The following is a 56,799-nucleotide window of genomic DNA, read 5'->3' as shown; positions in this document are numbered from 1 at the left end:
GCTTGCCGCGTAAAGTGCGCATACTTGCGCCGGTCGCGCGAGGGGAAAGTCAGGAATATATCCATCTGCTCGTTTTGCACCAGCCATTGCGCGCGCGCCCAGGGAAAGGCGTGGAACTCGGTGCGGTAGCCGGGCGTCATCTGGATCAGGCTCTCCAGCACTTCCCTGAACATGCCCTGTGCTTCGCCATTTTCCATATGGCTCATGGGTGGCATGGCGTCGGACAGGGCGACGCGCAGCGGCATATTCTGGGCGCTGAGCGAAGGCGTGGCGCAGCACAGGGCCAAACTGAAGGCGAAACGGCGGAGAAGGCGATTTTTCCTCATGGGTTATGGTAACCGGAAAGTGGCGCATATTCGTCAAATGAGCCAGTGCCGCCGGATCATCCCGGCATGGCCAATCTCGAAAAGCTGGCGCGGGGCAGTGTCGGCCTCGCTGAAGCCAACCGCGCCGTGGCCACACTGGCCAGGGATGGGACGCTGTCGCAAATCGTGGCGCAGTTCCGCTGGCGTCGCCAAAAAGTTGTTAACGGTTTCTGTGGAAAACTCTGTTAACAAGGCCAGCCTCAAACTCTTAAGTGCATGATTTGGCGGTGGATTTATCCGCCGCTCAAACTTTGTGCAAGCGCCGGCGCCAGAGTCCGGTGAGGAAGTGTGAGTTTTGGCTGAACTGTTTAAAGCTACAATTTTTCGATCATCCCAAACTGACATTGTTGGGAAAAACTGAAAGTTTCAGGTTCTTCTACCAAAGTACGGCGCATTGTCTATATTGAATGACGTACTTCAGCAGGCAGCAGCAGCGGCATAACAATTGCATAGAAAAAGTCACTGGCTCTATCGAACGCGAAGGGGAACTTTGTGGTTGATATGGACGTACTGCTTGCCGAGACTTCCGAAGCGCCGCCATGCGGCGAGGATTTGGGGGAGAAGTACGATCCGCAATTTGAAGCGCTGGAGCGCCTTGCACGCGGCAAGGGTGAACAGCGCATCGGCGACCAGCTGATTCCGGCCGAAGGCCCTGACTGGCCCACGGTGCGCCAGCAGGCGCTGGAGCTGATGACGCGCAGCAAAGACCTGCGCGTCGCACTGCTGCTGACACGCGCACTGGTGCGCATGGAGCACCTGCCGGGCCTGCGCGACGGCCTCGATCTGATCCACGCCATGCTGGAACGCTATTGGGACCTGGTCCATCCACGCCTGGAAGACGACGATCCCGGTATGCGCATGAACACGCTGGCCGCGCTGGCCGACCGCGACGCCATGATGCTGGACGTGCGCGATGCGGTCCTGGTGCGGGCCGGGCCCTTGAAGATCACCGTGCGCGACTTGCTGGTCGCCCAGGGCCGGCTCAAGCCCACGTCCGGCGAAGGCGAGCACAGCCAGGCACAGATCAATGCCGCCATTGCGGGGGCTGCCGCGCAGGACCGCAGCACGGTCGAAGCGGTGCAGGCCTGCGTGGCGCGCATCGGCGCCATCCACGCGCTGCTGATTGATAAAGTGGGCGCCGGCCTGGCGACCGACCTCAAGCCCATGAGCGACATGCTGAAGTACGTTGCCCAAGGCTGCCAGGCTGCGCTGGGCGAAGCCGGCCTTGCGCCGGATGCCGGCGAGGCGGCCACACCTGCCTCCGAGGCCGCTGCAACGCCGGCCTTGCCCGGTGAGATCCGCAGCCGCGACGACGCCATGCGCCTGCTCGATACCATCTGCGTCTTCTTCGAGCGCACCGAGCCGGGCAATCCCGCGCCCCTGCTGATACGGCGCGCGCAGCGCTTAATGAACAAGAGTTTTGTGGAAATCATCCAGGATCTTGCGCCGGACAGCTTGAACCGCATCCAGGACATCGCAGGCATCGGCAAGTCATAAACAGGGGAGGTCGCCATGGCAGACAGCAGTCAGAAGAACATCGGACGCAACCGCGCGCCGCGTGTGCAAATTGAATACGACGTTGAACTGTATGGGGCGGAGAAAAAAATCCAGCTGCCCTTTGTCATGGGCGTGCTGGCGGACTTGTCCGGCAAGCCGGCGACGCCGCTGCCGCCGGTGGAAGACCGCAAGTTCCTGGAAATCGATGTCGACAACTTCAACAACCGCATGAAGGCGATCAAGCCGCGTGTGGCCTTCCAGGTGCCGAACACGCTGACCGGCGAAGGCAACCTCAATATCGACATCAGCTTCGAAAACATGGACGACTTCTCGCCGGCGGCCGTGGCGCAGAAGACGGATGCGCTGAACAAGCTGCTGGAAGCGCGCCAGCAGCTGTCCAACCTGATGACATGGATGGACGGCAAGGGCGGGGCAGAAGACCTGATCGGCAAAGTACTGAGTGATCCGGCCCTGCTCAAATCGCTGGTCAGCAGCGCCAAGCCCACCGAATAGTCCACGCCATTACTCCAGGAGCTGATGCCATGCCAGAATCCGAACAACTCGCAGTGCAAGCGGATGCCGCCGTCGAGAGCGGCAGCGAATTTACCTCCCTGCTGCAAAGGGAATTCAAGCCCAAGAGCGACGAAGCGAAAACCGCCGTGGAGCAGGCGGTGCGCACCCTGGCCGAACAGGCGCTGTCGCAGACCACCCTGATCGGCAACGACGTCATGAAGACGATCGAAGCCATGGTCGCCGCGCTGGACGCCAAGCTCACCGAGCAGGTCAACCTGATCCTGCACCATCCGGACTTCCAGAAGCTGGAAGGCTCCTGGCGCGGACTGCACTACCTGATCAACAATTCCGAGACCGATGAGCAGCTGAAGATCCGCTTCATGAACATCTCGAAAGCGGAAGCCGGCAAGATGCTCAAGCGCTGGAAGGGCGCGGCCTGGGACCAGAGCCCGCTGTTCAAGAAGATCTATGAGGAAGGCTACGGCGTATTCGGCGGCGAACCGTTTGGCTGCCTGGTCGGCGACTATGCTTTCGACCACAGCCCGGCCGACGTGGAGATGTTGGGCGAGATCGCCAAGGTGTCGGCCGCTTCCCATTGCCCCTTCATCGCCGGCGCCTCGCCCACGGTGATGGGGATGGACTCCTGGCAGGAGCTGGCCAATCCGCGCGACCTGACCAAGATCTTCAGCACGCCGCTGCATGCCAGCTGGCGCTCGCTGCGCGAATCGGAAGATGCGCGCTATCTCGGCCTGGCCATGCCGCGCTATCTTTCGCGCCTGCCTTACGGCGCCAAGACTTCGCCGGTGGAGGAATTCGATTTCGAAGAGGATACCGGCGCCGCCGACCATAGCAAATACACCTGGTCGAACGCCGCCTATGCGATGGCGGTCAATATCAACCGCTCCTTCAAGCTGTACGGCTGGTGCTCGCGCATCCGCGGCATTGAGTCGGGCGGCGCGGTCGAGGGCCTGCCGACCCACACCTTCCCGACCGACGACGGCGGCGTCGATATGAAGTGCCCGACCGAGATCGCCATCAGCGACCGGCGCGAGGCGGAGCTTGCCAAGAACGGCTTCATGCCGCTGGTGCACCGCAAGAACTCGGACTTTGCCGCCTTCATCGGCGCCCAGTCGCTGCAAAAGCCGTTCGAATACGACGATCCGGACGCCACCGCCAATGCCAACCTGGCGGCGCGCTTGCCCTACCTGTTTGCCTGCTGCCGCTTTGCGCACTACCTGAAGTGCATTGTGCGCGACAAGATCGGCTCGTTCAAGGAACGCGACGATATGCAGCGCTGGCTGCAGGACTGGATCATGAACTATGTGGACGGCGACCCGGCCCACTCCTCCGAATTGGTCAAGGCGCGCAAGCCGCTGGCCGCGGCCGAGGTGGTGGTGCAGGAGGTGGAAGGCAATCCAGGCTATTACACGTCGAAGTTTTCCCTGCGTCCCCATTACCAGCTGGAAGGGCTGACGGTGTCACTGAGCTTGGTTTCCAAGCTGCCGTCGGCCAGGACGGCATGAGTGGGGGCGAAATGTACTGAAGGTGGCGTTATCCAAGGAGGAAAGTCATGGCTGCTGACATGTTTTTAAAGCTGGACGATATCAAAGGCGAGTCCCAGGACGGTAAGCACAAGGACGAAATGGACGTACTGGCCTGGAGCTGGGGCGCAAGCCAGTCCGGCACCATGCACACTGGCGGTGGCGGGGGCGCTGGCAAGGCCAGTGTCAACGACCTGTCGCTGACCAAGTATGTGGACAAGGCTTCGCCCAACCTGCTGGGCGCATGCTGCAGCGGCAAGCACTTCGACCAGGCCACCCTGGTAGTGCGCAAGGCCGGCGACAAGCCGCTTGAGTACCTCAAGTACACCTTCAAGCAAGTGCTGGTTTCCTCGATCAATGTTGGCGGCAGCGGCGGCGAAGACCGGCTGACCGAAAACGTCACGCTCAACTTCGCGGAGTACAAGATGGAGTATTTCCCGCAAAAGAGCGATGGTTCCGGTGATGCCGCGGTCGAAGTGGCCTGGCATATTGGCAAGAACCAGAAAGCCTAGGCGGCGGGGCTATGTCCCAGGGCGATATGTTCCTCAAGATTGATGGCACCCGGCAAGGTGCCATCAAGGGAGAGTCGCGCGACGCCGGCCATGCGGGCGAAATCGACGTGATGGGCTGGTCGTGGGGCATGGAGGGCAATTCCGTCCATGGCCAGGCCACCTCCAAGACCACGGTGCGCGAGCTCAAGGTCTATAAGCTGGTGGACAGCGCCACCACGGCCTTGCTGGCTGCGCTGCGCAATAACGAGGTGCTGAAGGAAGCGGTGTTGACGGTGCGCAAGGCGGGCGGCAGCAATCCGGTCGAATACTACAAGGTGGTGATGGCCAAGGCGCGCATCACTTCCATCCAGCAGCAATCGAGCGCCGCCGGCGAGCAGGCCGAGCTGATGGAAGAGCTGTCGATCGCCTTCAGCAAATGCACCATCGAATACAAGCCGCAAGGCGCCGACGGTTCCTACCGCGGCGGCATGCAGTTCGAGATGGATATCTACGAAGGATCTTCATGAATCGTCAGGCTGCCGAGCAAAGCTTGCGGGACGGCGATCCCTTGCGCGCCATGCAGCAATTGCAGGAACTGGTGCGCGCCGATCCGGCCGACGCTTCGCTGCGCATTTTCCTGTTCCAGCTGCTGGCGGTGCTGGGCGACTGGGAGCGTGCTTCGACCCAGCTCGGCGTGGCGGCGGAGCTGGATGTGTCGGCCCTGGCCATGGCCCAGATGTACGGCGACGCCATCCGCTGCGAAGCATTGCGCGCGCAGGTGTTTGCCGGCGAAAAGGCGCCGCTGGTGTTTGGCGAGCCCGAGCAGTGGCTGGCGATGCTGATTGAATCGCTGCTGGTGGCTTGCCGTGGGCAGCCGCAGCAGGCAACCAGGCTGCGGGCCATGGCGTTTGAACAGGCGCCGGAGGCAGCCGGCAGCATGAACGGCCAGTCGTTTGCCTGGCTGGCCGACGCCGATTCCCGCCTTGGGCCGGTGCTGGAAGCCATCATCAACGGCAAGTATTACTGGATACCGTTTGCGCGCTTGAGCAACATTGCGATCGAAGCGCCGGCTGATTTGCGCGACCTGGTGTGGATGCCTGCGCACTTCGTTTTCAGCAATGGCGGCGAGGCGGTCGGCCTGATCCCGACACGTTACCCGGGCACCGAAAGCAGCGACGATGGCCTACTGCGCCTGGCCCGAAAAACCATCTGGCATGAGGCGGGTGCGGACCTGTACCACGGCCTGGGGCAGCGCATGTTCGTGACCGACGCGACCGAAGTGCCGCTGATGGACGTGCGCCAGATCGATTTCGCGCCTGGTGCGGGTTGACCATGGCCGGGCGCATCACGCAGGAGCGGTTGCAGCCGGCGCTGCTGGACCGCCTGGTCGACGATAACCCCGAGCGCAAGCAGGAAGCGCGCGACGAAAGCCTGATCGACCGCCAGCGCCTGTACGCAGCCGTGCTGCGCGACCTGGAATGGCTGTTCAATTCCACCCGCTACAGCGGCGCGGAGGAACTGGAAGGGTTTGAGTACGTACAGCGTTCGGTGCTGAATTTCGGCCTGCCGGCACTATCGGGCGAAACCGCGTCGACCCTGGACACGATGGAAGTGGAGCAGCGCATCCGGCAGGCGATCCTGGATTTCGAACCGCGCATCGTGCCGGCCTCGCTCCAGGTGCAGGCGCTGTCCACCGCCGCTTTGCTGGACCAGCACAACATCGTCAGCATCCAGATACGCGGCCACCTGTGGGGCAACCCCGCGCCGCTGGAACTTCTGCTGCAGACGGACCTGGACCTGGAAACAGGCGCGGTGGAAATCCGCGATTTGGCAATGAATAGATGAACTGCGAGGTAGGCATGGAAGCTCAATATGACTTTGTCTTTGTAGGCGTGAGGGGGCCGGGACGCGAGCGAGTAGAAGGCAAGCTCTGCATATCGGCCAAAGGCCGGAGCTATAACGCCTGCTCAGGATCGCGTTCATTGTTGCCTCTCCCAAATGGGTTGTACGAAGTGAAAAACCTCAGATTCAATCGCGACGACGCAGCAATGGCGCGTGAAGTCCTGGCATCTGAAAATGGGGGAGGTGGGATGTGTTTCCCTGCATGGAGTGTCGATCTTGAACCACTTTTCAGCAGTCGGCGCACAGCGTTAAGGATCCACCCTGACGGAAATCTTCCTGGAACGCAAGGATGCATCGGGATTCTTGACTCAGTCCATGAATGCTATGACGACTTATTTCAATTGCTTGCCAAGGAAGACAAGAGACTGCTTCTTTTGGTCAACCATGACAGCAACAATCCGCATTTGAATGATACGCAGTCAAACTGAGCCATGGATCCACGCCTGCTGCGCTACTACAACCAGGAGCTCCAGCACCTGCGGGAAATGGGCGGCGAGTTTGCGCGCCAGTTTCCCAAGATTGCCGGGCGCCTGGGCATGGAGGACAATGAGGTGGCCGATCCTTATGTGGAGCGGCTGCTGGAAGGTGTCGGCTTCATGGCTGCGCGCGTGCAGCTCAAGCTCGACGCGGAGTTCCCGCGCTTTACCCAGCGCCTGCAGCAAATCATTTATCCCGGCTACCAGGCGCCCACGCCTTCCATGCTGATCGCGCAGTTCGCGCCCCAGCCTGACGAAACCAACCTGGCGCAGGGCTTGGTGATCCCGCGCGGCAGCGCCCTGCGCAGCCAGCGCAACGGCAGCGACGATATGGCGGCCTGCGAGTTCCGCACAGCGCAGGACGTGCGGCTTTGGCCGCTGGAGCTGGCCAGCGCCGAGTATTTTTCCTTCGCACCCGACCTGCCGCTGGCAAAGCTGCCGGTGGCGCGCCGCATCAAGGGAGGCGTGCGCCTGCGCCTGAAAACCACGGCGGGACTGTCGTTCCAGATGCTTGGTCTGGATGAATTGCGCCTGTTCCTGGCTGGTAGCGACGAGCTGGCCTACCGGTTGCACGAACAGTGTCTCGGCGCCTGCGTCGGCATGCTGGTGGCGCCCGCGGCACGCCCCTGGCCCTGGTATGAATTCCTGCCGGCGGCGCGCGTCTGCCCGGTCGGTTACCAGGACGGACAAGCCTTGCTGCCGGCCACGGTGCGCGGCTTCCAGGGATATCGGTTGTTGCAGGAATACTTTGCATTCCCCCAGCGCTTCATGTTCATGGACTTGCAAGGCTTGCAGCCCGCGGTGCGCCGCCACGCCGGCAACGAACTGGAAATTGTGCTGCTATTCGAACGCGGCGACGCTGCGCTGGAAAGCGTGGTCAGCGCGGCCAACTTCGCGCTGTTCTGCGCCCCGGCGATCAACCTGTTCCCCAAGCGCGCCGACCGCATCCACCTGAATGACAAGAGCCATGAATACCATGTGGTGGCCGACCGTACCCACCCGCAGGATTACGAAGTCTATGAAGTCTGCAGCGTGACCGGGCATGGCGTAGGCAGCGACAGCGAATGCAGCTTTGCCCCGCTGTATACGGCCTACCACGACAGGGGGCAGGAACAGGCTGCCTACTTCAGCAGCCAGCGCGAGCCGCGGCTGTTGTCGGAAGGGCAGAAGCGCACCGGTTTCCGCTCCAACTATGTAGGCAGCGAGGTATTCATCTCACTGGTCGACCCGCAGGAGGCGCCGTTCCGCAACGACCTGCGCCAGCTCTCCATCACCACGCTGTGCACCAACCGCGACCTGCCGCTGCACATGCCGCTGGGGGCAGGGAAGTCGGACTTCACCCTGGACTTTGCCGCACCGGTGACTGGCGTGCGCTGCGTAAAGGGGCCATCGCGTCCGTTTGCGCCAAACTGGGACGGGGCGCAAGCCTGGCGCTTCCTCAGCCACCTGGCGCTGAACTACCTGTCGCTGCTGGACGCCGACGCGCAGCAGGGCGCCACCGCGCTGCGGCAGATGCTGGCCCTGTACGTCGCCAGCCAGGACCACGGCCTGAAAAAGCAGGTCGATGCGATGCATTCCGTAAAGGTGCAGCCGGTGGTGCGCCGCCTGCCGGGCAGCGGACCGCTGGCCTTCGGGCGCGGCCTGCGCGTCGAACTGGAGGTGGACGAGATGGGCTTCCAGGGCGGCAGCGCTTTCCTGTTCGGCAGCGTCATGGCCGAGTTCTTCGCCCGCTACGTCTCCATCAATTCATTCACCGAAACCGTGCTGCGCTCCACATCGCGCGGCCAGATCATGCATTGGATGCCGATATGCGGGACCAGGCCAACCATCTGACGCTCTTCCGCGAGCTTGAGGAAAAGCCGTATCAATACGACTATTTCCAGGCCTTGCGCCGCGTCGAATGCCTGTTCCCGCAGCTGCCGCGCATTGGCCAGGCCTTGCGCCCGGCTGACGAGCCGCTGCGGCTGGCGCAGGAAGCAGCCGTCACCTTCGCCCCGTCCACGCTGTCCGCTTTCGGCACGCCGCCAGGAGCAATGGCGCCGCGCCTTGAAGTACGCTTCTTTGGTTTGCTTGGCCCGAACGGCCCGCTGCCGCTGCACCTGACGGAGTTCGTGCGCGGCCGCGCCCAGCATGCCGCCGACCTGGCGCCATCGCGTTTCCTGGACATATTCCACCACCGCTTCCTGGCCATGTTTTACCGCGCCTGGGCCCAGGCCCAGCCGACGGTCAGCCTCGACCGCCCGCAGCAAGACCGCTTTGCCTACTACGCCGGTTCGCTGTGCGGGCTGGGCGACGCCAGCTTGCGCCGGCGCGACCCGCTGCCCGATTTCGCCAAGCTGTATTTCGGCGGATTGCTGGCGCGCCAGGTGCGCCATGCGGACGGGCTGGCCGCCATCCTGTCCGGCTTTTTCCGCGTGCCGGTGGCGCTGGAGCAGAACGTCGGCCACTGGATGGCGTTGCCGGAAGACGGCCGCACCCGGCTTGGGCATGCGGCTGCCGGCCTGGGATGCGGCGCCATTGTGGGGCGGCGCGTGTGGGACCGCCAGTACAAGTTCCGCCTGCATATCGGGCCGCTTGACCGCCAGCAGTACGAGGATTTTCTGCCCGGCGGGAAAGCCCTGCCGAAACTGGCGGCCTGGGTGCGGCAGTACCTGTGTTTCGAATTCGAGTGGGATGTGCGCCTGGCGCTGCGGCGCGACGCGGTGCCGCAGGCGCAGCTCGGCCAGTACGGCCGCCTGGGCTGGAGCGCCTGGCTGGGCGGGGCGGCCCGCACCAGCGACGCGGCCGAACTGGTGCTCGTCGCCGACAAATAAGGAGAAGACCATGGGCGAGATCAGCCGGGTAGCATTGTTTGGAAAGCTAAACAGCCTGGCCTATAAGGCGATCGAAGGGGCGACGGTGCTGTGCAAGCTGCGCGGCAATCCCTATGTCGAAATGGAGCACTGGATGGAGCAGATCCTGCAAAACCAGGATTCCGACCTGCACCGCATCGTGCGCCACTTCGAGCTCGATGGTTCGCGCCTGGCGGCCGACATGACGGCGGCGCTGGACCGCCTGCCGCGCGGATCGACCGCGATTTCAGACTTGTCGACCCATATCGAGAACGCCGTGGAGCGTGGCTGGGTATACGGCACGCTGATGTTCGGCGCCGGCCAGGTGCGCACCGGCCATCTGCTGGTGGGGATCCTGAAGACGCCATCGCTGCGCAATGTGCTGCTGAATATGTCGCGCCAGTTTGAACGCATCAAGCCGGAAGCCCTGACCGACGACTTTGCCCGCATCCTGGCCGATTCGCCGGAAACGCGGCTGCCTGGCGACGACAGCGGCGCGGCCGGCGTGCCGGGCGAAGCCAGCGGCGCCATGCCGCCGGCCCAACTGGGCAAGCAGGAAGCATTGCGCCGCTTCGCCGTCGACCTGACCGAACGCGCCCGCAAAGGCGAACTCGATGCCGTGACCGGGCGCGATGACGAGGTGCGCCAGATCATCGATATCCTGATGCGGCGCCGCCAGAACAATCCGATCCTGACCGGCGAGGCCGGCGTCGGCAAGACCGCCGTGGTGGAAGGCTTCGCGCTGCGCATCGCCAAAGGCGACGTGCCGCCGGCGCTGAAAGAGGTCTCCCTGTTCACGCTGGATATCGGCCTGCTGCAGGCCGGCGCCAGCATGAAGGGCGAGTTCGAAAACCGGCTGCGCCAGGTGATCGACGAAGTGCAGGCTTCGCCCAAGCCGGTCATCCTGTTCATCGACGAAGCCCACACCCTGATCGGCGCAGGCGGCGCGGCCGGTACGGGTGACGCGGCCAACCTGCTGAAGCCAGCCCTGGCGCGCGGCACCTTGCGCACCATCGGCGCCACCACCTGGTCGGAGTATAAGAAGTACTTTGAGAAGGATCCGGCGCTGACGCGTCGTTTCCAGGTGATCCAGGTGGCCGAGCCGGTCGAGGAGCAGGCGATCCAGATGCTGCGCGGCGCCGCCCCCGCGCTCGAGAAGCACCATCGCGTGCAGGTTCTGGACGAAGCAATCGATGCCGCCGTGCGCCTGTCGCACCGCTACATCCCCGCGCGCCAGTTGCCGGACAAGGCCATGAGCCTGCTCGATACCACCTGTGCCCGCGTCGCAGTGAGTCAGCATGGCACGCCAGCTAGCGTGGAGGATAGCCAGCGCCGCATCGAGGCGCTGGAGACGGAAATCGGCATCATCGGCCGTGAAGAAGCGGTCGGGCTGGACGCCGGCGAGCGCCGCACCACTGCGGAGCGCAAACTGAAGGAGGAGAGGGCGCGCTACGACCAGCTGGCAACGCGCTGGAATGCCGAAAAAGACCTGGTGGCGAAGATCCTCGCCTCGCGCCGCCAGTTGCAGGACAACGCCCAGCCGCTGGAAGCCTCGGCCCGCAGCGACGTACTGCACCAGCTGCAGCAGTTGCAGCAGCAATTGGCCGAGATGCAGGGCGAGATCCCGTTGATCATGCCGACCGTGGACGGCCAGGCCGTATCGACCGTGATCGCAGACTGGACCGGCATTCCCGTCGGACGCATGCTGAAGAACGAGGTGGAGAGCGTGCTGGGACTGGCCGATACGCTCAACCAGCGCGTCATCGGCCAGCGCCACAGCCTGGACATGATCGCGCGCCGCATCCAGACCTCGCGCGCCAAGCTCGATAACCCGAACAAGCCGGTCGGCGTGTTCCTGCTGTGCGGCCCATCGGGCGTGGGCAAGACCGAGACCGCGCTGGCACTGGCGGAAGCCCTGTACGGCGGCGAGCAAAACCTCATCACCATCAATATGAGCGAATTCCAGGAGGCGCACACGGTGTCGACCCTGAAGGGCGCGCCGCCGGGCTATGTCGGCTACGGCGAAGGCGGCCTGCTGACCGAGGCGGTGCGCCGCAAGCCATACAGCGTAGTGCTGCTGGACGAGGTGGAAAAGGCCCACCCGGACGTGCACGAAATCTTCTTCCAGGTGTTCGATAAAGGTGTGATGGAAGACGCGGAAGGGCGCCTGATCGACTTCAAGAACACGCTGATCCTGCTCACCTCCAATGTCGGCTCCGAGATGACCATGAAGCTGTGCAAGGACCCCGACCTGATGCCGGAAGCGGACGGCATCGCCAAGGCCCTGCGCGAACCGCTGTTGAAAACCTTCCCGGCAGCGTTGCTGGGACGCCTGGTGGTGATTCCCTACTATCCCTTGTCGGACGCCATGCTGGACAACATCATCCGCCTGCAGCTGGACCGGATCAAGCGCCGCATCGAAGAACAGCACAATGTGCCGTTCCGCTATGACGACGCGGTGGTCAGGCTGATCGCCAGCCGCTGCGGCGAGGTGGAAAGCGGGGCGCGCGTGGTCGACTCCATCCTGACCAACACCATGCTGCCGAAGATCAGCGAAGCCTTCCTGCGGCGTCTGATGGAGGGAACGCCCGTTGCGAGCGTCGACGTCAGCGCGAGCGAAGGCGAATTCAATTACCAGATCCAATAAGCCCATGAAGCGATTGCTCCTGCTCCTGACCATCGCCTGCTGCATGCCGGCGCGGGCCGACTTTGGCTCGCAGCAGGTGGCGCTGGCCTCCAGCGGGCGCTTCGACCAGCTGGAACAGATGCTGGAGCAGCAGGCCGAGCGCGGCCCGCTCGACACGCGCGACCGCCATGCCCTGTGCTACGCCTACTCCAAAACCAAACGCTACACGCAGTTGATGGCCTGCCTTGACCAGTTGGCCGCCCGGCTGAAGGAAGGCGGTGAGCGCAGCACCCGCCTGTTTGGGCTGGACGACGCGACTCCGGCGCTGGGCCTGATGCGCGCCGAAGCGCTGGTCGAACTGGGGCAATACGCGGCGGCCGCAGCGCAAGCCCGCAGCAACCTCGAATGGCTGGAAAAGGACGGCGGCGGTGACCTGGACATGATCTACAACAGCATGGCCGCACTATCGATCGCCCACACCATGGCCGGTGAGCGCGACAAGGGCGCCGAAGTCGCGAACCGTATTGCCCGCAGCGGCGGCAACATCTTCTCCTCTTACAGCAGTTCGCGGGCACTGGCGCTGGCGCGGGCCCGCATGGCGCTGGGCGACTACAAAGGCGTGCTGGAGGCGCTCGACAGCGACAAACTGTTCGCGGTTAATATCGCATTGGACCGCATCTTCAGCGGCAGCTACCTGACAGGCGTGAACAATTGGCTGTGGGTAGAACTGCCGCGCGCCTTCATGATGAACAAGGCCCTGATGGAGACCGGCCGCGTGGAGCAGGCCCGCAGTGGTTTCGACCGCCTGCTGGCCATGCCGCAGGTGAGGGAAAACGGCGAAATCAGCTGGCTGCTGCAATTCGAACGCGGACGCATCGCCGAACAGGAAGGCGACCGTGCCGCTGCCCTGGCCTTGTACCGCGCCGCAATCGACACGGTGGAAGCGCAGCGCGCCAGCATCAATACGGAAGCCAACAAGATCGGCTTCGTCGGCGACAAACAGGCACTGTACGGACGCGCCATCAATACCGCACTGTCGCTTCAAAAGGACGAACTGGCATATGAGTTGATCGAGCGCAGCAAGTCGCGCGCCCTGGTCGACCTGCTGGCGGCGCGCGGCGGCGCCCAGCTGCGCGGCCAGCACGCCGAAAGCGCCAGGCTGCTGGCCTCTTACCAGCAGGCGGCCGAGCGCAGCGTGGCCCAGCTGCCGGTTGACATGGCGCATGCCGGCGGCGACAGCGCCCGCAAAGCCCTCAAGCTTCAGGAACAGCAGCTGCGCAGCGCCGACCCCGCGCTGGCTTCGCTGGTCAGCGTAGATGCCCTGACGCTGGCGCAAGTGCGGCGCCACCTGCATCCCGACGAGGTGTTGCTGGAGTACTACCAGAGCGGCGACAAGCTGGTGCTGGTCGGCGTCAGCAGCGCGCAGGTGATGACCGCGCAGCTGGAAGGCGCCCGGCTGGAGCCCGAAGTACGCGCCTTCCGCAGCCTGATCGAGCAGCAGAAACCCGAGGCACTGGCGGCCGCTCAGCAGCTGTACAAGCGCCTGCTGGCCCCCGCCGGCAGCATGATCGCCGGCCGCAAGCTGCTGATCGTCCCGCACGGCGCCTTGCACTACCTGCCGTTCGCCGCGCTGCACGACGGCCAGGATTACTTGCTGGCCCGGCATGAATTGCGCTTCCTGCCCAGCGCCAGTGTGCAGCAGTTCCTACGGCCCGCGCGTGCGGCGGCAATGGACAGCATGCTCATTTTCGGTAATCCCGACCTCGGCGATGCACGGCTCGACCTGCCCGGCACCGAACACGAAGCCCGCGAGATCGCCAAGCTGGCCCCGCAAAGCCGCATCCTGACGCGGCGCGCCGCCTCAGAAACCGCCTTCAAGGAAGCGGCCGGACAGTACGGCTACCTGCACATGGCCGCACACGGCGAGTTCCACGGCGACTCCCCGCTGCAATCGCGCCTGCTGTTCGCGCCGGACCGCCAGAACGATGGTTCGCTGACGCTGTCCGAAATTTACGCGCTGCGCCTGAATGCCGACCTGGTGACGCTGTCCGCCTGCGAGACGGGCCTGACCAAGGCCCAGAATGGCGACGACGTGATCGGCATGACACGCGGCTTCCTGTACGCCGGCAGCAGCAACATCATCGCCAGCCTGTGGGAGGTGGACGACAATGCCACTGCGGCGCTGATGACGCACTTTTATCGCAACGTCAAGGCGGGCCAGCCCAAGGGCAAAGCCTTGCGTGCCGCGCAGGAGTCGCTGCGCGCCAGCTATCCCGCGCCGCGCTTCTGGGCGGCCTTCTACTTGACGGGGCAGGGCATATGATGCGCAGGTCAATGGAGATAGTCACCCCGCTGGGGGACGACGTGCTGCTGTTCCACCGCATGCACGCGCAGGAGGAGCTGTCGCGCCTGAGCGAATTCGAACTGGACTTGCTGAGCGCCCAGGGCGACATCGACATCGACAAGATCCTTGGCAAGAACGTCACCGTGAATCTCGAAGTGATGGGCGGCGCGGTGCGCCATTTCAACGGCTACGTCACCCGCTTTGCGCAAGTCGGCACGCACGGCCGCTACCACGCTTACCGCGCCATGGTGCGCCCGTGGCTGTGGTTCCTGACACGCACCGCCGACTGCCGCATTTTCCAGGACATGACTGTCCCGGAGATCATCAAAAAAGTCTTCGACGACCACAGCGTGGCAGACCTCAAGGACAGCCTGACCGAGTCGTACCGCAAATGGGACTACTGCGTCCAATACCGCGAGACGGATTTCAACTTCGTCAGCCGCCTGATGGAGCAGGAAGGCATCTACTACTACTTCAAGCACGAGGAAGGCCGCCATACCCTGGTGCTGGTGGATGCCTGCAGCTCGCACGAACCGGTTGACGGCTATGCCAGCCTGCCATTCATCCCCTCCGAGCGCGTGGTGCGGCCGGAGCAGGAATACATCCGCAAATGGGACTACGCGCGCGAGATCCACCCCGGGAACTATGAACTGGAGGACTACGACTTCGAACGCCCCAGCGTCGACCTGGCCGTCAAGTCGCGGGTGCGGCGCGAACACGTGCTGGCCGATTACGAAATTTTCGACTATCCCGGCGAATACGTGCAAAGCGCCGATGGCGAAAAGTATGTGCAAGCCCGCATCGATGAACTGCAGACGCGTTTCGAAATGGCGCGCGGCGACACCAATGCGCGCGGACTGAGCGTCGGCCACCTGTTCAAGCTTACCGGCCAGCCGCGCAGCGACCAGAACCGCGAATATCTCGTACTGGCCGCGACCCACACGCTGTCCTACGACGAGTACGAGTCCATGAATACCGGCGGCACCGGCGCCAGCTACAGCTGCGCATTCAGCGCCCTATGGAGCCGCCAGCAATTCCGCCCCGAACGCGCAACGCCCAAGCCCATCGTGCAGGGCCCCCAGACCGCCGTCGTGGTGGGCCCCGGCGGCGACGAAATCTATACCGACAAGTACGGCCGCGTGAAAGTGCAGTTCCACTGGGACCGCTACGGCACGCAGGACGAAAACAGCTCCTGCTGGATCCGCCCCTCGCACCCCTGGGCGGGCAAGAACTGGGGCATGGTCGCCATTCCGCGCATCGGGCAGGAAGTGATCGTCGACTTCCTGGAGGGCGACCCCGACCAGCCCATCATCACCGGCCGTGTCTACAACGCCGAACAGATGCCGCCCTATGCATTGCCCGCCAATATGACGCAGACCGGCATCCTGAGCCGCTCCTCCAAAGGCGGCAGCGGCGCCAACGCCAACGAACTGCGCTTCGAAGACAAAACCGGCTCGGAACAGGTATATCTGCACGCCGAAAAGAACCAGGACATCGAGGTTGAAAACGACGAGACGCACTGGGTTGGCCACGACCGCAGCAAAACCATCGACCACGACGAGACCACGCACGTCAAGCATGACCGCACCGAGACGGTCGACAACAACGAGACGATCACGATCGGTGTCGACCGCCAGGAGCGTGTCAACAATAACGAAACCATTTCGATTGGCGCCAACCGCAGCGAAACGGTCGGCAACAACGAAACCATCCGCATTGGCGCCAACCGCAAGGAGCATGTAGGCGCGAATGAAACCATTGATATTGCCGACAACAGGGAAATTACCGTAAGCGGCGCCGAGAAGGCGACCGTCAAGAAGCAACGCGAGCATAACGTGCAGCTGAACGAAACCATCAAGGTCGGGCTGGTGCAGAGCGTGCAGGTCGGGGCGGATCAAACGGTGAAGGTGGGGGCAAACCAGTCCGTCAGCGTTAGCGGCGATATGAAAGAAAGTATCGGCGGCGCGCAGACTTACGCGGTATCCAAGGCCAGGACCACCACGGTCGGGGAGGACGACAAGCTAAGCGTCAAGAAGAACCTGGTGATCGACGCCGGCGAATCCGTCACCATCAAGACCGGCAATGCAAGCATCACCATGAAAAAGGACGGCACCGTCATCATCAAGGGCAAGGACATCACGATCGACGCTTCCGGCAAGGTGAACGTCAAGGCCGGCGGCGACATCGTCATGAAGGGCTCCAAGATTCTGCAAAACTAGAAGAAGCGGAGGCGCATATGAGCGGCAGGGACTTGATTGTCGAAGAATCGGCCAACTTGTTACGGGCCCCCGCGCCCGGCGGCGTGGTGGTTGGCGAACTGCTCGCGATGAAGGACGAAGGGCGCACGCCGCTGGTGGTCTTCCCAGGCCAGCCCGGGACTGCCGCAATCGCCGCCCGCACGGTGGTCGACCTGCACGGCCCGCACATCGGCGCCAAGGTAGTGCTGATGTTCGAAGGCTCTGACCTCACCAGGCCGATCATCATGGGTGTACTGCGCGAAGGCGACGGCTGGCCGCTGCCAGAGCAGCCCGGCCAGGTAGAAGTGGATGCCGACGGCGAACGCATGATCGTCAGCGCGCGCGAGCAATTGGTACTCCGCTGCGGCAAAGCCAGCATCACGCTGACCAAGGCCGGAAAAGTACTAATCCAGGGTAGCTACCTGCTAAGCCGTTCAACTGGCGCCAACCGCATAAAAGGCGGTTCGGTGCAGCTGAATTGAGGACGCCAAGTGGAACTGATCAACGCTACACGCATGGTTGCCGGCTATACGATGGGTATGGAACCATCGGGTCGCGAATTGCTCGTCGTAGTCATCAAGGGTACCTTCCACTTGCCCAAAGAGGGGCAGGAAGCGCAATTGCATGAGCAGCAGTTGCCGCTGGTGATGGCGGATACTTTCACCGGCGAGCCGGGCAAGTCCGCGCCATATTATGAAGTTGATTTTGCGACGCACAAGCTGCGGTGCGACGTTCTGTTGCAAGGAAGCGCCTACGCACCTGAAGGCCGTCCCGCCACCCGGGTTCCAGTCGGCATCCGAGTCGGTGGCTGGATGAAGACTTTCGCGGTGATCGGCGACCGTTACTGGCAGACGCGGATTGGCGGGGTGTCTGCAAGCGCCCCGCAGTCCTTCACTGTTATGCCAATCAGCTATGACAACGCCTTCGGCGGCACGGACACCCATCATGAAGACCCGTCCCGGCATGATGCCTTCATGCGCAATCCGGTTGGAAAGGGCTTCCATCGTCATTTGCGTGGCGAATGGCTGAATGGATCCCCGCTGCCGAATACGGAGGAGCTGAAGCGTCCAATCGACAGCCCGGACGGGGAATACATTCCGATGGCGTTCGGGCCGCAGGGCAGGGGCTGGTCGGCCAGGCTGCAGTACGCCGGTACCTATGACCAGAATTGGGTAGATAACGTCTTTCCCTTCCTCCCGGCGGATTTCAATAATCTCTATTACCAGGCCGCGCCACAGGACCAGCAAATTGAGTTTCCGCTGGGTGGCGAGGAGGTCGTCCTGGTGAATCTCACCCCGGACGGAAATGTGCGCTTCAAGCTGCCTGCAATCGCAGTTCCAGTGTACTTTTTCGGGACCCGGGGCGCTCTTCGAAACGAAGTCAAAGCGCAACTGGATACCGTCGCGCTTTACCCGGATTCAGGTGTATTTACGCTGACCTGGCGCGCAAGCCTCGCTTTGGAGCGCAATATCTTCGAGATTCCGCAAGTGATCGCAGGAACGATGTCGCGAGGCTGGTGGCGCGCCAGGGAGACCGGAAAGCAATGGAGGCCCAAAGCATGAACCAGCTACCCCTCGCGGTCGTCAATGTGGGTCTGGTGACTGGTGTTGGACACAACGCCGCGTCAACCTGCGCCGCCATTCGGGCCGCCGTAGACAATTTTGAGGATACTGGCTTTGTCGATGGCGCAGGGGAATGGATCAGGGGCTGCCAGGTGGCGGTCCCTCAGTCCCTCCGAGGCAGCGCGAAATTGAAAAAGATGGCTGCTGAGGCAATCGCAGAATGCCTGGCTGGCTGTCCCGAATCCCAGATAAGCGAGATTCCGCTTTTGTTCTGTGGTCCGGAGCGTGAACGGAAAGGGCAACCGCTTGGCGATGAGCGGGAGTTTATGCATGCCCTCCAGGAAGCACTGGGTGGGCGCCTGCATCCGGCATCAAAGGTCATCGCGCAGGGACATGCCAGCATTGCCTTTGCACTGCAGATGGCGCGCGAGATGATCCAGCATCATGGAGCAAGGCGTGTGCTTGTGGCGGCGGCGGACAGCCTGCTGGTGTCATCGACCCTGGACTGGTTTGAAGGGCGTGAGCGCCTGCTGACAAGCAAGAACTCGAATGGATTCATCGCAGGAGAGGCAGGTGCGGCGATCCTGCTCGAAGCGGCGGCTATCGATGGGCGAGGTCTCACCTGTATTGGCCTGGGCATTGGCAAGGAGAACGCGACGATCCACTCGGATCAGCCGTTGAGGGCGGACGGCCTATGCGAGGCAATCCGGAACTCGCTCAGCGAGGCCGGCTGGAATATGGGCGATATTGATTTCCGCATTTGCGACTTGGCGGGAGAGCAATACCACTTCAAGGAGGCTTCCCTGGCTCTCCTGCGCCTGCTGCGGCAACGCAAGGAGGAGTTTGATATCTGGCACCCGGCAGATTGTATCGGCGAGGTAGGAGCAGCGATCGGACTGGTTTTGATTTCGGTGTTGAAAGTGGCCTGTGAAAAGGGTTACAGCAAGGGGCATCGCATGCTTGCCCATCTTGGCAATGACGATGGGACGCGCGCCGCCATGGTCTTCACCTGGCGCCAGAACGGAGCATGACGTGGCGAATCAGACCTATGCAAATGGACGTGAGGTGGCATGCAAGGCCAGTTCCGGCAAGACTATCTGCGCCATGCCGGATGTCTGTTTCACGCCGCCGGAGAATCCCGCTACGCCGCCTGGAGTGCCGGTTCCATATCCGAATACTGGCATGGCTTCAGATACAACAGAGGGGAGCAAGACTGTCAAGATCTCAGGGCAGGAGGTCATGCTGAAGAATAAGTCCCACTTCAGCAAGTCCATGGGGGACGAGGCAGGTTGCGCCGCCAAGAAGGGCGTTGTGACCAGTAAGAACATGGGGAAGGTGTACTTCAACTCCTGGTCCATGGATGTCAAGATCGAGGGCGAGAACGCCGTCCGCCATCTGGATATGACGACCAATAACCATGCATCTCAACCCGGCGATACGCCGCCGTGGCCGTTTGCCGGTTCGATGGCTGTCGACAAGGATGGCAAGACTGAGGACCCCTGCGCCGAAAATAAGGCCGCCGAGAAAAAGGCCTGCGAGGGTTGTAATACCAAGGACGAAAAGTGCGGGAATCCCAAATGCAAGAAGGCGATGTCATGCCAGCTGGTTCCCTATGGCGGTTCAGGTTCTCCGAACTGCTGCCCCGGAATGACCGGCGACCACGTGATCGAAGCCTCGTCGTTTGCCAGGACCCGCAACGGAAGAAAACTTGCCGGATGCGAAGGCTATGACTTGAACCAGGCGCCGGTGTGCTGCGTGCAGGGAAGGAATGCCTATACGGGCGACCATGGCGCCATGAGCGCTATGCGCGGGGTTATGAACAGCCAGTGCAAGGTAGGGCCGTTGGCCTTGAGCGGCACGCCGGCTGCGGCCATTGAAGCCAGGGTTACCACTTACGACCAGGCGGCCGAAAACGGTGCCCGGTCGGTGCGCAGTGTACTGACCCATTGCGATGAAGAGTGCATCCGCAAGCAGATCGATACCTATCACCATGGTTGTGGCATTAAGAACGACACTAAAGTCAAGGCAGTGACCTATGGCGATTCCGTAAAGTGGATTCAGGAGCTCATTGATTGTGGCTGAAGAGAATATGCACATCGACACTTATTGTTCGATCATGACTGCCTGTGTTGCGGAAGGCGGTGAATTGTTCGTGACTGTGATGAATGACGCGCTGGCGGAAGAACGGCAGCAGCATGCCGTGCCGCTGGTTTTCGATTCCGGAGGCTGGTCTTTCCTGAGCAATGATGCTGTTCTCCCATGGGTGGCGGCGGGGGCTGCGCGGCTCGGCAACGAGTTTGTCCTGGTTGGGTGGGGCGGGCAGGTGCTGGCAGTGGCGGGAACGTCCAGCCGCCGGGAGGCGATCATCCGGCGCGATGGGGAGCCGGTTTCGATCATCAGAGCGGTCGAGCGGATTGGGGATGGGGTCTATGCGGCTGGCATGAGGAGGCAGGTCTACCTGCGCAGCAGTGGCAAGTGGATGGAGATAGATGCGGGTGCGGATTACAGGGGCGATGAAATTGACGTTGGCTTCGAGGCGATAGCCGGCTTCGATAGTGAAGAAGTGTACGCGGCCGGGTTTGGAGGCGCGCTCTGGAGTTACGGAAAGCAGGGTTGGAAAGAAATCCACTCGCCGACCAATCTGCATTTGCATTCCATGTCCTGTGCGGTGGACGGGAAGGTGTACGTGGGCGGACGAAAAGGAATACTGCTTGCTGGGCGCGGGCAAAGCTGGAATGTCGAGATGACGGGATTGGATGAGCCAATCCGGGACGTGCACTGGTTTGGGGGGCAGCTATTCTTGCTGACGGCGTCCGGAGTGTTCAGCTACTCAGGCAAAGGCGCTGAACCGATAGTGCCTGGGGAGTTGACGGACGTTGGCTATGTCTGCCTGGCGTCGGCGCAAGGGGTGTTGTTCGTTGTCGGTCATAAGTCGATCTTGAAATATGACGGAACGAACTGGCAGAAGTTGCCCTTGGCGCTTAAGGACGGGATGGAAAGCAGTCCAGCATTCGTCTTCCTTAATAATGAAGCGGCGCTTGATCGGGACGAAGAATGAGCATGTCACCGGTGTTGTCCGTCATCCGCCGGCACGTGGAGGAAGCGGCCATCTTGCGCAACGCACGGAACGGCATGGTCAGCGGCCCCCACGTCCGGTTGCGGCACTTGCAGCGCCTGGATGAACGCCTGGCTGCGCATCTTGATGGCGTGGCGGTGGCTGGACCGAAGGGGGCTGCCATGTGCTGGGCGGCTCTTGAACGCCTGGGTATTGGGGAAGTGTTCACAGCGGCGGTACGCGCTATCGAAGACAGGGATGTCGCATGGCTGGAGCGGATCATGGCGATCGTCGAGGCTGAGCAAAGCTTGTTGCCGGCACTACGGTCGGCATTTGGCTGGGTTTCAGCCCAGTTCCTGCAGGGAACGATCAGAGACTTATTGGAATCACCGAGTCCATTCCGGCAGCAGCTCGGCATTTCAGCCTGTGCGATGCACAGGGTTGATCCCGGCCCCATGCTCCCGCGCATGCTTGAGTCGCACGATGCTTCCGTCCGTGCGGCCAGCCTTCGAGCCGCCGGCGAGTGCGGCCGGATCGATTTGCTGAATGCCTGCACTGCGGCGTTGGCGGATGACGATTTGCGGTGCCGCTACTTTGCGGCGCGTTCTGCGGTTTTCCTGGGCGACCGCGGCCGTGGGGTGGCTACGCTGGAACAGGTGTCGTCGGAGTTTGAGGCACTAAGTGTGTTGCTGAAACTGCTGGATGTTGCGCATGCAAATTCCGCGCTGAAAACCTTGGCGCAGAGTTCTTCTGACGCACGGACATTAGTTCGCGGCGCCGGTGTGTCGGGCGATCCCTACTATGTTCCGTGGTTGATCAGGCAGATGGGCGACGTGAAATTGGCTCGTCTGGCAGGGGAGGCGTTTTCCTTGCTGGCCGGCGTGGACTTGGCCGCGCTTGGATTGGACGCGTCGGGCGCTGGAGCGGGTGAGGACGATATGGCGGTGGATGATGACGACGGTTTGCCGTGGCCGGACCAAGCAAAGGTCCAGGCTTGGTGGGACGCAAACCAGCACCGATTCCAGCCAGGCGTGCGCTACTTCATGGGCGAGCCGCCATCGGTGGCGCATTGCCTCAAGGTGCTGCGCGAGGGCTACCAGCGTCAGCGCATCGCTGCGGCCGAGTATCTATGCCTGCTGCAGCCGGGGACAAAGCTGTTCCCCACCAGCGCGCCTGCATGGCGCCAGCAGCGGTGGTTGAAGCAAATGGAATCTTGAGAGGTGAGCGCTATGATCATGATCAAGGCGGTTTCATACAACGGGCAGCCACCTACCGCGCCGCTGGTGGGGGAGTTCGGCGAGGCTGGCGGGGTGATTGGGCGCTCGGATGACAATGCGCTGGTTTTGCCTGATCCTGAACGCTATGTCTCGCGGGCGCATGCGACGGTGGCTTATCGCGGCGGCACTTATGTGATCCGTGATTTGAGCAGCGCGTCGCCGGTGTACGTGAACGGGCGGGCGCTGGGAAATGGGAATGAGGCGGATCTGCTGGATGGCGATGAACTGCGGATTGGGGCTTATACCTTGCAGGTGATCGGGGAGCCGGCGGCGCAGAAGGCGCCGGTGGACGATCCGATGAACCTGTTTGGCGGTGCGGGTGGCATGTCCAATGACTTCAACCTGTTTGGTGGGCCGTCGGCGCCACGCGCGCCGGAGCCGGCGAAGGAGGTCTTTAGCCTCGGTCTGGGCGGCGGCGCGGATTCGGATATCAACCAGATGTTTGGGCTGGGCGGTGGGGCGGCATCCAATCCATTCCCAGCCGGGCACCCTTTGTCGGGCGATGGTGTTTCGCGGGGAACGGGGGCGAGTGTCGACCCACTTGTGGTGTTTGGGGCTGCAAAGGCTCCGGAGCCTTCTGAGCCCAGCCAGCGCAATGACACACCGGAGATAAGGGGGGCGTTCACACCGCCGCAGGTCACTCCACCAGGGAACGGGGAAGACAGCAAGAGCATGCTGGTTTCCTGGGGCTCTGGGGAAGAGCAGGAAAGCGGTGATGGGATCAAGACGTTGACGGTGCCGTCGCCATCGTCGGCGCGCAAGGAGCGGAAGGAGCCGGTGCTGTTTCCACCGCTGCCTCCGGAGGCAGCGCCGCCAGCGGCGAATGCAGCGACGCCAGCGCCCGCGTCTGTGCCGGCGGTTGTGGCGGACGCCAAGCCTGGCGCTGCCCGCGCGCCTGCGGCACGGTCGGCGGCAGCCGGTAAGGTGGCGGAACGGGCGAGCGAGGATAACGGGGAACTGATGCGCGCTTTCCTGGGCGGGGCGGGCGTGCCGGACCTTGAGATGAAAGGTCCGCTGGATGCGCTGGCGATGCAGATGCTTGGCCACCTGCTGCGCGAAGCCACACAGGGCACGCTGGACCTGCTGAAGGCGCGGGCACTGCTGAAGCGCGAGATCCGCGCCGAGATGACGATGATCAGGTCGGAGGAAAACAACCCCCTCAAGTTCTCGCCCAACGTGGACGTGGCGCTGGCGCATCTGCTGGCGCCGCGCGGCCAGGGCTTCCTGCCGCCGCTGCCGGCGATGAAGGACGCCTACGACGACCTGCGCGCCCACGAATTCGCCTTCATGGCTGGCATGCGCGCGGCGCTGGCAGGGGTGCTGCTGCGCTTCAACCCCGCGCAGCTGGAGAAGCGCCTGAGCGAGAAGAGCGTGGTCGACACTTTGCTGCCCATGAATCGCAAGGCCAAGCTCTGGAGCCTGTACGGCGAGCTGTATGCCGACATCACGCGCGAAGCGGAGGACGATTTCCATTCCCTGTTCGGCAAGGCCTTCCTGGCCGCGTACGAGGCGCAGCTGGACAAACTGCAGCAGGACGGCAACGAAAGCTCTCACTAGGGCGGGGGACGGGCAATGGAGCTCAATATATCCGTGCTGTCGAAATCCGGTGGGCGCTCGGTCAATGAGGATGCCTATGGCTGCTGGTCGCACCAGGGCCGCAGCTTCTGCGTGCTGTCGGACGGAGCGGGCGGCCATAACGGTGGCGAGGTGGCGTCCAAGCTGGCGGTGCAGCATGTGCTGGAGTGGTTCCGCCAGTCGCCGGACTGCGGGCCGGACGGCATCGCCGCATCCCTGCGAGCGGCGAATGACGCCATCGTGGCGGCGCAGCTGGGTTCCCCGCACCTGGCGGAGATGCGTGCAACGATCGCGGTGCTGGTGGTCGATTCGGAGCGGCGCACCGCGACCTGGGGCCATGTCGGCGATACGCGCCTGTACTGCTTGCGCCAGCAGCGCATCATCCTGCAGACGAAGGACCACAGCGTCCTGCAAAGCATGATCGACGCCGGCTATATGAAGTCGCAGGACCTGCGCAAGGCGCCGCAGCGCAATATGCTGCTGGCGGCGCTGGGCGATACCAAGACGTTCACGCCCACCATTCAGTCGCGGGGTTTTGAGATTGCGGACGGCGACATTTTCCTGCTGTGTACCGACGGCTTTTGGGAATACGTTGACGAGGCGCAGATGGAGCGCAGCTTGAACGAGGCCGACTCGCCGGAAACCTGGCTGCGGCGGATGGAAAGCCAGGTCGCGGCGCACGGCAGCGAAGGACAGGACAATTATTCGGCATTGGTGGTCGCCTGCACGGCGCGGGACGACTTTAATTAAGTAGAGGGGGATGAAATGAATACCAGGAATTTGGCGATGCTCGTTTCCTTGCTGTCCCTTGCCCTGCCTGCGCTGGCGCAGAGCGACAAGGTGCTCAAGCCGCAGGAAGTTACGGAGGCGGTCTTGATCGAAGCGCTTACGCCGGCCACGCCCGTCCGCACCCGCAGCATCCGCGTCACGGCCGATACCGGCACGCCCAACGCCGCTGCGGCTCCGGCGGCCAAGCCCAGCACCAATTTGCTGATCACGTTCCAGACCAATTCATCGGAATTGACCTCGCACGCGAAGCAGGTGCTGAATGTGGTGGGCCGTGCGCTGTCCTCCGACAAGCTCTCCACCTATCGCTTCTCGATCGAGGGCCATGCCGACCCGCGCGGCGCGAGCGATGCCAACCAGACCCTGTCGCAGGCGCGGGCGGAATCGGTGCGCCAGTACCTGGTGCATAACACCAATATCGATACCGGACGGCTGGACGCCATCGGCAAGGGCGACAAGGAATTGATGAACAAGGTTAATCCCATCGCACCGGAGAACCGGCGCGTGACCATTGTGAATATGACGCCCTGATTCAGGGGTTGACTTCAGCAATGGAGAAGACTGCGGCGCCGTAGCTGGCGGGACAGCTGCCTGCTGTCTGCGGGCAGCTTGCCTTGCCGGCGAAGAGCGGCTGTTCTCCGGCAGCGGCAGGCGGTAGCTGGGATATGGTCGCCAGCGGGAATTCCGAGAACGGCGTCAGGTCGCGCAAGCCCGCGCCGTGGAAGTCGCGCGGCGAATCGGATACCAGGGCGACGAACTGGTTGGTCCCGGGCGGGCCTGAGGCCACCATGTGCCACTTGGCGCGCGGGAGGGCCAGCTGCTTGCCGGCTTCGATGCGGTTGTCGCCGTCAATCGCGTTGGGGAACAGCAGCCAGAATTGCGAGCGGTCGGTACCGACCATCAGCACGTAGACATAGCCCGGTTTGGACGAGCGGATGGAGAAGCGCAGTTCGTCCTTGCCTATCCTGACCTGGGCTTGCTCCAGCGAGACCGTGACAGCGTGGTCGCGGTTGCGTGCCTGGAAAACTTCATCCAACGCTTCAATCGGGTCAAATGGCCTGTCTAGCGGCGGCGCCGTTGCAGGCGCTGGCGGGGGCGCTGGTGCGGCCGGAGTAGCCGCCGCCGTCGCCGCGGGCTGCTCCTGCGTCAGCTCGTTGACGGCGTAGGCGGCAATCAGCGCCACGGCAGGCAAGCCGATGGCCCAGGCCATGCGCCGCATGCGGCGGGCAGATGCCGACTCCTTGCCGGCAGGCGCCTGCGCCGCTGCCGCGCTGCCGTCCAGCCCCAGGGCCTTGCGCAATTCAGGCACGCTTTGCGGGCGCTGGTCCGGGTGCACCGCCAGGCACTGGTCGAGCGCTTGCAGGAAAGCCTGGCTGTAGCGGCCGGCCGCCGCCTGCACCAGCGGCGTGTGGGTGTCGGCGATATGGCGCGTGACGGCTGCGATGGGCGGCTTGCCGGTGATGGCGAAATACACTACGGAGGCCAGGGCGTAAAAGTCGGTCCATGGGCCTTGCCGCATGGTCGGTACTTCTGCGTACTGCTCAATGGGTGCGTAATTCTGCTTGACGATGACGGTGAAGGCGTCGGTCTTGCCGCTGATGGCGCGCCGTGCAGCGCCAAAATCCAGCAGCAGCGGCCTGCCATCGTCCAGGATCAGGATATTGTCGGGCGCGACGTCGCGGTGGATGCACTGCTCGTTGTGCATCACTTCCAGCGCGTCGAGCAGGGGCGCCAGCAGGTGGCGGAACCAGGCTTCGTCGGGCGGCGCTGCCTGGCCGCGCAGGGCTTCCTTCAGCGTCTTGCCGTGGTAGTAGGGCATCACCATATAGGCGGTGCCGTTGTCTTCCCAGAAGTGGTACACCTTGACCAGGGCCGGATGGTCGAACTGGGCCAGCAGGCGCGCTTCGTTGACGAAGCTGCGCAGGCCGATCTGGAACGTCTCCACATTGCGGCTCGATTTCACCGTCACGTGGACCGTGCTGGTGTGCGCGGCCAGTGCGGATGGCATGTATTCCTTCAATGCGACGTGGCGCTGCAATTGCTGGTCGTAGGCTTCGTAGACGATGCCAAATCCGCCTTCGCCGATCACGCCGAGGATTTCGAACTCACCGAGGCGGGTGCCGACCGGCAGGGCGTTGTTGCCGCAGTCCAGCACGGCCGGCCCGTCGCCGGACGGCGGCAGCATGGTGCGTTCATTGTCTGGTGGCTGGCTCATAGGCGGCGGCCCCTTCAAGCAAGAGTGCAAAGTCAACTTCGTTCGGCATCCCGGGGAAGGCCAGCAGCAGGGTCCTGGCGTTGGGCGCGGGCGCCGTCCACCAGATGCTGCGCGCGCCGCCGCTGCGGGCCAGGCGGTCAAGCGCGGCGCCGGTGAAAACGCCATGCAGGGTTTCGCCGGCGGCCAGTGCCAGGGCGATCGGCGCATCGTCGTTGCCGGTCCACCAGTGTCCCAGCGCCGCCATTGCGCCTTGCGGCGGCACCAGGTGGGAGGGGAATGGGTGCTGGGCCAGTTGCTGTTCCAGCTGCTCGGGCGCGACATTGACATCCAGGCAGGCCAGCGCCACTTCGTCGATGGCGGCGAACCAGCTGTGCGCGGCCAGCAGGTTGGCCAGCAGCGAGGGCGCGGGCGCCAGTTCCAGCGCGATGGTGAGCGGGAAGTGGCGGCCGACTTTGTCCACGCTGGGCATGACGGCGCCGGCCCAGGCGCGCTCGCCGCAGGCGCCGTTGAGAAGGGCGAAGTTCCACAGCGGTCCATTCAGGTAGACCTGCTCCCAGCGCTCCTGCAGGCTGGCACGGCTGGCGGCCAGGCCGCGCTGCAGCCAGGCGTCCCATTGGTCGATGAATGGCTGCGGCAGGCGGCGCGAAGCAAAGTCGCCCAGCGCCGGCAGCTTGCCATACCAGCCGGCGATGGCTGGGGCTAGAGCAGGCCCGGACATTGGAATTGCTCCAGTTCTGGCAAGCGGAATGGGTTGCGCACGCTGTTGCTCAGGATTTCAAACTGGGCCTTGCGGCCGTCGATATTGAAGGTGGCCTGGAATTTCTCCGGCTGTCCCGTGCTGTCGATCTGCACCTGGTCGAACAGGCGGAACAGGGCCCAGGCGCCTTCGAAGGTGCGGCCGGAGGCGCCGGTGGTGCTGATCGGGACCAGCTGCACCCGTACTTGGGAACTGCCGCGCGAGCCGGGCCACTGCACCTGGGCCGGCACTTGCGGGCCGTGGCTGTATTTGACCAGCTGGCCGTCGACGTCGAGGATGAACTGGGTGATCGAGGCGTCCATCATCATCGGCTTTACGTCCAGGCGCAATGCGGCCGAACTGCCGCTGCGGAAGAAGACGTCGCGGATCACCTGGGCGCGCTGGAATTGCAGCAGGGCGCCGGAACTGGCGCCCATCGAGGCGTCGCCCATCACGCGGAAGCTCCAGGGCCGGGTGGCGGTGTTCACGTATTGCGCCATGTTTTTCTGGAAGAAGTCGTCGATCAGGCCGCCCGGTGCGAACAGGCGGCTGAAGTCATCCGGCGTGACGTCGCGCGTGCTGCTGCGCACGAAGGGGTAGCGGCCGGTGATGGCTTTGCTGCAGAAGTCGCCGATCGCGGCGCGCATGGCCTGTCCCAGGTTGGAGCGCGCCACGCCCATCACCTGGCTGGTGCCTCCGGCCGACAGCGTGAGCAGGATGGAGCGGATCGGCTCCGGCATCTGGCTGCCTTCGGCCTTGATGCGGTTCGGTACCTCGCTGGGCGGCGGCGTGTTGGCGGCTTTCAGCGCGGCCTCGGTGGCGGTCAGCAGGGTGTAGAAGTCCTTGATCATGGCGGTGCTGGCGTCGATGGGCGCCGGCTGGCCGGGAGCGGCGCTGCGCACCAGGCGGCGCAGCTCGTTGAACTGCTCGTCGACGATATCTTCCGGCCGCGCCTTGGCCGCGCCGGCGGCGGGGCGTTCGTTGCCGGTGCCGAACAGCTTCATCAGTTCATCGCGCGTGCTTTTCACCTTGTCGCCGGCCTTGTCGATCACGGTCTTGTCGCTGTCCTCCAGCTGGACCAGGGTGACCTCCTTGACGATGGCGCGCATCAAGGCCGGCAGCGGCGTATCGGGCGCGGACAGGATGCGGGCGAACTGGATGCTTTGCTGCAGGTCGGTGGCGCGGATCAACTTGATGTCGTTGACGAAATTCAGCCAGGTGCGCGCGTAGTCCTCCAGGTAGAGGCGGCGTACGTCGTTCAGGACGCTGGCCTTGGTGGCCGGGTCGGCGACGCGGCGTTCCTTTTGCTGCAGTCCGAGCACCCAGCCTTCTTCGTCGGCCAGCTGGCCGGTGACGCGCTCGGCTTCGGACAGGAAGACGTTGTGGTAGCCGTTGACGCTGAACAGCCCCGGAACGCCGCTGGTGAGCGGCTGGCCGCTGGCGCGGGTGAATACCAGCAGCGCGGATGGGCCGGCGGCGCTGGCGATGGTGAATTCCGGCAGGTTGCTGCCGGCGCCCTGGCGGCGGATGCGGTGGTAGATGCGCGCCGCCAGCGGCGTGCTGGCGACGGCGTTGCGCGCGTCGGCGATCAGCTGCGTATCGGGCGGGCTGCCGGCCAGGTTGTCGCCGCTGGCGAGCAGGGCGTCGAGATGTCCTTCCAGCTCCTTGCGCTGCTCGTTGCTGACGTCGCGCGGCAGGCTGCCGGCCCAGTCGGCGGTGATGAAGGCCTTGAGGGCGATGGCGTTGAAGTGCTGGCTGTCGTGCAGCATGATGTAAGCCTTCAGCCCCTCGTACAAGAGCTCGGGGTTGGTGGCGCTGTCGGTCCGCAGCTGCTGCTGCACGCGGCTTTCCAGGCGCGGCAGGAAGACGTCGCGCAGCAGGCGCTGATAGGCCTGGCGGGCGGCGGCTTCCAGCTTGTCGCCCTGGTACAGGCCAAAGCCCATCGACAGAGGCACCTTGCCGGGCAGGTTGGCCGAGACGTGGGCAATATCGCGTACGGCCCGCAGCGTGGGCAGCAGTTCGACCAGGTTGGTGTCGCGCTGGCGGGCCAGGGTGTCGATCTGCTGCGACACGGTTTGCAGCCGTCCTTGCACATCGTCGATGTAGTTGCGGTTCTTGCTGTAGCTGATGGCCCAGGCGGTGATGGCGCCCAGCGTGAGCAGGCCCACCAGCGCCAGGCCGGCCAGCTGCAGTATGGCGCGCCGGCGCTCCCAGCGCAGGTTGGTGCCGGCCAGTCCGGCTTCGGGGATCACCAGTTCGGTCAGCAGGCGGGTAATGAAGTAGCTCTTGCCGGTCGGGACTTGCGGCGCCAGTACCTTGCGTTCCAGCTGCAGTGCGCGCCCCAGGCCGCCCAGCATGCGGTCGAGCGGGCTGCCCTCCTGCGTGCCGCTGGTGAAGTAGACGCCGCGCAGCATCGGCTTCTCGGTGAAGCGCGAGTCGGTGAACAGCTGCTCCACAAACTCGCCCAGCACGCCGCGCAGGGCGGCCAGCTGCTGCGGGAAGATATAGAGCTGGGCGCGGCGCTGCGGGTCGCGTTCCTGTTGCAGGCGGTCGACCAGGCGCGCATTGATGCGCTGCTCCAGTGCGGTGAACTGTTCGGTGAAGCCGGGCGCCACGCTGGCGCCGGCGGCTGTTTCCGCATGGGGGAAGGTCATGCCCCAGACTTGGGCCCGTTCTTCCTTGCCCATATCGGCGAAGAACTCCATGAAGCCGGGCAGCAGGTCCATCTTGGTGACCAGCAGGTAGAGCGGGAAGCGGATGTTCAACTCTTCGTGCAGCTCCTGTATGCGCTGGCGCAGGGCGGCGATGTGGCTGGCGCGCTGGGCGGGCGACTGGTCCAGCAAGTCCGGCACGCTGATGGTGAGCAGGGCGCCGTTGATCGGGCGCCGCGCGCGGTATTTTTTCAGCAGCTGCAGGAAGCCGGTCCAGGCGGCGTGGTCGGCCTTCTGGTGGCTCTCCTGCGTCGTGTAGCGCCCGGCGGTGTCGAGCAGCACGGCGTCATTGGTGAACCACCAGTCGCAGTTGCGGGTGCCGCCCACGCCGCGGATCGCTTCGCGGCCGAATTGTTCGCTAAGGGGGAATTGCAGGCCGGAGTGCTGCAGGGCGGTGGTCTTGCCGGAGCCGGGCGCACCGATCAGCACATACCACGGCAGCTCGTAGACCCATTGGCGGCCCAGGTCGGCCAGCCAGGCCATCGGGGACTTGCGGCCGCGTTCTTTCAGGCGTGCCTGTTTGAGCGTGGCCACGGCGTTTTCGAAGCGCTGGCGCAGGGCCGCAATTTCCTGCAGCGCCAGGCCATCGTCGGTGGCGGAGGGTGCGGGTGCTTGCTTGAGCAGGCCATCCATCAGGCGGGCATTGGCCTGGCGCGCCTTGAACCATTGCCACAGCGCCTTGCCGATGTAGAACAGCAGCACCAGGCCAATGAGGACCAGGCGCGCCAGCACCGGCTCCAGCGGACGGTATTCGGCGATGGCGATCAGGGGGCCGACTATCCACACCAGCAGGGCGATGGCGGCCAGGCCCAGCACCGCCAGCACCCAGCGGTTGCACAACAGGGCGAAGAGTTTTTTCATTTGCCGCCCCCTTCGCCCTGCAACGGCGTCAGGACAATCTCGACGCGGCGGTTGCTGGCGCGTCCGGCGGGTGTGGCGTTGGCGGCGATCGGTTCGGCATCGGCGCGGCCGTCGGCATTGAAGCGGGCCGGGTCGCTGCTCTTGCCCTGCAACAGGCTGACGACCGCCTGGGCGCGTTCCTGCGACAGGTGCCAGTTCGATGGGAAGCGTGCGCTGCGCATGGGCTGGTTATCGGTATGGCCGATCACCTGCACCTTGCCCGGCACGGTGGCCAGTCCGGCGGCGATGCGGTCCATCACGCCCAGGTAGGCCGGCGCCAGGGTGGCGCTGCCGGGCGCGAACAGGCCATCGCCGCGGATGGTGATCACGCTGCGGCTTTGTTCGTCGCGCACGGCCAGCAAGCCTTGCTCAATCTCCGGCGCCAGGAAGCCGGCCAGGCGCGGCTGCGCTGCCGGCAGGGGCGGCGGTGGTGCGGCCTGTGCGGGCATCTTCACGCGCAGGGCCTGGATGCGGGCGAACGCCGGGTCGGAGGCATCGGCCAGGAAGTAGCCGAGGGCGAAGTAAGTCCCGAGCATCAGCACGCCGGCCGCGCCCAGCGCCACCCACAGCGGGACGGCGGCCAGCAGGCTTTTGCGTTCGACGGCCACGCCTTGCCATTGCGGCGACAGGTCGCGCTCATATTCGCCCTGCGTATTGCGCAGCAATTGGGCCAGCCGTTCGCGCAGCGCTTCCAGCTGCGCCTTGCCGTTATCCAGCACGCGGTAGCGGCCTTCCAGTCCGAGCGCCAGGCAGATGTACATCAGTTCCAGCAGGTCGCGGTGTTCGGCAGGGCGTTCGGCCAGCTTGGACAGCAGCTGGAAGAATTTTTCGCCGCCCCAGTTCTCATTGTGGAACATGACCAGCAGGCTGGCGCCGGCCCACACGCCGGAGCCGCCCCATGGGGTGGAGGCGGCGGTTTCGTCGATCAGGGTGCAGAGCGCATAGCGCGCGGCGATGACCTGCTCATTGGAGACGCCGGCAGCGCGCGCACGCCGTTCGAACTCCTTGACTTGCAGCGCCAGGCCGTCGCGCGCGGCGATCGGGTTGGGATGGTGGGTGCTGGCGCGCAGCTGTGGCACCACGTTCAGCAGCGGATTGGCGGCGGCCACCAGCGGATTCAATCCCGCGCACGGGCCGGCCGGCACCGGTGCGGCGGCGCTGGCCGGGATGTCGTGGCTGGGCGCAGGCGGCGCGGCCTCGGTGCGCTGGCGGCCGCCGGGCGTCGGCAGGACCACGGTGCGGTCCAGGTCCGGCGCGGCAAAAGGATCGTCTTGGCTCATGCTTACCCCTTGATCGCCCAGAGTTCAAGCTCCAGGCCGGGGAACTCGCCGGCGAGGTGCATGGCCAGCCCGGCCGACTGCTCAAGCTGCTGCCACAGCTCGCCGCTGCGTTCCAGTTCAAAATAGTTGAAGCCCGCGTGATAGGGGATCTGGCGCGGCGCGACGGGCATCGGCCGCAGCGCGATGCCGGGCAGCGACAGGTTGACCAGGTCCTGGATACGCTCGGCCGGGCCGAACTTGGCCTGGGTGGGAAAGCGTGCGCGCAGGGTGTCGGCCGGCATCTGGGCGTTCACGGCCAGCACGAAGCTGGCCTGCTTCAGCAGGTTGCGGTCGGGCACGATGGCGCGCCGCCATCCGGGCTGCACCAGCTGCAGTTCGATCGGCACGGCGCTGCGCGGCAGCACCAGGCTCAGGTAGCGGCGCAGCTCCAGCATCAGCGGCAGGAAGCACTTCTCCAGGCTGTCGTGCTGGTATTCGGGGAAGGCCGGCACGCGCCGCCGTTCATTGCCGAAGGTGGACATGTCGCCGGCCAGGGCCAGCATGGCGACGAACAGCTGCTCGGGGTGGAGCTGGGCGCGCTGGCGCAAATGGGCGAACACCGGCTCGTGTCGGTTCACCGTCTGCAGCAGCAGGAAGTCGGCAATCTCCGCCACGCCGCCACGCCCGGGCTGGGCCAGTTGCGCCGCCAGCGTTTCGCCGCGCTGGTGCAGCAGGCCGTGGATTTCGTCGCAATACGCCGCCAGCGTGCGGTCGCTGCGGATACTCAGGGTGGGCGGGATGTATTGCTTGTCCAGCAGGATCTGGTTGTCGGCGCGCCGCTCCTGCAGGCGGATGGCGCCCAGGCAGGCATAGGCGTCGGTACGCTCGCTTTCGAGCAGCAGGCACAGGCGCAGTTCGCCCAGCTGGATCGGGTCGGAACGGTTGGAGGTGATGTCGGGTACTTCGACGTCGGTCACGGCGTAGCGCGCCAGGCGGTCGCTGCCTTCCGCGCCAAGGTCGGCTTCCAGACCGCCCTGGCGGCGCATCGGCACCGCCAGCAGCACCAGCTGGTTGCGCGCTTCAGCGGGGATATCGAGCGGCAGCGGTGCGCGGTGCGTGGCGGGGAAGTCGAACGGCGTGCCATCGGGGAACAGGCCGTGGCCGGCGGCGAGCGCCAGCTTGCCCATGGCCAGTGCTGCTTCGTCGATCTCCAGCCCGGCAAAGCCCCAGGCATGCGGCAGGGTGTGGCGGGCGCGCGACTCGATCAGTTTTTCCAGGTAGCGTTCATGCTGCTGGAAATGCTGGGGCTGCAAAAACATGCCTTCCGACCAAATGACCTTGCTTTCCCAGGACATGTCCGCTCCTCACTTATCTGTGATCGAGATTTCGCGCGTTTTCAGGTTGATCGTGATGGGGACGGTCTGGTTGGGGGCGATGGCGACGGAGGCGCGCCACACCGCGCGGTCCAGGTCGCGGAAGGCTGCCACCGCTGCCACGAAGCGGGTGTCCGGCTGCAGCTGGCGGTCCATACGCTTTTTGTCGCCGGGGCGCAGCACCATCTCCTCGCTGGCCAAAACGTCCGCGCCCAGTACCTCCTTGCCGCGCTCAAACAGCGAGAAGAAGTCGCCGTTCTGGAATCCGCCCAGGGCTTTCAGTTCGTACAGGCGGATCACGACAGGCGAGGGGCGCCCGCGCGCGTCGGGGTTGACGTCGGCCGCCACCGTGATGTTGGCCTGGGCGACGCTGGGCTTTTTGGGCGGCGCCGCGCAGGAGCACAGCATGGCGGCAAGGGCCACGCACGGCAGAATTTTCGGCAACAGGAAGGGGCGTGCCATTGTGGTTCTCCAGTCTGTGATGCGAGAACGTACGTGCGGGCGCAGGGGGGCGATGGTGCTTGCTGACCTGCTTCGATAGTACATCCGAAAGGGCTGAACAAAACTCACATAAATTCACCGCACTCAGCCGTAGTACGGTGTCAGATTGCGATCGTCATCGAGAGCAGGAAGCCTTCGCGTGCATCTCGGTAGCGGCGGCCATTCATGTTCGCCGGGCCGGCGCTGTCGGTCCGCACGAGTTGCGAACGGTAGCCTAAACCGATTGCCGTGCCGCGGCCGATGCCGGTCGGCAGCGCGTAGTTCAAGCCGATTTCATAAATCATATAGCGCGCACTTACCGTGTCGTCCGGGAAGGACTGGTCGGCCAGGCTGACTTTGATGCGTGCAGGGCCATAGGCGATCTGGTTGCTTAGCGACAGCCTGTCCATGATCGAGAAGTTGGCTGCCGCGCCCAGGAGCAAGCCCCTGGCCCGGTTTTTCAGTAAAGGAACCGTACCTCCGCCCAGGCTGAGGGTGGAGGTGCGGTCCTCCGTAGCGTGCTTATAACCCAGGCTCACCACAATATTCGGCATGACGTAGTAGCCGGCGGTGAAATCGCTTTCCCTGCGCTTGATGTGATCGGAGCGCGAGGTCGAGACATTCATGCCATTGGGCGCAATGACCGATGTATTGGGCGAAAGAAAATCGTTCGAAAAGCGGGCGAAACTGGCAGAGACGAGGAAGCGGTCTTTCTTGACGGCGAAACTGGGGTAGGCGGAGGTCTTGCTTGAGCCCTCTGCGCTGTCCAGCGATTCGCTGACGTGTATGGTGCCGGCAGGTGTGGCCACGGTGTACAGGGTTGGGAGGGCCGTGCCCCAAGTGGCGTTCCATGCCTTGAGGCCGACGCTGAATTGCGGGCTTGAGTCGCTGGCGTCGTCGGCAATCGCCGCGGTGAATGGAAAAAGGAATGAGAACGTTGCGAAGAGAAGTGCTTTGCTGTTGGTCGTTTTCACATCTGACTCCAGGGCGGTGGACTGCGGTTAGAAGGTCGGAATGATCGTGATTGGCTTTTTCTTCTCGGCGGGTTTTTCGACGCTGCGGGTTTGGACGTCCTTGGCCTGGCGTTCGATGGCGGCCTGCTGGGCGTTCAGGGTGTCGCGCAAGTTATTGAGTTCGTCCTGCTTCTTCAGCAGCGACGCCTTGATGACATCCAGCTCGCGCGCCTTGGCGTTGGCTTGTTCGATGTCGGCGTTGAGCGAGCGGACTGCTTCGGCGTTCTTCTGCGCGGTGGTGGTGGCCTGCTTGTTGGCGGCTTCTTGTTGTTGCTGTTGCGTGCGTTCGAGGGTTTGCGTCATGCGCTCCAGCTCGTTCTGCTTTTGCAGCAGCGCGGATTTCTGCTGGTCCAGCTCGTTTTGCTTGGCCTTGGTCTGGGCGATGATTTCCTGCAGTTTCTCCAGCTCCTGCGACTTGGCATTGAGCTGCAGCTGGCGCGCGGCCAGTTGGGGATCGTCGCAGCCGGCCAGGCAGTATCGCTCAGTGTAGGAAGTGGTGATCTGCGGGATCTGCTGGCGGCCGAGCCGGCGCGCATCTTCACTGGTGCCGGCGCTGGCAGCTTTCAGCATGTCCTCGACCGACTGGCGCGGTGTCGCCAGCACCTTGAGCAGGTTCTTGGTGAAAGTGCCATTGCGGCCGACACCATCCAGCGACAGCTGGCCGGAGCCGGTGGACATGGCGAGGATGCTGTTGACCGGCGTGTACAGCTGGGATGCCAGGCCCAGGCGCGGCGCATAGCCACGGATCGGATTGATGAAGGGATTGTTGCGGCAAGCGTCGAACAGGAAGATATTCAGGGCCGCCTTGCGCCCGTCCATCTCCGACATCAAGTAGTTGATCTGGACGCTTTCATCTTCGATGTCACTCTTGGTGCGGAGGGCAGCCTTGGTGGGAATCAGGTAGTTCAGCCCGTCGATCTGCATGCCGTGTCCGGCGAAGTAGAACAGCGCCAGGGTCTGTTCGTTGGTCTTGCCGCTGAATTCGTAGATGGCATCTTTGAACTCGCGCTTGGTGGTCAGGTTCAGCTTGCAGATCACCTCGAAATTCAGTTTCAGCAAAGCCTCGCACATATCGCTGGCATCGTTGCTGGAGTTTTCCAGGGGCAGGGCGTTGGTATAGGTGGCGTTGCCAATGACCAGCGCCAGTTTGCGGAGTTCTTTGGGGGATTCAGCCAGACAAGCGGTGTGCGCCGCGCATGCGACAACCATTGCACACAATGCTCGCAGAATTGAGGTCATGGAACGGTGCGATACCCACCAGTAATTTTTTAATCAAAGCGCGGCTTTCATCAAGCGTATTGCTCAGCGTAGCATGTCAAATGGACTACATTCTCACCATTTGTCACACAAGGTAATGTGCCGCGCGCTTGGCCATGCGGACCATCGAATTATGTTGACAGCTTCATGGCATTGGAATTATTCTTAATTCGTCGAAGAACGAATGAGCGAACTATGAGCAGTTGTTGCGATATCAAGCCGGATGGCACGCTACCCGCGGTGGATGCCGAACAAGTGGCGCAGCTGTGCAAGGCACTGGCGCATCCGGCGCGTGTACAGCTGCTGTGCTACCTGGCATCGTACGGGGCGTGCTATTTCGGCAACCTGGCGGACGTATTGCCGCTGTCGCCGTCCACTATTTCCCAGCACGTGAGCGTTCTCAAGGAAGCCGGACTCATTCTCGGATCATCCGATGCGCAACGGGTGTGCTATTGCATCAACCCGAAGCGGATCGGGCAACTCAAGCAGCTGATCAATGCCCTGTGAGGGGCATTTTTTAAAACCATTTATTCGTAATTCGCCGAATAACAAAGGAGCAAGCAAATGACTGAGATTCTGACCTACCGCGCTGCAGTCCAATCCGATTGGCCCGCGATTGAAGCGCTGCTACTGGCCGCCAGACTGCCGCTGGATGGGGCGCGCGAACATCTGGAGCACTTCCTGGTCGGCGAGGTGGATGGCGCCGTACAAAGTGCCGGGGGCTTTGAGCGGTACGGGCCAGCGGCCTTGCTGCGTTCTGTGGTGGTGGCGCAGCGGCTGCAAGGGCAGGGCGCAGGAAAGCACTTGCTCGATGCGCTGCGTGACAAGGCGCGTGCAGCAGGTGTGGAAACGCTGTATTTGCTGACCACCACGGCGGCAGGCTTCTTCGAAAAATACGGCTTCCAGCGCATCGAGCGTGAGACAGCTCCCCAGTCCTTGCAGGCGTCGCGCGAGTTCCAGGGCGTGTGCCCGGCCTCTGCAACGCTGATGGCGGCCCCGCTGGGCCGAAGCCAGCTGCCGGTGGCGGTGCTGGGCGCCGGGCCGGTCGGGTTGGCGGCAGCGGCGCAACTGCTGGCGCGCGGCTTCACGCCGCTGGTGCTGGAAGCGGGCGCCGGGGTGGGCGCCAACCTGGAAAGCTATCGCCATGTGCGCCTGTTCTCGCCGTGGCGGTACAACATCGACAAGGCGGCGCGCAAACTGCTGGAGACGCACGGCTGGAATACGCCGGACCTGGAGGAGTTGCCGACGGCTGGAGAGATTATCGACTTCTATCTCAAGCCGCTGGCGCAGTTGCCCGAGCTGGCGCCGCATATCCATACCGGGCAGCGCGCGGTGCAGGTGGCGCGCGCCGGCTTCGACAAGGTCAAATCGCGCGGACGCGAAGCGGCAGCCTTCACCGTGCGTACCGTGGGCGCGCAGGGCGAGCAGGATTACCAGGTGCAGGCGGTGATTGACGCGACTGGCACGTGGTCGCAGCCAAATCCGCTTGGCAGCAATGGCTTGCCGGCTTTGGGCGAAGCTGCAGCGGCAGGGCGCATCGACTATGGCATGCCGGACGTCCTTGGCGCGGCGCGTGCTTCCTTCGCCGGGCGGCGCGTGCTGGTGGTCGGAGCCGGGCACTCTGCGGTGGGCAGCCTGCTGGCATTGGCGCAGTTGGCGGAAGAGGCGCCGGGTACGCAAATTGTGTGGGCAGTGCGCGGTAAACAACTGGACAGGGTGTTCGGCGGCGGCGAAGCCGATGGCCTGCCGGCGCGCGGCCAGCTCGGCCTGCGCCTGCGTACATTGATGACATCAGGGCAGCTGGAATTGCATACCGGGTTCCGTATCCAGTCCGTTCGCCTGCAGGGTGATGCGTTGCAGGTGGCGGGCAATGGTACTGCGGGCGAATTGCGCGGCATCGAAGGCATCGACCGCATCATCGCGGCGACAGGTGCGCGGCCTGACCTGCAACTGACCCGCGAGCTGCGCGTGCGCCACGATCCTTGGCTTGAGAGCACCGATGCGCTGGCGCCGCTGATTGATCCGAACGAGCATAGCTGCGGCACAGTGCGGCCGCATGGCCACCGCGAGCTGGCCCATCCCGAGCCGGGCTATTACGCGGTGGGCGCCAAGAGTTATGGCCGCGCGCCCAACTTCCTGATGGCGACCGGCTACGAGCAGGTGCGTTCGGTGGTGGCGGCGCTGGCGGGCGATTTCGCGGCGGCCGACGACGTGCAGCTCGAATTGCCGGAAACGGGCGTCTGCAATACGCGGCAGGCTTATGCGGCCGAGGCTGCAGCGGACAGCGGCTGCTGCGGCGGCCCGGCGCCGGCTGGCAGTGTAGGGTGTTGTGCGCTCGACGTGAAGGAGAAGGCCAGGGGCGCCAGCGGTTGCGCGGCATCGGGGTGCAGCGTATGAACCGCGCGTTCCTGCAGGGCTTCTTGCCGCTGGCGCTGCTGGCGAGCCTGGCATCGTTCAGCTATGCGAGGGCGGTCGGCGCCAATCTTGAACTCGCGGTGATTGCGCCCGCCGTGGCGGCACTGCTGCTGGCGATGCTGGCCGAGCGCCGCATGCCGTACCGCGCGGCCTGGGGGCGCCCGCAGGGCGATGTCGCGACCGACCTGGCCAGCACGGCCTTGCTGTTTGCGCTGGTCGACCCGCTGTTGAAGTGGCTGGCGCCTATCGCCGTGCTGGCCGCGCTGGGTGGTACGCCGCTGGCGGGCATGCTGGCGATCTTCCCCACCGGCTGGCCGTTTGCGCTGCAAGTGGTGCTGGCGGCACTGCTGGCGGAGTTCGGCAGCTACTGGTCGCACCGGCTGCACCACACGCAACCGGCCCTGTGGTGGCTGCATGCACTGCACCACGACAGCGAGCGGCTGTACGCGCTGAACAATTTCCGCATCCATCCGCTGAACTACGCGCTGAACTACCTGCTCGGCATCGTGCCGCTGCTCGTGATCGGTGTGCCGCAGGAGGTTATGCTGGGCTATTTCGCACTGAGCTTGCCGGTACTGATGACGCAGCACGCCAACCTGCCGCTGCAAAACGGCTGGCTCAATTACATATTCAGTACCAATGAGGTGCACCGCTGGCACCATTCGGCGAAGGAGGGCGAGGGTGACAGCAATTTTGGCCGCGCGCTCGTTATCTGGGACCAGGTGTTCGGCACTTTCCGCTACCATCCACAGCGTAACGACCCGACGCGCGTTGGCCTGTATGCGGGCAGCCGCCAATCGATATTCCTGCCAGCGTGCTGTCAATGAAAACACAATCTTCCCCGGTATGGGTGCTGGGTGTCACGCAAGTGATTTCGTGGGGCATCCTGTACTATGCGTTTGGCGTCATGGCGCCCGCCATCCAGGCTGAGCTGCAGCTGGCGCCTGCGCAACTGTATGGCGCCTTTTCCTGGGCGGTGCTGGTGGCTGGAGTGGCGTCGGTGCCGGTCGGGATCCTGATTGACCGCATCGGCGGGCGGCGCGTGATGGCTGCCGGTTCGCTGGTTTCGGGCGCGGGCTTGCTGGTGCTGGCCTGGTGCTCCGGCGTGGCGGGCTATTTCGCCGCCTGGACGGTGATGGGCGCCGGCATGGCGATGACGCTGTATGAGGCGGCGTTCGCGACCCTGAACCGCAGCTTGCGCGAAGCGTCGCGCAAGGCGATTTCCAACGTGACCCTGATGGGCGGCCTGGCCAGTACGGTGTTCTGGCCGCTCACTGCCTGGCTGTTGGGACGGCAGGACTGGCGCCAGACTTGCCTGGTTTTCGCCGCTGCGCTGCTGGCGGTCTGCCTGCCATTGCATCTGCTGCTGGACGATGGCGCGCCGCCCGCACCCGCGTTGGCGCGCAAGGATGGCCAGCAGCATTATTCACTGCGCCAAGCGGTCGCGGAACCGGTTTTCTGGCTGCTGGCCAGCGTGTTCGCGGCCCACGCCTTCACGTTTTCGGCGCTGTCGGTGCATATGATCCCGCTGATCCGCCGGATCGGGCATGCTGGGCACCTGGCCGTCACCCTGGCGGCGCTGATCGGGCCGATGCAGGTTGCCGGCCGGCTGGTTGAAAGGGCACTGGTGGGACGCGCCACACCGCAGGCGGTGGGCGTGGTCACTTTTGCCGGCCTGCCAGCGGCGCTGCTGGTGCTGTATGCGCTGGGCGCCAGCGCCTGGGCGGTGGTGCTGTTCTGCCTCATCTACGGCATGACCAATGGCGTGCTGACGATCCTGCGCGGTACTTTGCCGCAGGCGGTATTCGGGCATGCGCATTACGGTGCGATTGCGGGCGCACTGGCCGCGCCGTCGCTGATTGCCAAGGCGGGAGCGCCACTGCTCCTTGCCTTCATGCTGGAAGGCGGCGCATACCAGCCGCTGCTCGGCGGGCTATTCCTGTTATCGCTGGCTTCCTTTGCGCTGTACTTGTTCGCGGTCCGCAGCCAGGAGCGTGGCCTTTGGCGCTCCCGTGCGCCGATGTAAGGCGCTAGCGGCTGGTTGGCGAGTGCGCCCGCTGCCGCATCTGGCGCGGTGTGGCGCCGAACCAGCGCTTGCAGCTGCGGGTGAGCACCGACACTTCGGCGTAACCGAGGATGTGGGCGATCTGCGTCATGCCCGGCGCTCCCTCCAGCGCTACCAGTTCCAGGAACTGCTCCTTGCGCACCTCGTCCACCAGATCCTCAAAGGTGACGCCTTCGTCGGCCAGGCGGCGCTGCATGGTGCGCGGGTGGACTGACAGCGCGCGGGCAATTTCGGTGTGGCGCGCATGCCCGGCGCTGAGGAAATTGCGCACCAGCCGCCGCACGCGGTCCGACAGCAGTGCGTGGCGCTTGCCATCCAGCTGCTCAAGAAAACTTAGCGCCAGTTCCTTCATCTGAGGGTCGTTCTGCGATACCGCAACCTGCAGATCGCTGACCCGCACGCGCACCGTGGCCGCCGGCGCACCGAACACCACCGGGCAGTGGTAGGCCTGGCGATAGGCTTCCTCGGCCGCGACCGGGGCGTGCGGCAGCGTCACGCGCTGTGGCTGGATGCGGCCATCGGTCAGCATCTGCAAGCCCTGGCAGACGATGCCCAGCGCCAGGCTGATGACCTGAGGCCGCGCGGTCAGGCTGGCATGGTCGATGTCGAACACCACGTCCACCAGGTCGGGGCTGCCGGGCACCAGCTGGGCTTCCAGCTTCAGGGCCGGGCTGTGGACGAAGATGTAGCGCGAGGCCAGGGCCAGCGCGTCGCCCACCGTATCGGCATGGCGCAGCAGCACCGCCACCGGTCCGAGCATGCTGATGCCGCGCGCTTGCGCCAGCCGCAAGCCCAGGTCGGGACAGCGGCCCAGTGCGGCGGAATGTTCGAGCAGGTTGATGAAGGCCTGGTAGGGGATCAGCAGGTCGGGATCGTGCAGGGCCTGCGGCGGGATGCCGAAGCGCGCCAGCAGGGCGGGCACGTCCAGCCGCAGGCCTTTGGCCAGGACTTCGAACGTCGATAAGGTAGCGGAACGGACCAGGACTGTCATGTCGCCAAGTGTCAACTTATTGTCGTCAAGTGTCAATACGCGATGGCCTCGCAGGGAGCAAGATGGCGGCATACCAATAAAGGAGACCCTCATGGCAAACGGCGCCCAGGCAATGCTGCGCACCCTGCTCAACGCAGGCGTGGAAGTCTGTTTTACCAACCCCGGCACCTCGGAAATGCATTTTGTCGCGGCGCTCGATACCGCGCCGGAAATGCGTGCGGTGCTGACCCTGTTCGAAGGCGTGGCTACCGGCGCCGCCGACGGCTATGCGCGCATGGCGGGCAAGCCGGCGTCCACGCTGTTGCACCTGGGCTGCGGCCTGGGCAACGGCCTGGCCAACCTGCACAATGCGCGCAAGGGCAAGGTGCCGGTGGTGAATATCGTCGGCGACCACGCCACCTACCACACCAAATACGATGCCCAGCTGCAGTCGGATATCGAAACGGCGGCGCGCAATGTTTCAAGCTGGGTGCGCACCTCGCAATCGACGCAGGCGCTTTGCAAGGATGTGGTGGAGGCCGTGACGGCGGCCAAAGGTCCGCCGGGACAGGTGGCGACGCTGATCCTGCCGGCCGACGTTTCGTGGGGCGAGGGCGCAGAGGCGCTGCCGGCGTCGCCCATCGCCCAGCCGCCGCTGGCGGACGATGTGGTGATCGAGCGCATTGCCGGCGTGCTTAAATCGCGCGGCAAGACTGCCATCCTGCTTGGCGGCCGCGCACTGCGCGAACCAGGCCTGCTGGCGGCGGCGCGCATCGCTGCGCAGTGCGGTGTGAAGCTGTATGCGGAAGTGTTCCCGACCCGCTTCGAACGCGGAGCGGGGCTGCCGCATGCCGAACGCATTGCCTATCTGGCGGAGATGGCTTCGGTACAGCTGGCGGGCCTGGAAAACCTGATCCTGGTGGATGCCAAGGCGCCGGTCTCCTTCTTCGCCTATCCGGGCAAGAAGAGCTACCTGGTGCCGGAAGGCTGCACGGTGCATGAACTGAATTCGCCGGCGCAGGATGCGGTGGGCAGCCTGCAGCGCCTGTGCCAGGCCATCGGCGCCGCGCAAACCGCGCCGGTGCTGCAGGAAGCCCAGCGTCCGGGTCGCCCGCGCGGCAAGCTCACGGCGGAGAAGGTCTGCAAGGCGGTCGGCCACCTGCTGCCGGATAACGCCATCGTCGTGGACGAGGCGCAGACCTCCGGCACCATGCTGCCGATGTTCACCGCCGGCGCGCCGCGCCACGACGTGCTGGCCTTGACCGGCGGCGCCATCGGACAGGGCTTGCCCGCTGCGGTGGGGGCGGCGGTGGCTTGCCCGGACCGCCCGGTGCTGGCGCTGGTCGGCGACGGTTCGTCGATGTACACCATCCAGTCGCTATGGACCATGGCGCGCGAAAAGCTGAACGTGGTTTCGGTCATCTTCAACAACCGTTCCTACGGCATCCTCAATATCGAGCTGGAGCGCGTGGGCGCGGAACGGGCCGGCCCTAAAGCCAAGTCCCAGCTGGACCTGAATGGTCCCGGCCTTGATTTCGTGCAGCTGGCGCAGGGCATGGGCGTGCCAGCCACGCGCGCCCATACTGCGGAGGAATTCACGGCGGCGCTGGAGCGCGCCTTCGCCACGCCGGGCCCGCACCTGATCGAGGCGGTGGTGCCGAGCGTGTTCTCCGGCCTGAAGCTGCGCGTGCTGCCTTACCTCCTGCGCTCGCTGGAAAACCTGCCGCAACCGGTGGCGCGTGCGCTCAAACGCAAGGTGGCGCCGTGAGCCAGGCCATCCAGTCCGATGTGCTGGTGGCGGGCGGTGGATTGGCCGGCCTGGTCACCGCGCTCGAATGCCTGCAAGCCGGCAAGCGCGTGACCTTGGTCGACCGCGATACCCGCGAGCGGCTGGGCGGGCTGGCGCGCTGGGCCTTCGGCGGCATGGCGCTGGTCGGCACGCCGCTGCAGGCGCGCATGAAAATTCCGGATACGCCGGAACGCGCGCTGGCGGACTGGGTGCGCTTTGGCGAACTGGATGGGTCCGACACCTTGCCGCTGGCCTGGGCGCGCCAATACGTGGAGCACTCGCGCGCCGAGGTGTACGACTGGCTGACTGGCATGGGGCTCAAATTCCTGCCGGCGGTGAACTGGGTTGAGCGCGGCCTGCATGGCGAGGGCAACTCGCTGCCGCGCTATCACGTGTTGTGGGGCACTTCGCGCCACCTGGCCGTGACCTTGATCGATGCGCTGCAGCGTGCCGGGGAGGGCGGTCGCCTGACGCTGCTGAGCCGCACCCGCATTACCGGCCTGGATCATGCCGCGGGCACGGTGTCCGGCGCCACCGGCGTGGATGAGGACACCGGCGCGGAGCTGCGTTTCGCCGCGCCTGTCGTGGTGCTGGCCATGGGCGGCATCAACGGCGGCCACGACGAGGTGCGGGCCAACTGGCCAGCCGGACGGGCGCTGCCGGCCAGCATGCTGAATGGGGCGCATCCCTACTCCGACGGCAAGCTGCACCGGCTGGTGGAGGGTTTGGGCGGGCGCATCGCAGCGGCGGGGGAGATGTGGAACTATGCTGCCGGCTTCCCGCACCCGCAGCCGCATTTCGACGGCCACGGCCTGTCCTCGATTCCCTGCAAGTCCGCGCTATGGCTGGACCATCGCGGCCGCCGCATCGGACCGATGCCGCTGGTGACCGGCTTCGATACCAATGACCTGTGCCAGCGCGTGGCGGGCCTGGAGCAGCCCTGGACCTGGCATCTGCTGAACTGGCGCATTGCAGCCAAAGAGCTGGCCATCTCCGGCGCCGAGCATAACCAGCGCATCCGCGACCGGCAGATGCTGCACTTCCTCAAGGAGACGCTGTTCGGCAACCATCGACTGGTGCGCCAGCTGACGCAGGAGAGCCGCCATTTCCTGGTGGACGACACGCTGGCCGGGCTGGCCGCCAGGATGAACGCGCTGGCTGGCGGCGACCATGTTCGCCCGGAGGTGCTGCAAGCCACCGCCGATGCCTTCGATGCCAACTTCGCCAATGGCGACAAGCTGCACAACGATGACCAGATCCGCCGCATCCTGCATGCGCGCCAGTGGCGTCCGGACCGGCTGCGCACCTGCAAACCGGCCCCCTTGCAGTTGCGCGGCGCCGGGCCTTACATCGCAATCCAGATGCAGCTGGTCACGCGCAAGAGCCTGGGCGGCCTGGTGACGGATATGCAAAGCCGCGTACTCGGCGTCGACGGCCGGCCGCTGGCGGGCCTGTACGCGGTGGGCGAGGCGGCCGGTTTTGGTGGCGGCGGCGCCTGCGGCAAGCGTTCGCTGGAAGGCACCTTCCTGCCGGGCTGTATCATGACCGCCAAGGCTGCGGCCCGCCATATCGGATAGTTGTTAACGGTTTCTGTGGAAAACTCTGTTAACAAGGACGGTGCGCCGCATTTAAGTTCATGATTTCATGGAGTAAAAATATGCTGCGTAAATTTTTGGCACTTGCCCTTTGCTGCGCTCCCGCCTTTGCGGTTGAGATCAAGGTAGGGGCCGAGTTGCCGCGCTTTGCGATGGTGAAGGAGGGTGCGCACCATTGGCTGCGCTATGTGCGTAACGGCGAAGTGAACACGCCAGTCGATATCTGGACGCGCGAGGTGCGCTTCGCACCTGAGGGCATGCAGATCCGCCAGCGCTGGGACGGCGCCAATAGCAGCGTGGTGCTGCTGGACTCCTGGTTCGACAAGGGTACGTTCAAGCCGCGCACCCACCAGCGCATCCGCGAGAAGGATGGCAAGCGCACGGTGGAGGATTATGTGTTCGAGGAACCGACCTTCAATTTCGAGACGGATATCGAGTTCCTGCAAGCCTTGCCGCTGGCGAGCGGATATGAAGCGACCATCATGTTCTACCATCCTGGCGGCCCGGCGCCGGCGCGCTATACCTGGAAAGTGGTGGGCAGCGAAACCATCCAGGGGCCGCAGGGCGCCGTCGATTGCTGGCTGCTGACCACCGACTACAACCGCCCCGGCACCGTGGCCAAGTTCTGGATGGCGAAAGCGACCCAGCTGCTGGTGCGGCAGGAATCCACCGCACCGGATGGCAAGGTGATGGTCAAGACTTTGCTTGATTGAGGCGCCGCTAGCGTAGCGTCGCTGCGGCCTGGCGGTACTCGCGTGAACTCCTGACTTCACCGATGGCGCGCCAGAAAGCTGCGGCGAGGCCAGGCCTGGCGCGGTAGAAGCTCTGTGAAAATCCCATGAAGAACTCCTGGCTGGCATCGCGTCCGCCCTGGTCGACCGGGACCTCAATCTGCGCCAGGCGTTCGAGGATGAAGCCGTAGCCGGCCGGCACCGATCTCAATCGGGATACCTGCCCGTTCCGCAGCCATCCTAATCAAAAGTTGCGTTCTGCCGTCGCGGTCAGGGTAGAGAAATGGCGGGTGCGGGCGGTCGTCGCTACAGATCCGCAGCGGCTCGGCAAGCGCCGGATGCATGCCTGCCAGGATGCTCAGAGCAGATGCGAAAGGGGCAATCTGTTTCCGGCCAGAGTACATGGTTTTGCATTCTACCGCACCGGGTGTAAGCTTGCGGCTTTTGGGAGAAGTTATGAAAGCGATTGTTTCCGCCCTGTTGGCCGCAGCCTGCATGGCCGGTGCGCCTGCCATGGCGCAGCACGGCGGGCATGGCCAAGCCGCGTCCGCCAGCGCAAGCGATTCCACCGATGGCGAGATCAAAAAGGTCGACAAGCCTTCCGGCAAGCTGACCATCAAACATGGTGAGCTGAAGAACCTGGGCATGGGCGCCATGACCATGGTATTCAAAGTCAAGGAAGCCGGGATGCTGGACAAGGTGAAGGCGGGCGACAAGGTGCGCTTCACCGTGGACAACACGATGACGGTGACCGCCATCGAAGCGGCAAAGTAATACCGTCAGGCCGTGCGGGCGAATTCGATGCGCTGCTTGCGCGGGTTCGGCCGCACGATGTGCTCAAGCGGGAGCACGGTCGACTGCTTGATCTTTTTCAGCGCGATATTCGACTTGACGTTCACCACGCCTGGCAGCAGCAGGATTTCCTTCATCATCAGGTCGGCGAACGAGGCCAGGTCGTGCGACACCACGCGCGCCACATAGTCCGCCTCGCCGGTCACTGAAAAACACTCCATCACTTCCGGTACATCGCGGATCGCCTGTTCGAAGGCGTCGCCGCGTTTTTCGCCGTGGCGGTCCAGCGTGATGTGGACGAAGGCCATCACGTCCAACCCCACCGTGGTGGGCTCCAGCACCGCAGCGTAGTGGTCGATGATGCCGGCTTCGCGCAGGCGCTGCACGCGGCGGCCGACCTGGGATACCGACAGGTGCAGGATCTCCGCCAGCGCGGCGTTGGTGGCTTCCCCGTTGCGCTGAAGCTCGTTCAGCAGCGATAGATCGTGGCGGTCGACGGTTATCATCGAAAAATCCTATGTTTGTGCGTGAAATGCGCATGTGTGGCGCATACGATGCTGTATTATGCGCAAAAAATCCACAATCGGTGCGTAGTATATCCGTTATCAAGTCAATTTACGGAGACAGCAAAAATGACCGATTCTTTGTGGGACAACCCAATGGGCACCGACGGCTTCGAATTCATCGAATACGCCGCCCCGGATCCAGTCGCCATGGGCAAGAAGTTCGAAGCCATGGGCTTCACCGCCGTGGCGCGCCATCGCAGCAAGGACGTTACCCTGTACCGCCAGGGCGAAATCAACTTCCTGTTGAACGCGGAGCGCGATTCCTTCGCCCAGCGTTTCGCGGAAATGCACGGCCCATCGGTCTGCGCCATCGCCTTCCGCGTCAAGGATGCAGCCTATGCCTACAAGCGCGCCCTGAAGCTGGGCGCCTGGGGTTACGAGAGCAAAGTCGGTCCGATGGAGTTGAACCTGCCGGCCATCAAAGGCATCGGCGACTCGCTGATTTACTTCGTTGACCGCTGGAGCGGCAGCAGCGCCATCAGCATCTATGACGTGGATTTCGAGCCGATTCCCGGCGTGGACCAGAACCCGAAAGGCCATGGCCTGACCTATATCGACCACCTGACGCACAATGTGCATCGTGGCCGCATGGGCGAGTGGGCGGAGTTCTACGAGCGCCTGTTCAACTTCCGCGAAGTGCGCTATTTCGATATCGAAGGCCAGGTCACCGGCGTCAAGTCGAAGGCCATGACCAGCCCATGCGGCAAGCTGCGTATCCCGATCAATGAAGAAGGTACCGACCGCGCGGGCCAGATCCAGGAGTACCTGGACGCGTACCGCGGAGAAGGCATCCAGCATATCGCCATGGGCAGCGATGACCTGTACCAGACCGTGGACCAGCTGCGCGGCGCCGGCGTCAAGCTGCTCGACACCATCGATACCTATTACGAGCTGGTGGACCACCGCATTCCGGGCCATGGCGAATCGCTGGCGGCCCTGCGCGAACGCAAGATCCTGATCGACGGCAAGCCAGGCGACCTGCTGCTGCAGATTTTCTCCGAGAACCAGCTGGGTCCAGTGTTCTTCGAGTTCATCCAGCGCAAGGGCAACCAGGGCTTCGGCGAAGGCAACTTCAAAGCCCTGTTCGAATCGATCGAGCTGGACCAGATGCGCCGCGGCGTGCTGACCGCGTGATCTGGTCAGAACAGGCCAGCCATCCTCGCCAATATCCCGAGGATGGCGGTGCCAAATGTAATGGTTATGCCGGCGAGCCAGCGATTCGTTTTCGCTTGCTCGCGGCGTAACTCGTCAATGCTTTGGCGTAGCTCGGCAAAGCCACGGTCGGTATGCTCCCGCTCCTCGGCAAAGCGACGGTCGGTATGCTCCCGCTGCTCTGCAAATCCGCGATCGACATGATCCCGCAAATTCTCGAGCCCGCTATTCAAGCGGCTTAGCTCATGTTGCGTAAGCCGAAATAGTTCCTCGTGCGCTTCCACCTTTGCCTCTAAACTTGCAATTCGCTCTCCGTGATCCATGGATCCCTCCGCATCGTTGCCCCTACTGTGTGGCAAGATGCGGAGGGGCGTGTTGACTTTGGACAGGCCGGTGGCAGCTAAGTTCCCGCGAATTTAGTGGGCCATCAGCACCGGTAGCGGGGCGCTGGCGAGGATGGTGCGGGTGGCGCCGCCCAGCATCATTTCGCGCAAGCGGCTGTGGCCGTAGGCGCCCATCACCAGCAGGTCGGCTTCCAGTTCCTGGCTGAGGGCGATGAGGGCGGCGCCGGGATCGGCGGCTTCCGGACGGCGCAGGACTTCCACGCGCACGCCATGCCGCGCCAGGTAGAGTGCAATGTCGGCGCCTGGTTCTTCGCCGAGAATGCTGGCGCTGCCGCCCAGGATCGCCAGTGTGACCCGTTCCGCGCCGCGCAGCAGCGGCAGGGCCGCGGTGATGGCCTTGGCGGCTTCTACGCTGCCATTCCACGCCACCAGCACCCGCTTGCCGATGCTAACGAAGCGTCCCGCAGCCGGTACCAGCAGCACCGGGCGGCCGCAATTCAGCACCACGTAGTCCGGCAAATCCGGCAGCAAATTACCGTCGCCGCCGTCCGCCGGCCTGACCTGGCCCATCACCACCAGGTCGGCATAGCGCGCCTGCAGGCACAGGCCGGAGTACTCCTCGTCATTGCTGCGGCGCGCTTCGCGCGAGCTGACCCCCAGGCGTGCCGCGATGTCTTCGAAACGCCCCAGGTCGCGCTCGACCCGTTCCTGGGCGACCTGCAGGTAGTCGGCCATGTATAAGCCGCTGCCCTCGTAGGGTCGCCCCGCCAGCATGGTACGCGGCATGCCGCTCATGGCGGCGCCGACAAGGTGGGCGTCCTCGCGCAGGGCCAGCGCCGCAGCCAGGGCGATACGCGTTTCAAGATTGGCGGCTTGGTCGACATGGACCACGATCGTCCGGTATGACATGGTTTCCTCCTGTTGATGATGGCGCCAGTCTGCACCGCGCGACAGCGGCAGGGCCATGACCTGGATCAAGTACCCGCAGTGGTTGACCGGCCTATCACCGCAAGTCACAATATTCCTTAAAGGAGGCGGCCATGGCGCAAGGCGAAGACCTGAACGACGAGTTCTCCCCACTGGATGACGACGCAGCTGGCGCAGCCGACTCCACTGCGCCGCCCTGGCGCATCCTGGTGGTCGACGACAATGAACCGGTGCATGCGGTCACCCGGCTGGTGCTGCACCAGATTGTGTTCCGCGGCCGCCCGATTGAGCTGGTCAGTGCATTTTCAGCGGCCGAAGCACGCGCCATACTGAAGGCGGACCAGAGTTTCGCCGTGGCCTTCGTCGACGTCATCATGGAAACTCCGCTGGCCGGCCTGGACCTGGTGCGGGAAATCCGCGACCAGATGCAGAACAGGAAGATCCGCATCATCCTGCGGACCGGCCAGCCGAACCAGGTGCCGGAGCAGGATGTGGTGTTGTCCTACGAAATTGATGATTACTTAGCGAAAACGGAGATTTCCGCAAGGAAGCTCGTCACCAGCGTCATCTCGTCGCTGCGCGCCTTCGCCTACATCTCCGAGCTGGAGGCGCTGAACCAGGAACTGGAAGCGCGGGTCGAGATGCGCACCGCCGACCTGGCCAAGCTGGCCATGATCGATCCGCTGACCGGCGCCGGCAACCGGCGCCACTTCGAAGAACGCGCCGCCACCGAGATCCGCGAAGTGCAGCGCGCCCAGACCGCACTGGGCGTGGTGGCGTTCGATATCGACCATTTCAAGCAGGTGAACGACCGCGAAGGGCATGCCGCCGGCGACCAGGTGCTGCGCAGCGTGGTGGAGCGCGTGCAGTCCACGCTGCGGCCCTGCGACTTCCTGGCACGCATCGGCGGCGAAGAGTTTGTGGTCCTGCTGCCAGGTGAGGACAGCGCTGGTGCGGCCGTGGTGGCGGAACGGCTGCGCGAGGCGTTGGCCGCCAGCCCGGTCATGGCCGGCGGCGTCGCCATCCCGGTGACCGCCAGCTTCGGCGTAGCCCAGCTGGAAGGCGAACTGTCGCTGGAACTGCCGCTGCGGCGCGCCGACAGCGCCCTATATCTGGCCAAGGCGCAAGGACGGAATCGCGTGATGACCAGCCAGCACAGCGTGGGGATGGCAAATCTCGCAGGGTAGGGTGGGCGGCAGCGTCAGGCTGAATTCAGCACCGTGGCCGGGCATGCTCGCCACCTGCAGCGTACCGCCCAGCAGGCCGGTGGCCAGGCTGTAGGCGACATACAGGCCAAGGCCCTTGCCGCCTTGCTCGCCGCGGGTGGTAAAGAAGGGGGTGAAGGCCCGTTCCAGATGCTGCGCCTGCATGCCGGGGCCGTTGTCGGAAATGGTAAGGGTTACCGCGCCGTCTTCATCGCGCCAGGCCGTGGCCTTGATGATGCCCTGCATACCTAGCGGCGCGGTAAAGGCAGCCGCGTTTTCGACCAGTTTTTCGATGACCTGTTCCAGGTGGCCGGCGTAGGTTTCCACCGCCAGGCGCGGATCGATCTCGATCTGCACCCCGAGCGCTTCGCCGCGCCGCGCCCCCAGTACCGTGACCACATTGCGTACGCAATCGTAGAGTGAGACGCTGCGCATGCGCTCCTCCATGCCATTGGCGGTTACCTCGCTCAAGGAATCGAGCATCTTGCCGGCCCGGTGCAGGTTGCGCGTGACCAGCTGGAGGCCGCTGTGGAAGTGCGCCAGCAGGGGCGCGAAAAGCTCGCTGCAGCCTTGGCTGGCCGCCAGCTTCTGCATATCCCCGATCAGCTCCCCGATCGAGCTGGCGCTCAGCATGGCGTTGCTGATCGGCGTATTCAGTTCGTGCGAGACGCCGCGCGCCAGGGCGCCCAGCGATTTGTTCTTTTCCGACTGGGCCAGCTGCGTCATCAGCGCAACCAGCTGCGCATTGGTGCCGGCCAGGGATAGCCGCGCCTCCGCCAGCTCCATCTGGGTGCGGACGCGCGCCAGCACTTCTTCGGCCTGGAATGGCTTGGTAATGAAGTCCACCGCGCCGCAGCGGAAGGCGTCCAGCTTTTCCTCGACCTCGGTCAGGGCGCTGATGAAAATGACGGGAATATCGTGCAGCTGCGGTTCGGCCTTCAGCAGGCGGCAGGTCTGGTAGCCGTCCATGCCGGGCATGCGCACGTCAAGCAGCACCAGGTCGGGCGCCTGGCTTTGCGCTGCGCGCAGGGCAAGTTCGCCGGAAAGCGCAGCGCGGACTTTGTAGCCGTCCCGTTTCAGGATGGCGGCCAGCGCTTCCAGGTTATGCGGATTGTCATCGACAATGAGGATGTTGGACGAACTGCCCATCGGAGTCTCCGTCGTTGCTGCCTTCAATTCATGATACTACTTGTTGGTGCAAGCTAAAGTGCTAAGCTGCAATAAACAAAATTGGAGGTCCCATGAAGCCTCTCTCAGTATGGCTTGTTGTTTTTTTGCTGTGTGCTTGCGAAAAAACCGCCCCGGATAAACCCTTGCAATACAGTAGTGCCCCGGCCGCCAAGACCGAAGCCATTTACCGCCTGGCGGTGCACCCCTTGCACAATCCGCAAAAGCTCAGCGAAGCCTATCAGCCGCTGGTCGACCACCTGAATGCGCGCATCAGCGGCGCCCGGGTGGAGCTGGAAGCCTCGCGCGACTACCAGAGCTACGAACGCAAATTCCGCGCGCGGGAGCCGGCCTTGCTGCTGCCGAATCCCTGGCAAACCATGCAGGCCATGAAAGTGGGCTACAAGGTAGTGGCGATGGCGGGCGACGCGGTCGATTTCAAGGGCCTGATCATCGTGCGCAAGGACAGCGCGATCAAGGAACCGGCGGACCTGAAGGGCAAGGTGATCAGCTATCCTTCGCGTACCGCGCTGGCCGCGTGCATCATGCCGCAGTACTACCTGCACCAGCACGGTCTCGACATCAACCGGGACGTGGAGAATGCCTACGTTGGTTCGCAGGAGTCGTCCATCATGAGCGTGTTCCTGAAGAACTCCACTGCGGGCGCCACATGGCCGCCGCCATGGCGCCTGTTCCAGCGCGACCATCCGGAACAGGCCGCGCAGCTGAAAGTGGCGTGGGAGACGCCGCCATTGATCAACAACTCGGTGATGGTGCGCGATGACGTGCCGGCCGCCATGCGCGAGCAGCTGACCAAGGCCTTGCTGGAACTGTCCGACAGCGAGCTGGGACGCAGCATCCTGTCGGGCATGGAGACCAGCCGCTTCCTGGCAGCCGATGACGCCAGCTATGCCGTGGTGGCCGACTATATCGCTCGCTTCGAGCAGGAAGTGCGGCCGGTCGAGGCCAAATGATGCTGGCTCGCCTGCGCGATTTCGTCTTCGGCAACCTGCGCCGCCAGCTCACCATCGGCATCGTGGCCGTGGTGACGCTGACCATCACCCTGTTCGTGTGGGACCTGACGCGCGCCCAGCAGGCGGCCGAAAACGAGCGCCACACCAAGCAGCTGAGCGCCCTGGCCAGCAGCGCCGCCACCACCACCGCTTCGTGGGTGATGGCGCGCGACTTCAGCGGCCTGCAGGAGATCATCGAGGGCATTGCGCGCTACCCGAACTTGGAGCACGCCATGGTGCTCGACACCAGCGGGCAGGTGCTGGCGCACAGCGACACTGCGCGCATCGGCCAGTATCTGAGCGACCTGCCTGCCATGCCGGCCACCACGCTGCTGCCGCGCACCGCCAACCTGCTGGAGGTGATCAGCCCGGTGATGCTGGGCGAGCAGCACGTGGGCTGGATACGCATCGGGCTTGACCAGACGCCGTTCAATGCGGAGCTGGCACAGATGTGGCGCAAGGCCATGGCCTATATCGTGGCGGCGGCGCTGGCCAGTATCCTGTTTGCCGCGCTGGCGGCGCGCTACCTGACGCGCAGGCTGAACGCCATCCAGCAGGTGGCAGGCGCCGTCAAGGGCGGCGAATCGGGCCTGCGCGTGCGGCTGCAGGGCAATGACGAAGCGGCCAAGCTGGCGCGTCACTTCAACGAGATGATGGACGGCCTGGACCAGCGCCAGGCCACGCTGCAGGAAAGCGAGCAGCTGTTCCGCATCATGGCGACGCTGGCGCCGGTCGGCATCTACCTGACCGACGCACGCGGCGACTGCCTGTTCGCCAACGACCGCTGGTGCGAAATGGCCGGCATGGAGCCGGCAGCGGTGCTGGGCCAGGGATGGATGGCGGGCGTGCATCCCGACGACCGTGAGCTGGTGCTGGCCAACTGGGACCGGATGGTCGAATCGGGAGGGCGCTGGAGCGGACTGGAATACCGTTTCCTCACGCCGGGCGGCAAGGAGACCTGGGTGGAGGCGCTGGCGGCGCCGCAGCGCAACCAGGCCGGCGAGGTGGTGCGCTATGTCGGCATCAACGTCGATATCACCGACCGCAAGGAAGTGTCGCGCCAGCTGGAGGAGCTGGTGGCGCGGCGCACCAGCGAGCTGTCCAGCGCCAAGGAGGTGGCGGAAGCGGCCAACCGCGCCAAGAGCGTATTCCTGGCCAATATGAGCCATGAACTGCGCACGCCGCTGAATGCGGTGCTGGGCTTTTCCCAGCTGCTGCAGCGCGACCAGGCCATGGGCGCCGAGAGCCGGGCCAGGGTGGCCACCATCAACCGCGCCGGCCAGCACCTGCTGTCGCTGATCAACGACGTGCTGGAGATTTCGCGCATCGAAGCCGGACGTGTCGAAATCCAGCGCGCCCCGTTCGACCTGTTCGAGCTGCTGACCAGCGTGGAGGAGATGGTGCGCGTGCGCGCCGAGGCCAAGTCGCTGGTCTTCAGCACGGACTACGCCCGGGACTTGCCGCAGTATGTGGAAGGCGACGGGCCGCACCTCAAGCAGATCCTGATCAACCTGCTGGGCAATGCGGTCAAGTACACCGATGCCGGTAGCGTGCAGTTTACCGTCGCGCGCGAGGGCAATACGGTGCGCTTCGTCGTTGCCGATACCGGCATCGGCATCGGCCCGGACGACCGGCAGCGCGTGTTCCAGCCGTTCTACCAGACCGCATCCGGCGCCATGAAAGGCGAAGGGGCTGGGCTGGGCCTGACCATTTGCCAGGAATATACCGCCATCATGGGTGGGGCGCTGGCGCTGGAGAGCGAGGTCGGACAGGGCAGCGCCTTCACCCTGGCGCTGGACTTGCCGTCGACCGAACTGCCGGCGGTGAGCACCGTACGCGCCGGCCATGCCCGCGTGCTGGCCGAGGGGCATGCGCCGGTGAGGGTGCTGGTGGTGGACGATAAGGTCGATAACCGTGAGCTGATGCGGCTGTTCCTGGAGGGCGGCGGCTTTGCCGTGCGGACGGCCAGCAACGGGCGCGAAGCGGTGGATGCGGTGCCCGAATGGCAGCCGCATTTCATCTGGATGGATATGCGCATGCCGGTGCTGGACGGCTACGCTGCCACGCGCGAGATCCGCGCGCTGCCGGGCGGCGCCGAAGTGCGGATCGTCGCGCTCACGGCCAGTGCTTTTGAGGAGGACCGGCAGCAGATCCTGGCCTGCGGCTGCGACGATATGGTGCGCAAGCCGGTGGAGGAAGCGCGCCTGTTTGACGTGATGGGCGATATGCTGTCCTTGCGCTACCGCGACACGCCGGTGGAGGAACCGCCGCAGCCGGCGCCGCCCGCCCGGCTCGACCTGTCGCAAATGGCGCCGGCCATGCTGGCGCAGATCAGGCAGAGCGCCGAAATGCTGGACATCGACGGCATGCAGCAGCTGATCGCGCAGCTGCGCGGCGAGCAGCCGGCCGTGGCCGACGGCCTGGCGGCGTTGGCGCAGTCCTTCCGCTTCGACCGCATCTTCGAGCTGTGCGCGGCGCAGGAGTGAGCGTCACTTGCTATAATTCCACCGAAATGAATATCCGGCGCTTCCTTGTCATCTTGCTGCTCCTGCTGCTTCCGGTCCAGGTTACCCTGGCGGCGGCCGATAGCTGCTGCCTGGCCGCGCAAGCCGCATCCCATGTATCCACGGCATACGACGCCGGCGACGATGCCGATCCGGCCGGCGCCTGCTGCACGAGCTGTGATTTCTGCCACCATTCGCACGTCCCGTTCCTGGCCGCGGTCGATGAACCGGCGCCCTTGACGGCGTCCGTCGCCCCGGTACCGGCGCCGGAACCGCCGATCCATTCCTTCATTGCGGACCTTCCTCCGCGTCCCAACTGGCTCCAGTGATTGACCCGGCTGCCCCGCGCAGCCGTTCCGTTTCAATCATCAAGGAGCAATATCGTGAAAAGACTTTGCATCCCCTTGCTGGCGGCCGCTTGCCTGGCCCCGGCATGGGCGCAACCATCCATGTCCCTCGCCGATGCGCTGCAAAAGGCGCGGCAGGACAACCCTGAACTGAAAGCGCTGGCGCTGGATGCCGGCGCCGTGGAAGCGGCCGGC

52 protein-coding genes (2 of these 52 only partly in view) are annotated in these 56,799 nt (G+C 64.2%); 37 read left to right on the top strand and 15 right to left on the bottom strand.

Annotation, left to right across the window (positions count from 1 at the left end):
• Positions 1–326: the beginning of a substrate-binding periplasmic protein gene (locus AAHE99_RS00965; RefSeq protein WP_342113484.1), read on the bottom strand. It extends 499 nt beyond the left edge of the window; the window shows 326 of its 825 coding nt (coding positions 1–326); it begins with the start codon at positions 324–326; the stop codon falls past the left edge of the window.
• Positions 327–392: 66 nt separating this feature from the next.
• Between AAHE99_RS00965 and AAHE99_RS00960 the strand changes: the two genes are divergently transcribed.
• From AAHE99_RS00960 to AAHE99_RS00850, 23 genes are all read left to right on the top strand, one after another.
• Positions 393–554 (top strand): hypothetical protein, encoded by a 162-nt coding sequence (locus tag AAHE99_RS00960; protein WP_342113482.1) that lies wholly within the window; start codon positions 393–395, stop codon positions 552–554.
• Between the two features lie 312 nt (positions 555–866).
• Positions 867–1,862: a type VI secretion system protein TssA gene (tssA, locus tag AAHE99_RS00955; RefSeq protein WP_342113480.1), complete on the top strand. Its 996-nt coding sequence runs from the start codon at positions 867–869 to the stop codon at positions 1,860–1,862.
• Between the two features lie 15 nt (positions 1,863–1,877).
• Entirely contained in the window at positions 1,878–2,375 is a 498-nt protein-coding gene (gene tssB, locus AAHE99_RS00950; RefSeq protein WP_342113478.1) for a type VI secretion system contractile sheath small subunit, read from the top strand.
• 29 nt (positions 2,376–2,404) lie between these two features.
• Positions 2,405–3,898, top strand: a complete 1,494-nt coding sequence (gene tssC, locus AAHE99_RS00945) for a type VI secretion system contractile sheath large subunit (RefSeq protein WP_342113476.1) — start codon at positions 2,405–2,407, stop codon at positions 3,896–3,898.
• Positions 3,899–3,945: 47 nt separating this feature from the next.
• Positions 3,946–4,428, top strand: a complete 483-nt coding sequence (locus AAHE99_RS00940; RefSeq protein WP_342113474.1) for an Hcp family type VI secretion system effector — start codon at positions 3,946–3,948, stop codon at positions 4,426–4,428.
• 26 nt (positions 4,429–4,454) lie between these two features.
• Entirely contained in the window at positions 4,455–4,934 is a 480-nt protein-coding gene (locus tag AAHE99_RS00935) for an Hcp family type VI secretion system effector (protein ID WP_342113472.1), read from the top strand.
• A complete protein-coding gene (locus AAHE99_RS00930) occupies positions 4,931–5,737 on the top strand; it encodes a type VI secretion system accessory protein TagJ (protein WP_342113470.1) in 807 nt (268 codons plus the stop codon). The genes AAHE99_RS00935 and AAHE99_RS00930 overlap by 4 nt, the downstream gene beginning before the upstream one ends.
• 2 nt (positions 5,738–5,739) lie before the next feature.
• The gene (gene tssE, locus AAHE99_RS00925) at positions 5,740–6,252 is read left to right on the top strand and encodes a type VI secretion system baseplate subunit TssE (protein ID WP_342113469.1); all 513 of its coding nucleotides are present in this window, start codon (positions 5,740–5,742) and stop codon (positions 6,250–6,252) included.
• Between the two features lie 14 nt (positions 6,253–6,266).
• Positions 6,267–6,737 (top strand): hypothetical protein, encoded by a 471-nt coding sequence (locus AAHE99_RS00920; protein WP_342113467.1) that lies wholly within the window; start codon positions 6,267–6,269, stop codon positions 6,735–6,737.
• A gap of 3 nt (positions 6,738–6,740) precedes the next feature.
• Positions 6,741–8,618, top strand: a complete 1,878-nt coding sequence (gene tssF, locus AAHE99_RS00915) for a type VI secretion system baseplate subunit TssF (protein ID WP_342113465.1) — start codon at positions 6,741–6,743, stop codon at positions 8,616–8,618.
• Complete coding sequence (gene tssG / locus AAHE99_RS00910) at positions 8,594–9,598, top strand: type VI secretion system baseplate subunit TssG (protein ID WP_342113463.1); 1,005 nt, start codon at positions 8,594–8,596, stop codon at positions 9,596–9,598. Before tssF ends, tssG begins: the two co-directional genes overlap by 25 nt.
• 10 nt (positions 9,599–9,608) lie before the next feature.
• Positions 9,609–12,263 (top strand): type VI secretion system ATPase TssH, encoded by a 2,655-nt coding sequence (gene tssH / locus AAHE99_RS00905; RefSeq protein ID WP_342113461.1) that lies wholly within the window; start codon positions 9,609–9,611, stop codon positions 12,261–12,263.
• Positions 12,264–12,267: 4 nt separating this feature from the next.
• Positions 12,268–14,565 (top strand): CHAT domain-containing protein, encoded by a 2,298-nt coding sequence (locus AAHE99_RS00900; protein WP_342113459.1) that lies wholly within the window; start codon positions 12,268–12,270, stop codon positions 14,563–14,565.
• Positions 14,566–14,576: 11 nt separating this feature from the next.
• Positions 14,577–16,805 carry a type VI secretion system Vgr family protein gene (locus AAHE99_RS00895; RefSeq protein ID WP_342113457.1) on the top strand — a complete coding sequence of 743 codons (2,229 nt, stop codon included), beginning with the start codon at positions 14,577–14,579 and terminating at the stop codon, positions 16,803–16,805.
• A 17-nt stretch (positions 16,806–16,822) separates the two neighbouring features.
• Positions 16,823–17,305, top strand: a complete 483-nt coding sequence (locus tag AAHE99_RS00890) for a DUF6484 domain-containing protein (RefSeq protein WP_342113455.1) — start codon at positions 16,823–16,825, stop codon at positions 17,303–17,305.
• A gap of 9 nt (positions 17,306–17,314) precedes the next feature.
• Positions 17,315–18,385 carry a DUF2169 family type VI secretion system accessory protein gene (locus AAHE99_RS00885; protein WP_342113453.1) on the top strand — a complete coding sequence of 357 codons (1,071 nt, stop codon included), beginning with the start codon at positions 17,315–17,317 and terminating at the stop codon, positions 18,383–18,385.
• Positions 18,382–19,416, top strand: a complete 1,035-nt coding sequence (locus AAHE99_RS00880) for a hypothetical protein (protein ID WP_342113451.1) — start codon at positions 18,382–18,384, stop codon at positions 19,414–19,416. Before AAHE99_RS00885 ends, AAHE99_RS00880 begins: the two co-directional genes overlap by 4 nt.
• Position 19,417: 1 nt before the next feature.
• Entirely contained in the window at positions 19,418–20,467 is a 1,050-nt protein-coding gene (locus AAHE99_RS00875; protein WP_342113449.1) for a PAAR-like domain-containing protein, read from the top strand.
• Positions 20,468–20,474: 7 nt separating this feature from the next.
• Complete coding sequence (locus AAHE99_RS00870; protein ID WP_342113447.1) at positions 20,475–21,443, top strand: hypothetical protein; 969 nt, start codon at positions 20,475–20,477, stop codon at positions 21,441–21,443.
• Positions 21,440–22,657 (top strand): TIGR02270 family protein, encoded by a 1,218-nt coding sequence (locus AAHE99_RS00865; RefSeq protein ID WP_342113445.1) that lies wholly within the window; start codon positions 21,440–21,442, stop codon positions 22,655–22,657. Before AAHE99_RS00870 ends, AAHE99_RS00865 begins: the two co-directional genes overlap by 4 nt.
• 12 nt (positions 22,658–22,669) lie before the next feature.
• Positions 22,670–24,274: a type VI secretion system-associated FHA domain protein TagH gene (tagH, locus tag AAHE99_RS00860; RefSeq protein WP_342113884.1), complete on the top strand. Its 1,605-nt coding sequence runs from the start codon at positions 22,670–22,672 to the stop codon at positions 24,272–24,274.
• A gap of 15 nt (positions 24,275–24,289) precedes the next feature.
• A complete protein-coding gene (locus tag AAHE99_RS00855) occupies positions 24,290–25,042 on the top strand; it encodes a PP2C family protein-serine/threonine phosphatase (protein ID WP_342113444.1) in 753 nt (250 codons plus the stop codon).
• Positions 25,043–25,078: 36 nt separating this feature from the next.
• Positions 25,079–25,609: an OmpA family protein gene (locus AAHE99_RS00850; RefSeq protein ID WP_342113441.1), complete on the top strand. Its 531-nt coding sequence runs from the start codon at positions 25,079–25,081 to the stop codon at positions 25,607–25,609.
• A gap of 1 nt (position 25,610) precedes the next feature.
• Here the strand turns inward: AAHE99_RS00850 and AAHE99_RS00845 are convergent, their stop codons facing one another.
• The 8 genes from AAHE99_RS00845 to AAHE99_RS00810 form a co-directional block, all read right to left on the bottom strand.
• The gene (locus tag AAHE99_RS00845; RefSeq protein ID WP_342113439.1) at positions 25,611–27,293 is read right to left on the bottom strand and encodes a serine/threonine protein kinase; all 1,683 of its coding nucleotides are present in this window, start codon (positions 27,291–27,293) and stop codon (positions 25,611–25,613) included.
• On the bottom strand, positions 27,271–28,011 hold the full coding sequence (gene tagF / locus AAHE99_RS00840) for a type VI secretion system-associated protein TagF (protein ID WP_342113437.1): 741 nt from the start codon (positions 28,009–28,011) through the stop codon (positions 27,271–27,273). Before tagF ends, AAHE99_RS00845 begins: the two co-directional genes overlap by 23 nt.
• Positions 27,993–31,601, bottom strand: coding sequence for a type VI secretion system membrane subunit TssM (tssM, locus tag AAHE99_RS00835; protein WP_342113436.1), 3,609 nt, complete (start codon positions 31,599–31,601; stop codon positions 27,993–27,995). The genes tagF and tssM overlap by 19 nt, the downstream gene beginning before the upstream one ends.
• Positions 31,598–32,920, bottom strand: a complete 1,323-nt coding sequence (locus tag AAHE99_RS00830; protein WP_342113435.1) for a DotU family type VI secretion system protein — start codon at positions 32,918–32,920, stop codon at positions 31,598–31,600. The genes tssM and AAHE99_RS00830 overlap by 4 nt, the downstream gene beginning before the upstream one ends.
• Before the next feature lie 2 nt (positions 32,921–32,922).
• The gene (gene tssK, locus AAHE99_RS00825; RefSeq protein ID WP_342113433.1) at positions 32,923–34,254 is read right to left on the bottom strand and encodes a type VI secretion system baseplate subunit TssK; all 1,332 of its coding nucleotides are present in this window, start codon (positions 34,252–34,254) and stop codon (positions 32,923–32,925) included.
• A gap of 9 nt (positions 34,255–34,263) precedes the next feature.
• Positions 34,264–34,734: a type VI secretion system lipoprotein TssJ gene (gene tssJ / locus AAHE99_RS00820; RefSeq protein ID WP_342113431.1), complete on the bottom strand. Its 471-nt coding sequence runs from the start codon at positions 34,732–34,734 to the stop codon at positions 34,264–34,266.
• 140 nt (positions 34,735–34,874) lie between these two features.
• Complete coding sequence (locus AAHE99_RS00815; RefSeq protein WP_342113430.1) at positions 34,875–35,726, bottom strand: hypothetical protein; 852 nt, start codon at positions 35,724–35,726, stop codon at positions 34,875–34,877.
• Positions 35,727–35,753: 27 nt separating this feature from the next.
• Positions 35,754–36,974, bottom strand: coding sequence for a caspase family protein (locus tag AAHE99_RS00810; protein WP_342113427.1), 1,221 nt, complete (start codon positions 36,972–36,974; stop codon positions 35,754–35,756).
• A 243-nt stretch (positions 36,975–37,217) separates the two neighbouring features.
• Between AAHE99_RS00810 and AAHE99_RS00805 the strand changes: the two genes are divergently transcribed.
• Genes AAHE99_RS00805 through AAHE99_RS00790 form a run of 4 tightly spaced genes read left to right on the top strand, consistent with a single transcriptional unit; the run spans position 37,218 to position 41,463 of the window.
• A complete protein-coding gene (locus tag AAHE99_RS00805; protein ID WP_342113426.1) occupies positions 37,218–37,529 on the top strand; it encodes an ArsR/SmtB family transcription factor in 312 nt (103 codons plus the stop codon).
• Between the two features lie 57 nt (positions 37,530–37,586).
• Complete coding sequence (arsN2, locus tag AAHE99_RS00800; protein WP_342113423.1) at positions 37,587–39,419, top strand: arsenic resistance N-acetyltransferase ArsN2; 1,833 nt, start codon at positions 37,587–37,589, stop codon at positions 39,417–39,419.
• Positions 39,416–40,264, top strand: a complete 849-nt coding sequence (locus tag AAHE99_RS00795) for a sterol desaturase family protein (protein ID WP_342113420.1) — start codon at positions 39,416–39,418, stop codon at positions 40,262–40,264. The genes arsN2 and AAHE99_RS00795 overlap by 4 nt, the downstream gene beginning before the upstream one ends.
• Positions 40,261–41,463, top strand: coding sequence for an MFS transporter (locus AAHE99_RS00790; RefSeq protein WP_342113418.1), 1,203 nt, complete (start codon positions 40,261–40,263; stop codon positions 41,461–41,463). Before AAHE99_RS00795 ends, AAHE99_RS00790 begins: the two co-directional genes overlap by 4 nt.
• Before the next feature lie 4 nt (positions 41,464–41,467).
• Here the strand turns inward: AAHE99_RS00790 and AAHE99_RS00785 are convergent, their stop codons facing one another.
• On the bottom strand, positions 41,468–42,493 hold the full coding sequence (locus tag AAHE99_RS00785) for an AraC family transcriptional regulator (protein WP_342113416.1): 1,026 nt from the start codon (positions 42,491–42,493) through the stop codon (positions 41,468–41,470).
• A gap of 91 nt (positions 42,494–42,584) precedes the next feature.
• Between AAHE99_RS00785 and AAHE99_RS00780 the strand changes: the two genes are divergently transcribed.
• The 3 genes from AAHE99_RS00780 (at position 42,585) to AAHE99_RS00770 (ending at position 46,569) form a co-directional block, all read left to right on the top strand.
• Complete coding sequence (locus AAHE99_RS00780) at positions 42,585–44,240, top strand: acetolactate synthase large subunit (protein WP_342113414.1); 1,656 nt, start codon at positions 42,585–42,587, stop codon at positions 44,238–44,240.
• Positions 44,237–45,838: an FAD-dependent oxidoreductase gene (locus AAHE99_RS00775; RefSeq protein ID WP_342113413.1), complete on the top strand. Its 1,602-nt coding sequence runs from the start codon at positions 44,237–44,239 to the stop codon at positions 45,836–45,838. The genes AAHE99_RS00780 and AAHE99_RS00775 overlap by 4 nt, the downstream gene beginning before the upstream one ends.
• Before the next feature lie 80 nt (positions 45,839–45,918).
• Entirely contained in the window at positions 45,919–46,569 is a 651-nt protein-coding gene (locus AAHE99_RS00770) for a DUF3108 domain-containing protein (RefSeq protein ID WP_342113411.1), read from the top strand.
• Positions 46,570–46,576: 7 nt separating this feature from the next.
• Here the strand turns inward: AAHE99_RS00770 and AAHE99_RS00765 are convergent, their stop codons facing one another.
• Complete coding sequence (locus AAHE99_RS00765; RefSeq protein WP_342113409.1) at positions 46,577–46,798, bottom strand: hypothetical protein; 222 nt, start codon at positions 46,796–46,798, stop codon at positions 46,577–46,579.
• A 245-nt stretch (positions 46,799–47,043) separates the two neighbouring features.
• Here AAHE99_RS00765 and AAHE99_RS00760 point away from each other — a divergent pair, with 245 nt between their 5' ends.
• A complete protein-coding gene (locus tag AAHE99_RS00760) occupies positions 47,044–47,361 on the top strand; it encodes a copper-binding protein (protein ID WP_342113407.1) in 318 nt (105 codons plus the stop codon).
• Positions 47,362–47,366: 5 nt separating this feature from the next.
• On the opposite strand, the gene AAHE99_RS00755 is transcribed toward AAHE99_RS00760, so the two are convergent.
• A complete protein-coding gene (locus AAHE99_RS00755; RefSeq protein WP_342113404.1) occupies positions 47,367–47,885 on the bottom strand; it encodes an Lrp/AsnC family transcriptional regulator in 519 nt (172 codons plus the stop codon).
• A gap of 126 nt (positions 47,886–48,011) precedes the next feature.
• Between AAHE99_RS00755 and hppD the strand changes: the two genes are divergently transcribed.
• A complete protein-coding gene (hppD, locus tag AAHE99_RS00750) occupies positions 48,012–49,079 on the top strand; it encodes a 4-hydroxyphenylpyruvate dioxygenase (protein ID WP_342113401.1) in 1,068 nt (355 codons plus the stop codon).
• A gap of 5 nt (positions 49,080–49,084) precedes the next feature.
• Here the strand turns inward: hppD and AAHE99_RS00745 are convergent, their stop codons facing one another.
• Both AAHE99_RS00745 and AAHE99_RS00740 read right to left on the bottom strand, forming a co-directional pair.
• On the bottom strand, positions 49,085–49,420 hold the full coding sequence (locus tag AAHE99_RS00745) for a hypothetical protein (protein ID WP_342113398.1): 336 nt from the start codon (positions 49,418–49,420) through the stop codon (positions 49,085–49,087).
• A gap of 93 nt (positions 49,421–49,513) precedes the next feature.
• Positions 49,514–50,350, bottom strand: coding sequence for a universal stress protein (locus tag AAHE99_RS00740; RefSeq protein ID WP_342113395.1), 837 nt, complete (start codon positions 50,348–50,350; stop codon positions 49,514–49,516).
• 131 nt (positions 50,351–50,481) lie between these two features.
• Between AAHE99_RS00740 and AAHE99_RS00735 the strand changes: the two genes are divergently transcribed.
• The gene (locus AAHE99_RS00735; RefSeq protein ID WP_342113392.1) at positions 50,482–51,555 is read left to right on the top strand and encodes a GGDEF domain-containing protein; all 1,074 of its coding nucleotides are present in this window, start codon (positions 50,482–50,484) and stop codon (positions 51,553–51,555) included.
• On the opposite strand, the gene AAHE99_RS00730 is transcribed toward AAHE99_RS00735, so the two are convergent.
• On the bottom strand, positions 51,475–52,722 hold the full coding sequence (locus tag AAHE99_RS00730; RefSeq protein WP_342113389.1) for a hybrid sensor histidine kinase/response regulator: 1,248 nt from the start codon (positions 52,720–52,722) through the stop codon (positions 51,475–51,477). The genes AAHE99_RS00735 and AAHE99_RS00730 overlap by 81 nt on opposite strands.
• Positions 52,723–52,886: 164 nt before the next feature.
• Here AAHE99_RS00730 and AAHE99_RS00725 point away from each other — a divergent pair, with 164 nt between their 5' ends.
• The 4 genes in view from AAHE99_RS00725 to AAHE99_RS00710 are tightly spaced (at most 54 nt apart) and all read left to right on the top strand, a layout consistent with a single transcriptional unit that may run on beyond the window.
• Positions 52,887–53,714 (top strand): phosphate/phosphite/phosphonate ABC transporter substrate-binding protein, encoded by an 828-nt coding sequence (locus AAHE99_RS00725; RefSeq protein ID WP_342113386.1) that lies wholly within the window; start codon positions 52,887–52,889, stop codon positions 53,712–53,714.
• Positions 53,711–56,239, top strand: a complete 2,529-nt coding sequence (locus tag AAHE99_RS00720) for an ATP-binding protein (protein ID WP_342113383.1) — start codon at positions 53,711–53,713, stop codon at positions 56,237–56,239. Before AAHE99_RS00725 ends, AAHE99_RS00720 begins: the two co-directional genes overlap by 4 nt.
• The gene (locus AAHE99_RS00715; protein WP_342113379.1) at positions 56,236–56,586 is read left to right on the top strand and encodes a hypothetical protein; all 351 of its coding nucleotides are present in this window, start codon (positions 56,236–56,238) and stop codon (positions 56,584–56,586) included. The genes AAHE99_RS00720 and AAHE99_RS00715 overlap by 4 nt, the downstream gene beginning before the upstream one ends.
• A gap of 54 nt (positions 56,587–56,640) precedes the next feature.
• Positions 56,641–56,799 carry the 5' end (the start) of a TolC family protein gene (locus AAHE99_RS00710; protein WP_342113375.1) on the top strand. The gene runs 1,059 nt beyond the window's last position, so only the first 159 of its 1,218 coding nucleotides appear in the window; the start codon lies at positions 56,641–56,643; its stop codon lies off the right edge, out of view.

This window comes from Pseudoduganella sp. OTU4001 (genome assembly GCF_038440195.1).
In the GTDB taxonomy this organism is placed as follows: Bacteria; Pseudomonadota; Gammaproteobacteria; order Burkholderiales; family Burkholderiaceae_D; genus Rugamonas.
The sequence above is the reverse complement of the archived record's forward strand: the minus strand, read 5'-3'. Positions and strand labels throughout refer to the sequence as shown.

Bases quoted from the DNA above. Each gene is read 5' to 3' on its own strand.
- tssM (WP_342113436.1), bottom strand. From the start codon at position 31,601: ATGAAAAAACTCTTCGCCCTGTTGTGCAACCGCTGGGTGCTGGCGGTG.
- AAHE99_RS00880 (WP_342113451.1), top strand. From the start codon at position 18,382: ATGAACCAGCTACCCCTCGCGGTCGTCAATGTGGGTCTGGTGACTGGT.
- AAHE99_RS00730 (WP_342113389.1), bottom strand. From the start codon at position 52,722: ATGGGCAGTTCGTCCAACATCCTCATTGTCGATGACAATCCGCATAAC.
- AAHE99_RS00830 (WP_342113435.1), bottom strand. From the start codon at position 32,920: ATGAGCCAAGACGATCCTTTTGCCGCGCCGGACCTGGACCGCACCGTG.
- tssC (WP_342113476.1), top strand. From the start codon at position 2,405: ATGCCAGAATCCGAACAACTCGCAGTGCAAGCGGATGCCGCCGTCGAG.
- tssJ (WP_342113431.1), bottom strand. From the start codon at position 34,734: ATGGCACGCCCCTTCCTGTTGCCGAAAATTCTGCCGTGCGTGGCCCTT.
- AAHE99_RS00920 (WP_342113467.1), top strand. From the start codon at position 6,267: ATGGAAGCTCAATATGACTTTGTCTTTGTAGGCGTGAGGGGGCCGGGA.
- tssA (WP_342113480.1), top strand. From the start codon at position 867: ATGGACGTACTGCTTGCCGAGACTTCCGAAGCGCCGCCATGCGGCGAG.
- tagH (WP_342113884.1), top strand. From the start codon at position 22,670: ATGATCATGATCAAGGCGGTTTCATACAACGGGCAGCCACCTACCGCG.
- AAHE99_RS00795 (WP_342113420.1), top strand. From the start codon at position 39,416: ATGAACCGCGCGTTCCTGCAGGGCTTCTTGCCGCTGGCGCTGCTGGCG.
- AAHE99_RS00850 (WP_342113441.1), top strand. From the start codon at position 25,079: ATGCTCGTTTCCTTGCTGTCCCTTGCCCTGCCTGCGCTGGCGCAGAGC.
- tssF (WP_342113465.1), top strand. From the start codon at position 6,741: ATGGATCCACGCCTGCTGCGCTACTACAACCAGGAGCTCCAGCACCTG.
- AAHE99_RS00895 (WP_342113457.1), top strand. From the start codon at position 14,577: ATGGAGATAGTCACCCCGCTGGGGGACGACGTGCTGCTGTTCCACCGC.
- AAHE99_RS00755 (WP_342113404.1), bottom strand. From the start codon at position 47,885: ATGATAACCGTCGACCGCCACGATCTATCGCTGCTGAACGAGCTTCAG.
- AAHE99_RS00890 (WP_342113455.1), top strand. From the start codon at position 16,823: ATGAGCGGCAGGGACTTGATTGTCGAAGAATCGGCCAACTTGTTACGG.
- AAHE99_RS00785 (WP_342113416.1), bottom strand. From the start codon at position 42,493: ATGACAGTCCTGGTCCGTTCCGCTACCTTATCGACGTTCGAAGTCCTG.
- AAHE99_RS00930 (WP_342113470.1), top strand. From the start codon at position 4,931: ATGAATCGTCAGGCTGCCGAGCAAAGCTTGCGGGACGGCGATCCCTTG.
- AAHE99_RS00740 (WP_342113395.1), bottom strand. From the start codon at position 50,350: ATGTCATACCGGACGATCGTGGTCCATGTCGACCAAGCCGCCAATCTT.
- tssB (WP_342113478.1), top strand. From the start codon at position 1,878: ATGGCAGACAGCAGTCAGAAGAACATCGGACGCAACCGCGCGCCGCGT.
- tssK (WP_342113433.1), bottom strand. From the start codon at position 34,254: ATGTCCTGGGAAAGCAAGGTCATTTGGTCGGAAGGCATGTTTTTGCAG.
- AAHE99_RS00870 (WP_342113447.1), top strand. From the start codon at position 20,475: ATGCACATCGACACTTATTGTTCGATCATGACTGCCTGTGTTGCGGAA.
- tssE (WP_342113469.1), top strand. From the start codon at position 5,740: ATGGCCGGGCGCATCACGCAGGAGCGGTTGCAGCCGGCGCTGCTGGAC.
- AAHE99_RS00760 (WP_342113407.1), top strand. From the start codon at position 47,044: ATGAAAGCGATTGTTTCCGCCCTGTTGGCCGCAGCCTGCATGGCCGGT.
- AAHE99_RS00960 (WP_342113482.1), top strand. From the start codon at position 393: ATGGCCAATCTCGAAAAGCTGGCGCGGGGCAGTGTCGGCCTCGCTGAA.
- AAHE99_RS00720 (WP_342113383.1), top strand. From the start codon at position 53,711: ATGATGCTGGCTCGCCTGCGCGATTTCGTCTTCGGCAACCTGCGCCGC.
- AAHE99_RS00810 (WP_342113427.1), bottom strand. From the start codon at position 36,974: ATGGTTGTCGCATGCGCGGCGCACACCGCTTGTCTGGCTGAATCCCCC.
- arsN2 (WP_342113423.1), top strand. From the start codon at position 37,587: ATGACTGAGATTCTGACCTACCGCGCTGCAGTCCAATCCGATTGGCCC.
- AAHE99_RS00735 (WP_342113392.1), top strand. From the start codon at position 50,482: ATGGCGCAAGGCGAAGACCTGAACGACGAGTTCTCCCCACTGGATGAC.
- AAHE99_RS00855 (WP_342113444.1), top strand. From the start codon at position 24,290: ATGGAGCTCAATATATCCGTGCTGTCGAAATCCGGTGGGCGCTCGGTC.
- AAHE99_RS00770 (WP_342113411.1), top strand. From the start codon at position 45,919: ATGCTGCGTAAATTTTTGGCACTTGCCCTTTGCTGCGCTCCCGCCTTT.
- AAHE99_RS00745 (WP_342113398.1), bottom strand. From the start codon at position 49,420: ATGGATCACGGAGAGCGAATTGCAAGTTTAGAGGCAAAGGTGGAAGCG.
- tssG (WP_342113463.1), top strand. From the start codon at position 8,594: ATGCGGGACCAGGCCAACCATCTGACGCTCTTCCGCGAGCTTGAGGAA.
- AAHE99_RS00790 (WP_342113418.1), top strand. From the start codon at position 40,261: ATGAAAACACAATCTTCCCCGGTATGGGTGCTGGGTGTCACGCAAGTG.
- AAHE99_RS00780 (WP_342113414.1), top strand. From the start codon at position 42,585: ATGGCAAACGGCGCCCAGGCAATGCTGCGCACCCTGCTCAACGCAGGC.
- AAHE99_RS00845 (WP_342113439.1), bottom strand. From the start codon at position 27,293: ATGAGCCAGCCACCAGACAATGAACGCACCATGCTGCCGCCGTCCGGC.
- AAHE99_RS00940 (WP_342113474.1), top strand. From the start codon at position 3,946: ATGGCTGCTGACATGTTTTTAAAGCTGGACGATATCAAAGGCGAGTCC.
- hppD (WP_342113401.1), top strand. From the start codon at position 48,012: ATGACCGATTCTTTGTGGGACAACCCAATGGGCACCGACGGCTTCGAA.
- AAHE99_RS00935 (WP_342113472.1), top strand. From the start codon at position 4,455: ATGTTCCTCAAGATTGATGGCACCCGGCAAGGTGCCATCAAGGGAGAG.
- AAHE99_RS00865 (WP_342113445.1), top strand. From the start codon at position 21,440: ATGAGCATGTCACCGGTGTTGTCCGTCATCCGCCGGCACGTGGAGGAA.
- tagF (WP_342113437.1), bottom strand. From the start codon at position 28,011: ATGTCCGGGCCTGCTCTAGCCCCAGCCATCGCCGGCTGGTATGGCAAG.
- AAHE99_RS00805 (WP_342113426.1), top strand. From the start codon at position 37,218: ATGAGCAGTTGTTGCGATATCAAGCCGGATGGCACGCTACCCGCGGTG.
- tssH (WP_342113461.1), top strand. From the start codon at position 9,609: ATGGGCGAGATCAGCCGGGTAGCATTGTTTGGAAAGCTAAACAGCCTG.
- AAHE99_RS00900 (WP_342113459.1), top strand. From the start codon at position 12,268: ATGAAGCGATTGCTCCTGCTCCTGACCATCGCCTGCTGCATGCCGGCG.